General features: G+C 42.5%; 50 protein-coding genes and 1 tRNA gene (2 of these 51 running past the window's edge). 21 read left to right on the plus strand and 30 right to left on the minus strand.

The annotated features are described in order from the left end of the window. Together J2W55_RS03840 and J2W55_RS03845 are read right to left on the minus strand one after the other, a co-directional pair. A protein-coding gene (locus tag J2W55_RS03840; protein WP_310092163.1) for a trans-sulfuration enzyme family protein crosses the window boundary here: on the minus strand, nt 1-468 show its beginning. The gene continues 693 nt to the left of window position 1, outside the view; the window shows 468 of its 1,161 coding nt (coding positions 1-468); it begins with the start codon at nt 466-468; its stop codon lies off the left edge, out of view. A gap of 2 nt (nt 469-470) precedes the next feature. Further along, nucleotides 471-1,808, minus strand: a complete 1,338-nt coding sequence (locus J2W55_RS03845) for an APC family permease (protein ID WP_310092165.1) — start codon at nt 1,806-1,808, stop codon at nt 471-473. A 331-nt stretch (nt 1,809-2,139) separates the two neighbouring features. Between J2W55_RS03845 and J2W55_RS03850 the strand changes: the two genes are divergently transcribed. The 5 genes from J2W55_RS03850 to J2W55_RS03870 all read left to right on the plus strand — a co-directional run bounded on the left by J2W55_RS03850 (nt 2,140) and on the right by J2W55_RS03870 (nt 10,055). Beyond that, nucleotides 2,140-3,171 carry a LacI family DNA-binding transcriptional regulator gene (locus J2W55_RS03850; RefSeq protein WP_310092168.1) on the plus strand — a complete coding sequence of 344 codons (1,032 nt, stop codon included), beginning with the start codon at nt 2,140-2,142 and terminating at the stop codon, nt 3,169-3,171. Nucleotides 3,172-3,314: 143 nt separating this feature from the next. Further along, nucleotides 3,315-3,986: a basic secretory protein-like protein gene (locus J2W55_RS03855; RefSeq protein WP_310092170.1), complete on the plus strand. Its 672-nt coding sequence runs from the start codon at nt 3,315-3,317 to the stop codon at nt 3,984-3,986. Nucleotides 3,987-4,012: 26 nt separating this feature from the next. Continuing rightward, entirely contained in the window at nt 4,013-5,419 is a 1,407-nt protein-coding gene (locus J2W55_RS03860) for an alpha-L-fucosidase (protein WP_310092173.1), read from the plus strand. Between the two features lie 49 nt (nt 5,420-5,468). Continuing rightward, the gene (locus J2W55_RS03865; RefSeq protein WP_310092174.1) at nt 5,469-7,754 is read left to right on the plus strand and encodes a GH92 family glycosyl hydrolase; all 2,286 of its coding nucleotides are present in this window, start codon (nt 5,469-5,471) and stop codon (nt 7,752-7,754) included. 9 nt (nt 7,755-7,763) lie between these two features. Then, nucleotides 7,764-10,055, plus strand: coding sequence for a GH92 family glycosyl hydrolase (locus tag J2W55_RS03870; RefSeq protein ID WP_310092177.1), 2,292 nt, complete (start codon nt 7,764-7,766; stop codon nt 10,053-10,055). A gap of 282 nt (nt 10,056-10,337) precedes the next feature. On the opposite strand, the gene J2W55_RS03875 is transcribed toward J2W55_RS03870, so the two are convergent. Beyond that, the gene (locus J2W55_RS03875; RefSeq protein WP_310092179.1) at nt 10,338-13,250 is read right to left on the minus strand and encodes a glycoside hydrolase family 38 N-terminal domain-containing protein; all 2,913 of its coding nucleotides are present in this window, start codon (nt 13,248-13,250) and stop codon (nt 10,338-10,340) included. A gap of 320 nt (nt 13,251-13,570) precedes the next feature. Further along, nucleotides 13,571-15,898 (minus strand): family 20 glycosylhydrolase, encoded by a 2,328-nt coding sequence (locus J2W55_RS03880; RefSeq protein ID WP_310092182.1) that lies wholly within the window; start codon nt 15,896-15,898, stop codon nt 13,571-13,573. A 249-nt stretch (nt 15,899-16,147) separates the two neighbouring features. Between J2W55_RS03880 and J2W55_RS03885 the strand changes: the two genes are divergently transcribed. From J2W55_RS03885 to J2W55_RS03900, 4 genes are all read left to right on the plus strand, one after another. After that, the gene (locus J2W55_RS03885; protein ID WP_310092184.1) at nt 16,148-16,516 is read left to right on the plus strand and encodes a SnoaL-like domain-containing protein; all 369 of its coding nucleotides are present in this window, start codon (nt 16,148-16,150) and stop codon (nt 16,514-16,516) included. 205 nt (nt 16,517-16,721) lie between these two features. Further along, nucleotides 16,722-17,126 carry an EVE domain-containing protein gene (locus J2W55_RS03890; protein ID WP_310092186.1) on the plus strand — a complete coding sequence of 135 codons (405 nt, stop codon included), beginning with the start codon at nt 16,722-16,724 and terminating at the stop codon, nt 17,124-17,126. Then, complete coding sequence (locus J2W55_RS03895; RefSeq protein ID WP_310092188.1) at nt 17,126-18,277, plus strand: carbohydrate-binding family 9-like protein; 1,152 nt, start codon at nt 17,126-17,128, stop codon at nt 18,275-18,277. Before J2W55_RS03890 ends, J2W55_RS03895 begins: the two co-directional genes overlap by 1 nt. Nucleotides 18,278-18,282: 5 nt before the next feature. After that, nucleotides 18,283-19,365, plus strand: coding sequence for a family 10 glycosylhydrolase (locus tag J2W55_RS03900; protein WP_310092190.1), 1,083 nt, complete (start codon nt 18,283-18,285; stop codon nt 19,363-19,365). 44 nt (nt 19,366-19,409) lie between these two features. Here J2W55_RS03900 and J2W55_RS03905 read toward each other — a convergent pair whose 3' ends face one another. From J2W55_RS03905 to J2W55_RS03945, 9 genes are all read right to left on the minus strand, one after another. Then, nucleotides 19,410-19,859, minus strand: a complete 450-nt coding sequence (locus J2W55_RS03905) for a MarR family winged helix-turn-helix transcriptional regulator (RefSeq protein WP_310092192.1) — start codon at nt 19,857-19,859, stop codon at nt 19,410-19,412. A 97-nt stretch (nt 19,860-19,956) separates the two neighbouring features. Next, complete coding sequence (locus tag J2W55_RS03910) at nt 19,957-20,127, minus strand: C1orf53 family protein (RefSeq protein WP_310092195.1); 171 nt, start codon at nt 20,125-20,127, stop codon at nt 19,957-19,959. After that, entirely contained in the window at nt 20,128-21,066 is a 939-nt protein-coding gene (locus J2W55_RS03915) for an MBL fold metallo-hydrolase (protein ID WP_310092197.1), read from the minus strand. It lies immediately after the preceding gene. Next, nucleotides 21,066-21,662: a dephospho-CoA kinase gene (gene coaE / locus J2W55_RS03920; RefSeq protein WP_310092199.1), complete on the minus strand. Its 597-nt coding sequence runs from the start codon at nt 21,660-21,662 to the stop codon at nt 21,066-21,068. The genes J2W55_RS03915 and coaE overlap by 1 nt, the downstream gene beginning before the upstream one ends. Further along, nucleotides 21,662-22,609 (minus strand): CdaR family protein, encoded by a 948-nt coding sequence (locus J2W55_RS03925; RefSeq protein WP_310092202.1) that lies wholly within the window; start codon nt 22,607-22,609, stop codon nt 21,662-21,664. Before J2W55_RS03925 ends, coaE begins: the two co-directional genes overlap by 1 nt. Nucleotides 22,610-22,772: 163 nt before the next feature. Continuing rightward, on the minus strand, nt 22,773-23,102 hold the full coding sequence (yajC, locus tag J2W55_RS03930) for a preprotein translocase subunit YajC (RefSeq protein ID WP_310092204.1): 330 nt from the start codon (nt 23,100-23,102) through the stop codon (nt 22,773-22,775). Nucleotides 23,103-23,115: 13 nt separating this feature from the next. After that, nucleotides 23,116-23,565: a DUF1573 domain-containing protein gene (locus J2W55_RS03935; RefSeq protein WP_310092207.1), complete on the minus strand. Its 450-nt coding sequence runs from the start codon at nt 23,563-23,565 to the stop codon at nt 23,116-23,118. Nucleotides 23,566-23,578: 13 nt separating this feature from the next. Further along, nucleotides 23,579-24,526 carry a transcription antitermination protein NusB gene (locus J2W55_RS03940; RefSeq protein WP_310092209.1) on the minus strand — a complete coding sequence of 316 codons (948 nt, stop codon included), beginning with the start codon at nt 24,524-24,526 and terminating at the stop codon, nt 23,579-23,581. Nucleotides 24,527-24,577: 51 nt separating this feature from the next. Continuing rightward, a complete protein-coding gene (locus J2W55_RS03945; protein ID WP_310092211.1) occupies nt 24,578-25,660 on the minus strand; it encodes a Glu/Leu/Phe/Val family dehydrogenase in 1,083 nt (360 codons plus the stop codon). Nucleotides 25,661-25,972: 312 nt separating this feature from the next. Between J2W55_RS03945 and J2W55_RS03950 the strand changes: the two genes are divergently transcribed. Both J2W55_RS03950 and J2W55_RS03955 read left to right on the plus strand, forming a co-directional pair. Next, nucleotides 25,973-27,760, plus strand: a complete 1,788-nt coding sequence (locus J2W55_RS03950) for an ABC transporter ATP-binding protein (protein WP_310092213.1) — start codon at nt 25,973-25,975, stop codon at nt 27,758-27,760. 130 nt (nt 27,761-27,890) lie between these two features. After that, nucleotides 27,891-28,223, plus strand: coding sequence for a DUF3276 family protein (locus J2W55_RS03955; protein WP_183567444.1), 333 nt, complete (start codon nt 27,891-27,893; stop codon nt 28,221-28,223). Between the two features lie 180 nt (nt 28,224-28,403). Here the strand turns inward: J2W55_RS03955 and mgtE are convergent, their stop codons facing one another. Continuing rightward, on the minus strand, nt 28,404-29,774 hold the full coding sequence (mgtE, locus tag J2W55_RS03960; RefSeq protein WP_310092215.1) for a magnesium transporter: 1,371 nt from the start codon (nt 29,772-29,774) through the stop codon (nt 28,404-28,406). Nucleotides 29,775-29,996: 222 nt separating this feature from the next. On the opposite strand from mgtE, the gene ychF reads away from it, so the two are divergent. After that, on the plus strand, nt 29,997-31,100 hold the full coding sequence (gene ychF, locus J2W55_RS03965; protein ID WP_310092217.1) for a redox-regulated ATPase YchF: 1,104 nt from the start codon (nt 29,997-29,999) through the stop codon (nt 31,098-31,100). Between the two features lie 128 nt (nt 31,101-31,228). Beyond that, on the plus strand, nt 31,229-31,591 hold the full coding sequence (locus tag J2W55_RS03970; RefSeq protein ID WP_310092219.1) for a nuclear transport factor 2 family protein: 363 nt from the start codon (nt 31,229-31,231) through the stop codon (nt 31,589-31,591). 78 nt (nt 31,592-31,669) lie between these two features. On the opposite strand, the gene J2W55_RS03975 is transcribed toward J2W55_RS03970, so the two are convergent. Then, nucleotides 31,670-33,094: an MATE family efflux transporter gene (locus tag J2W55_RS03975; RefSeq protein WP_310092221.1), complete on the minus strand. Its 1,425-nt coding sequence runs from the start codon at nt 33,092-33,094 to the stop codon at nt 31,670-31,672. Nucleotides 33,095-33,435: 341 nt separating this feature from the next. Between J2W55_RS03975 and J2W55_RS03980 the strand changes: the two genes are divergently transcribed. The 3 genes from J2W55_RS03980 to J2W55_RS03990 all read left to right on the plus strand — a co-directional run bounded on the left by J2W55_RS03980 (nt 33,436) and on the right by J2W55_RS03990 (nt 35,535). Beyond that, the gene (locus tag J2W55_RS03980; protein WP_310092223.1) at nt 33,436-33,660 is read left to right on the plus strand and encodes a hypothetical protein; all 225 of its coding nucleotides are present in this window, start codon (nt 33,436-33,438) and stop codon (nt 33,658-33,660) included. 269 nt (nt 33,661-33,929) lie between these two features. Next, the gene (locus tag J2W55_RS03985) at nt 33,930-35,324 is read left to right on the plus strand and encodes a hypothetical protein (RefSeq protein ID WP_310092225.1); all 1,395 of its coding nucleotides are present in this window, start codon (nt 33,930-33,932) and stop codon (nt 35,322-35,324) included. 139 nt (nt 35,325-35,463) lie between these two features. Continuing rightward, a tRNA-Arg gene (locus tag J2W55_RS03990) sits at nt 35,464-35,535 on the plus strand. A gap of 86 nt (nt 35,536-35,621) precedes the next feature. Here the strand turns inward: J2W55_RS03990 and J2W55_RS03995 are convergent. The 5 genes from J2W55_RS03995 to J2W55_RS04015 form a co-directional block, all read right to left on the minus strand. Further along, complete coding sequence (locus tag J2W55_RS03995) at nt 35,622-36,899, minus strand: MFS transporter (RefSeq protein ID WP_310092228.1); 1,278 nt, start codon at nt 36,897-36,899, stop codon at nt 35,622-35,624. Between the two features lie 9 nt (nt 36,900-36,908). Next, entirely contained in the window at nt 36,909-37,142 is a 234-nt protein-coding gene (locus J2W55_RS04000; protein ID WP_310092230.1) for a hypothetical protein, read from the minus strand. A gap of 3 nt (nt 37,143-37,145) precedes the next feature. Next, complete coding sequence (locus J2W55_RS04005; RefSeq protein ID WP_310092232.1) at nt 37,146-37,736, minus strand: TetR/AcrR family transcriptional regulator; 591 nt, start codon at nt 37,734-37,736, stop codon at nt 37,146-37,148. 166 nt (nt 37,737-37,902) lie between these two features. Beyond that, nucleotides 37,903-38,316 carry a hypothetical protein gene (locus tag J2W55_RS04010; RefSeq protein ID WP_310092234.1) on the minus strand — a complete coding sequence of 138 codons (414 nt, stop codon included), beginning with the start codon at nt 38,314-38,316 and terminating at the stop codon, nt 37,903-37,905. Continuing rightward, nucleotides 38,313-38,870: an RNA polymerase sigma factor gene (locus J2W55_RS04015; RefSeq protein WP_310092236.1), complete on the minus strand. Its 558-nt coding sequence runs from the start codon at nt 38,868-38,870 to the stop codon at nt 38,313-38,315. Before J2W55_RS04015 ends, J2W55_RS04010 begins: the two co-directional genes overlap by 4 nt. A 123-nt stretch (nt 38,871-38,993) precedes the next feature. On the opposite strand from J2W55_RS04015, the gene J2W55_RS04020 reads away from it, so the two are divergent. Both J2W55_RS04020 and J2W55_RS04025 read left to right on the plus strand, forming a co-directional pair. Beyond that, a complete protein-coding gene (locus J2W55_RS04020) occupies nt 38,994-39,338 on the plus strand; it encodes a hypothetical protein (protein WP_310092238.1) in 345 nt (114 codons plus the stop codon). Between the two features lie 103 nt (nt 39,339-39,441). Further along, on the plus strand, nt 39,442-41,874 hold the full coding sequence (locus tag J2W55_RS04025; protein ID WP_310092240.1) for an outer membrane beta-barrel protein: 2,433 nt from the start codon (nt 39,442-39,444) through the stop codon (nt 41,872-41,874). Nucleotides 41,875-41,911: 37 nt separating this feature from the next. On the opposite strand, the gene J2W55_RS04030 is transcribed toward J2W55_RS04025, so the two are convergent. The 10 genes from J2W55_RS04030 to J2W55_RS04075 form a co-directional block, all read right to left on the minus strand. After that, a complete protein-coding gene (locus tag J2W55_RS04030) occupies nt 41,912-42,328 on the minus strand; it encodes a hypothetical protein (protein ID WP_310092242.1) in 417 nt (138 codons plus the stop codon). Nucleotides 42,329-42,608: 280 nt separating this feature from the next. Further along, nucleotides 42,609-43,007 (minus strand): response regulator, encoded by a 399-nt coding sequence (locus tag J2W55_RS04035; protein ID WP_310092243.1) that lies wholly within the window; start codon nt 43,005-43,007, stop codon nt 42,609-42,611. An 87-nt stretch (nt 43,008-43,094) separates the two neighbouring features. Beyond that, nucleotides 43,095-43,697 (minus strand): TetR/AcrR family transcriptional regulator, encoded by a 603-nt coding sequence (locus tag J2W55_RS04040; protein ID WP_310092245.1) that lies wholly within the window; start codon nt 43,695-43,697, stop codon nt 43,095-43,097. A 43-nt stretch (nt 43,698-43,740) separates the two neighbouring features. After that, the gene (locus J2W55_RS04045) at nt 43,741-45,282 is read right to left on the minus strand and encodes a DHA2 family efflux MFS transporter permease subunit (RefSeq protein WP_310092246.1); all 1,542 of its coding nucleotides are present in this window, start codon (nt 45,280-45,282) and stop codon (nt 43,741-43,743) included. Between the two features lie 64 nt (nt 45,283-45,346). Beyond that, the gene (locus J2W55_RS04050; RefSeq protein ID WP_310092248.1) at nt 45,347-46,087 is read right to left on the minus strand and encodes an SDR family oxidoreductase; all 741 of its coding nucleotides are present in this window, start codon (nt 46,085-46,087) and stop codon (nt 45,347-45,349) included. Nucleotides 46,088-46,259: 172 nt separating this feature from the next. Next, nucleotides 46,260-46,853 carry a LutC/YkgG family protein gene (locus J2W55_RS04055; protein ID WP_310092250.1) on the minus strand — a complete coding sequence of 198 codons (594 nt, stop codon included), beginning with the start codon at nt 46,851-46,853 and terminating at the stop codon, nt 46,260-46,262. After that, complete coding sequence (locus J2W55_RS04060) at nt 46,853-48,238, minus strand: lactate utilization protein B (RefSeq protein ID WP_310092252.1); 1,386 nt, start codon at nt 48,236-48,238, stop codon at nt 46,853-46,855. Before J2W55_RS04060 ends, J2W55_RS04055 begins: the two co-directional genes overlap by 1 nt. Next, nucleotides 48,231-48,974: a (Fe-S)-binding protein gene (locus J2W55_RS04065; RefSeq protein WP_310092254.1), complete on the minus strand. Its 744-nt coding sequence runs from the start codon at nt 48,972-48,974 to the stop codon at nt 48,231-48,233. Before J2W55_RS04065 ends, J2W55_RS04060 begins: the two co-directional genes overlap by 8 nt. A 446-nt stretch (nt 48,975-49,420) precedes the next feature. Beyond that, nucleotides 49,421-50,299 (minus strand): alpha/beta fold hydrolase, encoded by an 879-nt coding sequence (locus J2W55_RS04070; protein ID WP_310092257.1) that lies wholly within the window; start codon nt 50,297-50,299, stop codon nt 49,421-49,423. Nucleotides 50,300-50,587: 288 nt separating this feature from the next. Beyond that, the gene (locus J2W55_RS04075) at nt 50,588-51,388 is read right to left on the minus strand and encodes a DUF5995 family protein (protein ID WP_310092259.1); all 801 of its coding nucleotides are present in this window, start codon (nt 51,386-51,388) and stop codon (nt 50,588-50,590) included. 429 nt (nt 51,389-51,817) lie between these two features. On the opposite strand from J2W55_RS04075, the gene J2W55_RS04080 reads away from it, so the two are divergent. The 3 genes from J2W55_RS04080 to J2W55_RS04090 all read left to right on the plus strand — a co-directional run. Continuing rightward, nucleotides 51,818-52,822, plus strand: a complete 1,005-nt coding sequence (locus tag J2W55_RS04080) for a LacI family DNA-binding transcriptional regulator (RefSeq protein WP_310092261.1) — start codon at nt 51,818-51,820, stop codon at nt 52,820-52,822. A gap of 359 nt (nt 52,823-53,181) precedes the next feature. Next, nucleotides 53,182-56,301, plus strand: coding sequence for a SusC/RagA family TonB-linked outer membrane protein (locus J2W55_RS04085; protein ID WP_310092263.1), 3,120 nt, complete (start codon nt 53,182-53,184; stop codon nt 56,299-56,301). 20 nt (nt 56,302-56,321) lie between these two features. Next, a protein-coding gene (locus J2W55_RS04090; protein WP_310092265.1) for a RagB/SusD family nutrient uptake outer membrane protein crosses the window boundary here: on the plus strand, nt 56,322-57,671 show its 5' portion. Its footprint extends 513 nt past the window's final position; the window shows 1,350 of its 1,863 coding nt (coding positions 1-1,350); it begins with the start codon at nt 56,322-56,324; the stop codon falls past the right edge of the window.

Here is a 57,671-nt window from a genome sequence, read left to right on the forward strand (position 1 = left end):
GCTAAATGTATTTGGACTTTCTAAAAATATCAGGCGCGTTTGTGGTTTAACGGCAGCTTCAAAATTGGAAAAATCGGTGCCGTCAACAAAGGTGGTGGTTATACCAAATTTGGGCAAAAATTCTTTAAAAAGCTTTATGGTCCAACTGTATGGGTTTTCAACTGCTATGACATGGTCGCCGGTTTTTAGCAAAGAGAGCAGTGGCACACTAATAGCACCTATACCGCTGCTAAACACCAAAGCATCACCGGCGCCATCTAAAGCTGCCAATTTTTTCCTTAGTATGGTAAGTGTTGGATTTTGTCCCCTTGAGTACAGGTTGGTCTCAAACTCATCGGCCATGGCTTGCCTGAGTTCAGGTACTGTTTTAAAGGTGAAGTTACTTGATTGTATAACCGGGGGCGAAACCGCGTTAAAATAGTTTTCGCGTTCTTCCCCCAGTTCATTTAATATAAATGAAAGTTCCATAACTAAGGTATTATAATGTTCTTTTGGCTTCGTTTAGTAATAAAATATATAATAAGGCCGGCAACAAATGCGCAAAGGCATATCAAAGCAGCCAAAGGGTTTTCAATAAATATACTTATGGTAACAAACCAGTAGGTAACAATAAATATAATGGGGATCAATGGGTACCATTTTATGGTATAAATACCGGTTCCGTTAAGGTGTTTTGTTTTCCGTCGGAGAATAAAAATTGTAACCGCGGCGGTTGAAAGGCCTATGGTATCAAAAAACATAACATAGCTTAGCATTTTTTGAAACGAACTAACAAAAAATAATATCACAAGTACAGCGGTAACAAAAAAGCTTAAGCCAAACTCCTGTACCTGTGTTTGCTGGTTAACATGTTTAAATCTGCGGGGCAATATACCATCTTCGGCCATGGCGTAATAAACCCGGGGGTTGGCCATAATATTTACATTAATAAAGGCCAGCACCGATACAAACATCAGCAGCGAGATCACCTTATAGCCAACATCGCCAAAAATAGCACCGGCTAAAGTAGCCGCCAAAGCGGTTTTATGTTGCAGGCCGTTAATACCTAAAACCGAGTAGTATGAAAAATTAATAAGCAGGTATAGTGAAATAACTGTGATCATCCCTCTAAAAATAGCCTTAGGAATATTAACCTTCGCATTAATAATATCGCCTCCAAAATTGATGGTTTGCTGATAACCACCATAGGTAAAAAATACAGCAACCAGGCTTATCCCGAACGCGCTCAGGTTATAATTATTATTACTGACCGGTTTTATCATTTTATAAGTTTCTAAAGAGAAGTGGCCTTTAAAAGCAGCGGTGCAAAGGATCAGTATCATGCTTATTTTAAATATGGTAAGCACATTTTGAGTTCTGGCACTCATTTTAATACCCAAAAAGTTAATAATATATAATATAAGTACCGATGTTATGGTTATAATTTTGATGCCCAGGTCGTTTTGAAGACCTGCCGGCATAATAACCGGGTTAATATATTCTGCGCCAATAAGGGCCACCGCCGCTACTGATGCCGCATTGCTGATCACCAATATCCAGTTGATCATAAAGGCAAAGGCGGGATGAAAACAATGTGAAAAAACTTTATAAAAACCTCCGGTGGTTGGATAGCGGGCACCTATTTCGGCAAAGGTGAGCGCGCCGCATAAGCTTACCGCTCCGCCAAAAAACCAGGCCCCAAAATATAAAAACGGATTGTTTGAATTCACGGCTACTTCACCCGGGGTTGCAAAAATACCCATCCCTATCACCAGGCTAATAACGATCATTGAAAGGTCAAAACGATTAAGTTTGGGCGTAATGCTCATATAAAGTCAGGGGTATTAATGGTTTTAATTAATTGGGTGTTAAATTTTGCATGGGTAATTTAAGCATATTTTTAGTAAAAGGTTTTAGGCCACCAAAGCGGATTGATTTTTTAACCGGACACCCTGGCATATGAATTGATTATTACGCTTAATATTATTTTATAATATGCTTTAACTTTAGCTTAAATGTTAAATATTGTTAATACTGTTGCATGTAAAATAATAAATATACCGCGGGTCGGTATAAATTTATATTTTTGATGGGCAGGCTTATTCATTATATTTATTCCCGATGATCGTTTAAACCTGAAAATCACAAGAGAACCACATAATGATGAATAAAAAAATATCCATAAAGGATATAGCAAAGCTTACCAACACTTCTATAACAACGGTTTCGTTCGTTTTAAATGGCAAAGGCCGTATTAGTAAGGAAATAACAAAAAAGATACTGGAGGTAGCCGAAAAAAACGGGTACGAGCCTAACCGTATGGCTGTTGGCCTACGTACAGGTGTTTCTAAAGTTATAGGTTTGGTTGTGGAAAATATTGGCGGCCCGTTTTTTGGAGAAATGGCCAAAGTGATTGAGGAAGAAGCGGATAGGGAAGGGTACCGGATCATTTACTGTAGTTCTGATAATAATATTCAAAAGGGAAAGGATGTAATAAGGATGCTTTCGCAACAATTGGTTGACGGGTATATTGTTACACCCATGAAAGGCCTGGAAAAGGATATCCAGAACCTCATTGCCAATGAAAAGCCGGTAATATTGATAGATGGTTATTTTAAAGGCCTGGATATTCCGCATGTGCTGGTTGATAATTACAGTAGCGCTTATAATGCAGTTGAGCACCTTATAAACGCCGGATATAAGAAAATTGGACTTGTAACCGCTGATATCGACCTGGTGCAGTTGGACGACCGTATGCAGGGATATAAAGACGCGCTGAAAACAAACGGCTTAAAAGAGAATAAAAAGCTGATCTTTAAATCGCCTTTTCACATGGACAAAAGTGAAGCCACAAACGCGATAAAAAATTTCATAGCACAGAATAAGCAAATGGACGCCGTTTTTTTTACAACCAATTACCTGGGCATTATGGGCTTGCAAAGTATTAAGGAACTGGGCCTCACTATTCCGGATGATCTGGCTGTGGTAAGCTTTGATGACAATGAGGTATTTAGCTTATACCCTCCTGGCATTACTACTATCCGGCAACCTACGTATGAAATAGCAAAGTCGGCAATTGATCTTTTACTTTCCCAAATAAGCGGTGATAAGCACGATATATCAAAAGTAAAACTGAGGATCCCCTCAAAGTTGATAGAACGAAGCTCAACTGCCATAAAAAAACAAGTCTGATAAAAAGGCTGTAAAATTTGGTAGAACGCTTTACAGCGTTATATTTGAGAATTATTTAGAAAAATTGCGTTCTTTTTGGTAAAACGTTTTATCAAAAAGAAAATTTAAGTGTTTAACCTTATATTTATTCAATTATCCATACAATGAAAAAAACATTTCTTTTAAGCTTGTTATTTGCCTTTGCCCTTGCCGAAAACAGTCATGCGCAATCGTCTGAAGTATTCAAAAAAAGCGGGTATAAACTTACTTTTGAAAACCAGGACACAACCTTCAGTAAGGAACTGAAAGATAAGCTGGTTGAAACTTTTTATGAAGTTTATCCCAAACTGGCAAAGGAGTACAATAAAAAAACTTCAAGAAATGTAACTTTCGTTATCGACACTACTTATGATGGTGTAGCTGCCACATCTGATGACCGCGTTGTATTCAGTGCAAAGTATATGACATCGCACCCAAAAGATATTGATGTGGTTACCCATGAGGTAATGCATATTGTACAGGCTTACAAAGAAAGTAATGGCCCGGGTTGGTTAACCGAGGGCATTGCCGATTATGCCCGTTTTAAATTTGGGGTTGATAATGCCGGGGCTAAATGGGCGCTGCCTGCCTTTAAAACCAGCCAGAGCTATGAAAACAGTTACCGCGTAACCGCCCGCTTTTTATTTTGGATTGAAAAAAACATAAAACCAGGTTTGGTGAAGGACTTTGACAGCCAGCTGCGTGATCATACTTTTACTGACAACAGCTGGAAAAACGCGACCGGAAAAACATTAGACGAGTTATGGTCGGCTTACTCGGCAAACCCGGCTGTTTAAATTACCACTTCTGTTAAATACTTATTATGAAATTTAAATACAGCATAAAAACCATCTGGATTGTTCTGCTTTGCAGCCTTCCTGTTTTATTGAAAGCACAAAGTAATAAACCGGTAAAAGATCTGGCAACGTTACAGCAGGAATTTGTTGACCTGCGTTTTGGCATGTTCATCCACTTTAATATCCCCACTTATATGAACCAGGATTGGGCCGATCCGGAAGCGTCCCCAGCCATTTTTAACCCTACCAAGCTTAATTGCGATCAATGGGCAAAGGCGGCCAAATCTGCCCACATGACCTACGGTTGTATAACTACCAAGCATCATAGCGGCTTTTGTATATGGGATACAAAAACAACCGATTATAATGTAATGAACAGCCCGCTGAAAAGAGACGTGGTAAAGGAATATGCTGATGCATTCAGGGCCAACGGGTTAAAGGTGTTCTTATACTACTCCATATTAGACACTCATCACAAGTTAAGGCCAAACGCCATAACGCGCAAGCATATTGACATGATCAAGGCACAAATTACAGAACTGCTTACCAAATACGGCGATATTGGCGCTCTTATTATTGACGGCTGGGATGCGCCGTGGTCAAGAATATCCTATGATGATGTGCCTTTTGAAGAGATATACCGCCTGGTAAAATCATTACAGCCCAATTGCCTCATGATGGACCTTAATGGTGCAAAGTACCCGTCCGAAGGTATGTTCTATACAGATATAAAAACCTACGAACAGGGGGCGGGCCAGCACATATCAAAAGAAAACAACAACATGCCAGCGCTGTCATGCTACCCGCTTCAAAAACACTGGTTCTGGAATTTGTCTGATCCCAAAGGCGAGCTTAAAGACCCGGTTAAACTGGTGAACGATAATATAGTTCCGTTTAATAATGTTGATTGTAACTTTATATTGAATGTTGCTCCTAATCGCGACGGCGTTATTGATGACAATGCCCTGGCTGCTTTAAAAAAAATAGGGGAATTATGGAAAAACGAAGGTCCGGTTGCTAAGTTGCCAAAGCTGGATGCACCTATCATATCGCCCAACCTGGCCAAGCATCAGTTCTCCAATTCCAGCTGGAGCGACGACTCCAACATTATGGATTTTGCCAATGATGATGATTTTGGCTCATCGTGGATATCCAATCCAACGGTGAAAAAACCATGGTACGAAATAACTTTTAACCGTGATCAGGGTTTTAATGCCATTGTTATTACCGAAGAGAAACCAAATATTGCCAAACTGCGCGTTGAATACTGTGAAAATGGTACCTGGAAACCGCTGTTTTCAGGCGAGAATAAAAAACGGGTTAAAGTTTTCCGTTTTGACAGGGTGTGGGGAAGCAAGGTTCGCGTATCTGTTGACGAAGCCGATCACCAGGTTTCAATTGCCGAAGTTGGCGTTTACAACGAAAGAAGATAATTATATAACAGGGGGCGTACACTGCTTTCTTAACATAACTGATATACTAATGAAAATAATTTTTAGCGCGCTTTTAGTTGCATGGTCTGCCTGCACTTATGCGCAGCAGGCCGAAAAGACGAACAGCCCTGTTGACTATATTAACCCTTTAATGGGCACCGCGTCAAAGCCTGATCTTTCAAACGGAAATACATATCCCGCTATAGCGCTGCCCTGGGGCATGAACACCTGGACCCCGCAAACCGGAAAAATGGGAGATGGCTGGCAATACACCTATGATGCCGATAAGATACGCGGCTTTAAGCAAACCCACCAGCCAAGCCCCTGGATGAATGATTATGGCCAGTTTGCAATTATGCCGGTTACCGGGCACCTGCGTTTTGACCAGGATGAGCGTGCCAGTTGGTTCTCGCATAAGTCTGAAACAGCTAAGCCTTATTATTACAGCGTTTTCCTGGCCGATGCTGATGTAACTACAGAAATTACCCCAACAGAAAGAGCCGCGCAATTCAGGTTCACTTTCCCAAAGTCTGATAGTTCATTTATTGTGATTGATGCTTTCAACAAAGCGTCGTACATTAAAGTACTGCCCAAAGAGGGAAAGATCATTGGCTACAGCACCAGGTACAGCCGCGGTAAAATGCCCAACTTTAAAAATTATTTTGTTGTTTATATTGATAAGCCTTTCACTTTGGCAAAAGCCTGGCATGGCAAAACCATAGCGCAGGATTCGCTGGAGATCACCAGCGCGCACTCCGGCGCGGTAATTGGTTTTAAAACTTCAAAAGGCGAGAAGGTGCACCTGAAAGTGGCCTCCTCATTTATCAGTTTTGACCAGGCCGAGCTTAACCTTAAACGTGAGCTGGGTAATGACAGTTTTGACGTAACCTGCCAAAAAGCTAAAGCGGTTTGGAACAAAACGTTAAGCCGTATCAAAGTGGAAGGCGGTACTATTGATCAAACCCGCACTTTTTACTCCTGCATGTACCGTACGCTGTTTTTCCCTAACAAATTATATGAGTTTAATGCGCAAAATCAAATAGTGCATTACAGCCCTTACAACGGCAAAACTATGCCCGGTTACTTATTTGGCGGTACGGGTTTCTGGGATACTTTCAGGGCACTTTACCCTTTCCTAAACCTGGTTTACCCGTCCATTAATAAAGAAATGCAGGAGGGCCTTATTAATGATTACAAAGAAGGCGGCTGGCTGCCCGAGTGGTCAAGTCCGGGTTATGCCGATATTATGGTGGGCAACAATTCGGCTTCGGTTGTTGCCGAGGCCTATTTGAAAGGCCTGCGCGGGTATGATATCAATACCCTGTACGATGCCCTTGTGCATGGCGCCAACAATGAAGGGCCTATTTCGGCCACAGGCCGTTATGGCGTTAAGTATTATAATGAGTTAGGTTATGTTCCCTATGATGTAAAGATAGACGAGAATGCGGCCCGTACCCTTGAATACGCTTATGACGATTTTGCCATTTACCAACTGGGTAAAGCGCTTGGAAAGCCCGCATCAGAGATTGAGGTTTACAAAAAACGCAGCCAAAACTACCGCAACCTGTTTGACCCATCAACCGGGTTAATGCGCGGTAAAAATAAAGATGGCAGCTTTCAAACGCCATTTAACCCCTTTAAATGGGGCGATGCCTTTACCGAAGGGAACAGCTGGCATTACAGCTGGAGCGTATTTCATGATGTTCAGGGCCTGATTAACCTGATGGGCGGCAAGCAAAAATTTGTGACCAAGCTCGACTCTGTGTTTAGCCTGCCACCTGTTTTTGATGACAGCTACTATGGTGGCGTGATCCATGAGATCCGCGAGATGCAGATAGCCAACATGGGCCAGTATGCGCATGGCAACCAGCCTATTCAGCACATGATATACCTGTACAATTACGCCGGCCAGCCCTGGAAAACCCAATACTGGGCACGCGAAACCATGAACCGCATGTACAAGGCAACCCCTGATGGCTATTGCGGCGATGAAGACAACGGGCAAACCTCTGCCTGGTATGTGTTTTCGGCCATGGGCTTTTATCCGGTTACCCCGGCAAGCGACCAGTATGTATTAGGAGCGCCGCTATTTAAAAAATTAACCCTGACACTGGAAAATGGCAAACAGGTAATTATTAACGCCCCGGCCAATAATGACCAGAACAGGTACGTTCAAACCTTTAGTATTAATGGTAAAGCGTATAGCCCAAATTGGTTAAGCCACCAGGCTTTACAAAAAGGTGCCGTTATTAATATAGGCATGGGATCTGCGCCAAATAAAGAACGCGGTACCATGGACAAGGATTTTCCATTTTCCTTATCGGGGAAAAACTAATTATATAATATGAAATATCTACTAACTGCCTTTTTACTATCCGCTGCTGTAGGGGCTGGTGCGCAAATTCGTCCGGCAGAAAACCTTGTACAATACGTAAATCCTATTATTGGTACCCAGCGAATGGGGCATACTTATCCTGGCGCCACTGTGCCTTTTGGTATGGTGCAGCTTAGCCCCGAAACTGATACCGCCGGTTATGAACTTAATGGCAAGTATAATCCCGATGTATATAAATACTGCGCCGGTTACCAATACGATGATAAAACCATAGTAGGCTTTAGCCATACACACTTTAGCGGTACAGGCCACTCGGACCTGGGCGATTTTTTAATTATGCCAACCATAGGCGCTTTAAAACTAAACCCCGGTACTGCTGACAAGCCAGGCAGCGGTTACCGCTCGGCCTTTTCACATCAGAACGAGGTGAGCCAGGCCAACTACTACAAAGTAAAGCTCGACGCGAGCAATATTATTGCCGAAATGACCACCAGCACCCGTGTTGGTTTCCATCAGTATACTTTTCCTAAATCAGACCAATCACATATTATATTGGATCTGATGGCGGGTATTTATAATTACCCCGATAAAAACGTTTGGACCTATTTAAAGGTGCTGAATGACTCAACCGTGGTAGGCTACCGTCAAACTAACGGTTGGGCGCGTACCCGCACGCTATACTTTGCCATGAGCTTCTCCAAGCCATTTTATCAGCATGGCTACAAAAAATATGATAAGCGCGAAGTTTATGGCGGTTTCTGGGGCAAGTTTAATCAAACCAAAAACTTTCCTGAAATAGCGGGCCGCCAGATTAGGAGCTATTTTGATTTTAAAACCGAAGAGGGGGAGAAGATCAAGATCAAGTTTGCCCTGTCGCCTGTTAGCATGGATGGCGCGCTGAATAACATGCGCGCCGAGATACCGGGATGGGATTTTGACAAGGTAAAGAACGACGGGCAGCAGCAATGGGAAAAGGAACTGCATAAAATAGTGATACAGGGCAGCAAGGAAACCAAAGAGAATTTTTATACTTCTATGTACCATGCCATGATTAACCCTACCATTTACATGGATGCCGACGGGCAGTATAAAGGGCTTGACCAAAATGTGCATAAAGCAGATGGTTTTACCAACTACACTACATTTTCTATGTGGGACACTTACCGCGCCCTGCATCCGCTGTTCAATATCATCGACCCAAAACGGAATGCCGATATGGTTCAATCCATGCTGGTACATTTTGACCAGAGCCCTGAGAAAATGTTGCCAATATGGTCAAACTCGGGGAATGAAAACTGGTGCATGAGTGGTTATCACAGCGTAACGGTACTGGCCGACGCGGTAGTAAAAGGCAATGCGCCATTTGATGCCAATAAAGCGCTCGATGCCTGTATTGCCACTGCCCGCCACCGTGACTATGAGGGCATAGGTTCTTATATTGATATGGGATATATTCCTGATGAAAAAAGCGGTGTATCGGTATCGTCAACCCTGGAGTATGCGTTTGACGATTGGGCCATAGCGCAAATGGCTAAAAAATTAAACCGTAATGATATTTACGAGGAGTTTATTAAACGCTCGCAGAACTATAAGAATATGTACGATGCCAAAGCCGGCTTTATGCGTCCCAAACTGGCCGATGGTACCTTTCGTCAAAAATTTGACCCACTGAGCACTATAAATGAGGGTTTTATTGAAGGTAACTCCTGGAACTATACCTTGTTTGCTCCGCAGGACCCGCAGGGGCTTATTAAATTGATGGGCGGCAATAAGCGTTTTGTGGGCTACCTTGACTCACTGTTCACCATGAACCTGCCTGATAAATATTTTGCCGAAACAGAGGATATTACCCGCGACGGCATTATTGGCAACTATGTGCATGGCAACGAGCCCTCGCATCATGTGGCTTACCTATATAACTGGACAGATAAACCCTGGAAAACACAGGAGCGCGTCCGCATGATATTGCCGCGTATGTACAAGCCAACGCCCGACGGTCTGGGCGGCAATGACGATACCGGACAAATGAGCGCCTGGTATATATTCAGCTCATTAGGGTTTTATCCGGTGGCCCCGGGGTCAGATCAGTACTCAACCGGTAGTCCGGCGGTTGACGGTGCGGTGATCAACCTTGATAATGGCAAAACCTTTAAAATTAATGTTAAAAACCAAAGTTTAAAGAACGTTTATGTGCAAAAAATGGTGCTAAACGGTAAGATATTGAGTGGTTTATTCATCAGCCATGCAGATATCATGAACGGCGGCGAGATCACTTTTTATATGGGATCAAAACACAAGTAGGAACGCTGATCTCATTGAAATTGATTTAAACACGACACCCTAATATGACAAGCTTAAGGCTTGTCGTATTAGGGTGTTCAAGATAATGCTGCACTGAGTTAACAGAACAAAAAAAATCCTATAACCAGCCGTATAGAATGTTTTCTTTAAAGTTCGTAAATGCAAATGCTTGATTATCAAGTGTTCATTTATGTTCACGGTGTTCACGGGGCGTGAACGTGAACACTATGAGGTTTCCCCTTAGCCTTGATTTTTCCATTTCAGCGGCATAAATGACAAGTTTTATTGCTCAATCCTCACACTCATTACCCCTTTAGCCGGAATAGTGAAATGATCATTTAATGTCTTCAATTTATCTTCGAGCAGGTTGCTTTCCCATATCTTAATGGAAGAAACATTATTTGGTGAAATGCTTATCTGGCTATCACTATCCCCGCAGCTAACGAGTTGGGCAATAACCCCTTTGCCATCATCTGTTGGTTTTATAGCTTCTACATAAACATTATCGCAGTTAATCTTAAAGAACAGGCCCTTTTCAGGCTCACCAGAGGCCGCAGCAACTATGAGCGGCTGATGGTCATCCAATCCGGTTTGGTTGGCTTTAAAGTTATCGAAACCTCCGTCATGCGCCTGTATGAAGTAGTGAAAGGTAGCCGTACCTTCTTGGTCGGCCCTGAAATTGGTATGCCAAAGGTTATTCATCACCCAGGAATAAATTTTAGATGATTGCGGCGTAAATGACAGCCATTGCGGCGAATAATGCAGCCCTCCCAGCAAATTAGCCGTGGTGATATTGCCAATTTCAAACAAGGGCGCGTCTGGGCTCGACCACGTGATGCCGTATGAGGCATTTGATACATCAACCCAGCGCTGCATAGTATACCAGTTATGGTTGGAGTAAGGCAGTTGGTCGGCCTCGGCACGGGCGCTGCCCCAGGGTATGCTGTAACGTACCTGCGCACCAGGAACATTAAAAGGGAAGGCAAAATGTACGCTTTCCTTTCGCCTGATGGCAATTTTATCAATGGTATTTATCAACTCCACTTTGTCAAGGCCGCTAACCAGGCGTATTTCGCGCACCAGTCCTTTGGTGCCTGGAGCATCCGAGCTAACGAGCAGGCTCACCACCAGCGGGCCTTTCTCTTTAACTCTGATGCTTGCGTTTGAACTACTAACCAAATTTTTAAGAGAATCGCCCGGCATGTAAGTATATTGATTAAGCCCGGCAGAATCAGCTGTCACATAGTTATGGGCTCCGGCAGCTTTGGTCAGTTTTATAATGTTGCCGGTTTGGGTATCAACAACAACATTATAAATACCATTGCTTATACTGCTGGAGGTTACTTTAGCCAACCCTTTGGTAAACGCTTTGCCTGTATTAATAGTGTAAGTATTTTTACCCAGAGGTGGTACACCATCGGCCACAAAAGCCAGCTCGCCCGTTGTAAGCCGCTGCGACGGTATTTTTTTGCCACCGGCATCCTTAACTAGGTCGCCTGCTTTACTCAAAACCGCGGGCACATAAACCACACCGGTGCGCTGCCAGGAAGTGGTGTTGTAAACATCAATAGCGTTGGCTTTGGCGGTTGCTGACTCTAATACCTGTGACGTTAAAGAATCAACTTGTTTTTCGGCGCGTAAAACATAACCCTGCTTTACCTCCCACTGGCTTTTTACCTTGGGATCATCAGGTTTCCCGACGCTGTTGTAAGCGCCCCAGGTGTGCTCATTGTATAACAGTAAATTTTTCCAGGTGTCATCAAACGCTGCTGCAGGATAAGCCGGTTTATTGCGGATGGCCCAGATAGCACCCGCTTGTTTTAACCTGTCAGACGTGGTGCGGCTTAACGCGGTTTCTTTAGCTGCTGATGATACCCCGTCGGTCCAGTACTCCGTGTAGTCGCCTGTAAAGGCGGGTATATCGTTCTTGTATTTAGTTTCGAGATCATTAAAAAATTGCTTTACCGAAGTTATAATAAGCTTGGGCGATGCATAACGTTCGTTCCAGGCCTTTACAGCATCGGGTAATTCAGGGTCGATAGGGGCGTTATCGCTCATTGCCCAGGTAAGGATAGACATATTATATGGGAACGACTTTTGTTCCAGGTCTTCAAGATACTGGAACAGGTATGGGTTCAGGAAATTTTCAGTCGGTTTGCCCGTATAAAATGGCTTGGGTTCATCAGTGGTAAAAAAGTTGGGTATTTTAGCCCCCTTTAACCTATAGCCGATAGAATAAGGCTGACACTGCCAGAACAATAATTTTTGTTTGCCCGATGGTGACAGCCAATAAAAAGGCTTGTCCTGCCATTTGGCAAGGTTGCCGATACGGTCAGACGCGTTTGGCCCTGACAAAAAATAATGGATTCCAGTTTGCCCTGCCTGGGCAGCCAGCCCCCACGATGCCCCGGGCACATCGCCCTGAAACATGGTATTTATCTCCAGGCCATGTTCTTTGGCCAGGTGTTGCGATTTGGCGAACATCTGCATCAGTTGCCTTGAATCTGTCATGCTGGTGTTTATGTTACCGTAAGCACCATCCAGATTTATCCAGCCTTTTTTTACCGCGTTCCAAAATCGGGCTTCTTTTTCAGCGCTGGCCAGTTTAAGGTAATTATCAACTACCCATATCGCTTCGGTGGTCCATTTAAAGCGCGCTTCTGCCGGGTAATTCTGTGTTTTTTCGGCCAGATCGATTGATTCATCAATGTTGTCCATATGAAGCTTAAGTACATTAGCCTGGGTGTTGGTGTACCCAATATCAACATGTGAGTGGGGCAGTACATACACGCTCCAGTCGGCACGAGCGGGTTCTACAATGCAGCGGGCCACATAAGTTTGGCCGGCCGACCGTAAAGTTATGGTAGCCTGGGTAGCTATTTTAACTGCCGCGCCCGGTAAGGCAAGTTCAAAAACTTCCAAACCATCTGTGCTGGCAGGTATGGTAATATTATCTGTATAACCGTTAAATGATATCGCAGCTGTTACCTCATGATAGCTCCGGCCATTTTTAAACTGTAACCTTATCATGCGCCTGTTTTCGCTTTGATATTTTAGATAAGCCACCGTAGGCTGCAGCGTTATGGAACTAAATACCGGCTCTTTTTTTTGAGCATAAGCGCTTATGACCGTTGTACAAATAAAAAGGACGAATGCTATAACGCGCGACCCGTTAGCGGTGTATTGGTTTTTCATTTGATGAGGTGGCTTTAGAATAACATAGTTATGTTATAATGTACAAACATATATTATTGAAATGAATTATTCAAGCTGATGAAGAGAAAATTACCTATCGGCGCAGATTATCTGCAAACTTAGATAAAGATAATTTGATAAGGGATCAAAGAAAGGAAACATAGCTGAGCATGGCCGTTTGACTCACCCTGTCATCGCTTCGCTCGACATCCCTCTTTCCGCCGCAGGCGCAAAGAGGGATGCAGAAAAAATAACCAAGGCAAAAAATATAAAGCGTGGCCGGAATGAGTATACGGCTCTCAACCGACATGTATGGCCCTTTAATTAAACAACATGGCCGCGTCCAGCTCCTTTTTAATAACCGTGCCTGGGGGCGTCATAAAAATCCTGAGCGGGGTTTGTCTTACGCGGTATGAGCCGGGTACTGGTACCGGGGCATTATAAATGTACTTTACTTTAATTTTATGAAATCCTTTTGCCAGCGGCAAAGCATTTTCATCTTCGGTTATCTTTTCTCCGTCAATAAACAATTGGGTATCAGTATAGGAAGCCTGGGTAAAATTATAAGCCCCATCTGCAGGAATATTAATATAGCCGTTAAATACTAAGCCAAAGTGAGGGTTATCTTTTTTAAATGATTCGGCGTTCAGTTTATCAGCTATTGCCGAATCGGGTGCGGTGGCATAATCCAGTTGATCGGGCACGGTGAATGTATTTTTTATGAGCTTGCAGCTTAAGCCCGACTTGTTCGCTTTATAATTTGCCGGGGGTATGAGCGCCCTGTTAACCATTAGGATACGGGTAGCTATGCTTCGGCGGCCGGTAGGGGTAATAACCCTTGTTTTAAATTCACGTTTTTCGTTTAACGGCACACGTATAGTAACCGGCGAGGCATATTCCCAGTCTGTATCCAGCGGATCGCGGCCGTTAAGTGTGTAGTATATCTTAGCACCGGGAACAACCGATTTTGGAGCAAATGTAAACTGTTCGCCAAAAACCATGGTGTCAATAACAGGCAGAGCCGTTGGCACCCGGTAATTATAGTGCATGGCCTCCAGCCTTGCAAAGTGTTTGGCCAGCCTCACTTCGGCAAAATTGGTATAGTCCTTATTTTCAGGCTTGCTCCAGGCCACTTCTGATAACGCGAACAAACGGGGTAATATCTGGTATTGCAATTTGGCTACGGTAGGCACATATTCCGTCCACAGATTGCCCTGCGTGCCAATTACGTACTGCTGCTCTTCGGGTGTAAGTTCCTTCGAAACCGGGTCATAATTATAGGTTTCGTCAAGCGCAGCGTACCTGCCAAATGATACGGGTTCTTGTGGCGAACCACTTTGGTAATGATCAAAATAATTGCCAGTGGTTTGCGGGGTCATGATCACGTTATGTTTCTGGCGTGCTGCAGCAATGCCACCTTCTTCGCCGGTCCAGCTCATTACGGTAGCGTTTGGTGCCAGTCCGCCCTCCAGTATCTCATCCCAGCCAATAATGCTGCGACCTTTGGAATTGAGGAATTGCTCTATCCGCTGTATAAAATAGCTTTGCAGCTCATGTTCATCTTTCAGGCCTTTTTCCTTTATTAAGGCCTGGCAAAATGCCGACTCCTTCCAGGGCTGTTTATTGGCTTCATCGCCGCCTATGTGAATATATTTGCTTGGAAAAAGCTCCATTACTTCTGTTAGCACATTCTCCAGGAAAGTAAATGTTTCTTCGGTTGGGCAATATATATTGTTGATCTCCCTGGCCGGTACTTTGCTATCAGCCGGCGGCTCGCACCTGAGTTCGGGGTAAGCCCTTAAAGCGGCCTCAGAATGGGCGGGCATTTCAATTTCGGGGATAACATTAATATAACGGGCTGCGGCAAATTTTACAACCTCGCGAATGTCGTCCTGGGTGTAATAACCACCGTAAGATACAGAATCGGGCCAGTCGCGGTTATTGCCAAACGTGGTTTGCATCCGGAAAGCGCCTACCTGCGTCAGTTTAGGGTACTTTTTGATCTCGATACGCCAGCCCTGTCCGTCAACCAAATGCCAGTGAAAATTGTTGAGCTTATAGGCGGCCATCAGTTCGATAACTTTTTTTACCTGTGACACTGTAAAAAAATGTCGCGAAACATCCAGCATCATACCACGATACCCAAATCTGGGCGCATCTTCAATTATCATGCAGGGAAGTTTTTCGGTGCCTGATGTTTCCACCGGGAACAATTGCATAAAGGTTTGAATACCATAAAATAAACCGGCACCTTTACCTGTAATGGTGATCCGGTGTGGGTTTATGATTATTTTATAACCCTCTTTGGGCAGTGTTGCCGAGCCTTTGCCGGTGAGCACCAGGGTAGTGCCTTTACTCGACTTTATTTTAGGATTGTATTTTGATAGCTTATTATTAAAATGCCTGTTGCCCAGCAAGAAATCTTTCAAAAACACAACATTCCGGTCTTTTATATTATCCGCTTTGATCTGGGTTAACTGGCTAAATACAAAAGTACCGCTTGTTTTAGTTATGGAAGCGGGGGCAGGGATGATACCGAAATGGGGATCGTCGGCAGGGATTTGGGCACCGGCCCGAAAAGTAACTATCAATAACAGACTTACAACGAACAACAGAGATTTTAATGACGAGATGTAGTTTTGATTCATGGGTAAGGTAAGAAGATGAATAAACCGGATTGCTGCTTGCTAAAATACTTTATAATAGTTTAACGTGTATGATAATGCTTTATGTAACAAATAATTGACAAAAAGAACCGAGCGTAGTGATGACCAGGTGAGCCTCCGGTGCAAAAAATTGAGCAAATGTTAATCTAAATTTAAAGTGCTTTTTAATGATGATAAAAAATATATCTGCTAACTTTATGGTAAGCAAACCACCAATTAAAACCATCAATTATGAACACACAGGAAGTAGCTGATAAATTAGTACAGCTTTGCCGCGAAGGTAAAAATCTGGAAGTCATCAATGAGCTTTATGCAGATAATATTGTAAGTCATGAGCCAAAAGGTTCGCACATGGAGTTAACAGAAGGTAAAGCTGCTGTATTGGATAAAAATAATCAATGGTATGCCATGGTTGAAGAAATACACAACGATTCCGTTTCTGATCCTCTTGTAAGCGGCGATTTTTTTGCTTGTGCCATGTATTTAGATGTAACCTATAAAGGAATGGGCAGAAGCGAAATGAATGAAATTGCCGTGTATGAGGTTAAAGACGGAAAAATTGTTTCTGAAAGTTTTCATTATAATGTGCCTACGGCATAAGGCAAACTGATGTTATAAGATAAACCACTATAAACTTAAGATCCCCGGGACGCCTGTTGCCGGGGCTTTTTGTTTTGTGTGGTTTTGTTGAAGATTTGGTTTTGTGCTCTTGTAAATCTTAACCATGTTTTTACAAAAGCCGGTTTCAGTTTATCAGTGGTTTTTAACATCTTTACAGCTGTATTAAGTATAATTTAAAGTATATATGCAATATTGGCTTGTAAAATCTGAACCCGTAAAATATAGCTGGGAAAAATTTAATAAAGATGGGCGTACCTTTTGGGACGGTGTGCGTAATTACCAGGCCCGCAACAATTTAAGGCTGATGAAAGAGGATGATCTGGTGCTGTTTTACCATAGTAATGATGGTAAGGCCGTGGTAGGTATTGCCAAGGTGGTAAAAGAGGCTTATCAGGATCCTACTACTACTGACCCCAACTGGGTTGTGGTTGATCTGTCGCCGGTTGAAACGCTCAAAAACCCGGTGACGTTAGAAACCATCAAAGCCGATGCCCAGCTAAAGGATGTAGGGCTGGTTAGACAGGGCCGCTTATCAGTAATGGGCTTAAAACGCGAAGAGTTTGACCGTATATTAGAATTAGGCAGTTAATGAAAAACACTCTCTTAACCTCCAACCTAAAGGTAAAAAGCCTGTCTTTATTTAAGACAGGCTTAATTGTATCTGTATGTTTTATTTCGGGCAGCGTAATGGCCCAGGATACTTTTAAAGGACTTGAAAATCTATTTAGCGTTCCTGAAAATTATGTAGTAAAGCATGTTGCAGCAGCACCGGTAATTGACGGTGATATTAATGATAATATATGGCAGCAGGCTAAGTGGACAAGCGATTTTGTTGATATTGAAGGCGACCTGAAGCCTAAGCCATCGTTGCAAACAAACATCAAAATGCTTTGGGACGATAGCTGCCTGTATGTGGCCGCCCGGTTGCATGATCCGCAGGTTTGGGCCCGGCTGAAAAACCATGACGACATCGTTTTCAGGGATAATGATTTTGAACTGTTTGTTGACCCCGCAAACACTATGCACAGTTATTATGAAATTGAGGTTAACGCCTTAAATACCATTTTTGATCTGTATTTAAACAAGCCCTATCGCAACGGGGGCATTGCGGTTCCCGGCTGGGATGCACGCGGCTTGCGTACTGCTGTTAACGTGCAAGGTACGTTGAATGATCCTAAGGATACGGACAAAGGTTGGACGGTTGAAATGGCCATCCCTTTTAAGGCTATTAATCCCGGTTTTTCGGCTGCCGCACCTCATCACGGAACCTTGTGGCGCATCAATTTTTCACGGGTGCAGTATGACACACAAATTCAAAACGGGCAAAATGTAAAATTAAAAGATGCCGTTTCGGGTCGCGACCAGCCCGAGCACAACTGGGTATGGTCGCCGCAGGGAGTTATCAATATGCACTACCCCGAACGCTGGGGCTACCTGCTTTTTAGCGATCATTCGGCAGATGACACCACATTTGAAATGCCATATACCGAATTGCAAAAAAAGTATTTATGGCTGGTATATTATCGCCAACAAAAGTGGTATGAGCAAAAGCATCAGTATGCGCAATCATTAAAAGAGTTAAATATTAAAAGTAGCTATAACATTTTAAAAAAAATTAATAACTTACAGCTCGAAGCCGGCAAACATCAGTTCATGGTTTTAATTAACGATGAGGAAAATAAGATAACCTATACCATAAATCAGGATGGGCTTGTTGAACCTCTAAACAACAATTTTTAAATGCCATGAATAAGCGCGAATTTTTAAAAGCCGGTTTATTAGCTACCGTTGCATCACAACTACCTGTAAAAAGCCAGGCATCGGCTGCGGTTACAAACAAAAAAAAGAAGGTGATGAAAAACTGGATCTGGATCAATCCTAATCAAAAGGATACCGACAATGATCTTAGAACAAATTATACCGCTTATAAAGAGGCTGGTATTACCGGGATATTTTTTGAGAACGATAGCGAAAGGCATTTTCGCGCCGCGAAAGCCCATGGCATAGAAGCACACCGCTGGATATGGACCTTTAACCGTGCCGAAATGGTTACCCAGCACCCCGAATGGTATAGTAAAAACCGTAACGGCGATTCATGTGCTGATAAACCACCTTACGTACAATATTACCGCTGGCTTTGCCCCTCACGCCCCGAGGTGGAGCAGTACCTGACCGATACGGTTGATAAGATATTGGCTAAAGATTATGTGGACGGCATTCACCTTGATTATGTGCGTTATTGTGATGTGGTGTTGCCCGTAAACCTTTGGGATAAGTACAAAATTGAACAAACCAAAGAACTGCCTGAGTATGATTATTGTTACTGCGAAGTATGCCAGGCCAAATTTAAAGAGCAATACGGTAAGGATGTAAAAGAGATCCAATACCCCGAAGCCAGTTTGTCATGGCGCCTTTTCAGGTATGGTAATATCATTCGTGTAGTAAACAGCATTTCGGCTGTGGCACATCAGCACAAAAAGCCTATTACGGCGGCTGTGTTCCCAACCCCTGAAGTGGCGCGCCGCAATGTGCGGCAAGACTGGACAAACTTTAAGCTCGACGGCGTATGCCCGATGATATATCATGGGTTTTACAAAGAAGGCGTAAACTGGATAGGTGATGCCGTTGCCGAAGGTATCCACTTTTTGGATGGAAAATTCCCGTTATATGCCGGTCTTTATCTTTCTGATTTTAATAACGATGATGAAATACGCACGGGTATTCAGCTGGCCTTGAGTAATGGCGCTTCTGGTATATCATTCTTTGGCAGGGTTACACCATCAGTTTTGGATATTTTAAAGCAACAAACTACCGCCATAAGAAGCTAACACTTTTGCCGCTTACGGAATTTAAAACTTCGTAAGCGGTAAAACTACCCTCTCAACTTATCCAGCAGATCGCTGAGCACGGCTGCTTCATCCTCAGTAAGGTTGCCTTTAAGTATATCCTTGGTTTTGAACTCATTATCCATTTTTGATAAAGTGTTCAGGCCCAGTTCGCTGATGCGGATATCCACTGCCCGCCTGTCTTTATTATTGGTACAGCGCGACACCAGCCCCTTTTGTATCAGGCGGTCAACAATGCGCGATGCATCAGACATTTTATCAACCATGCGTTCTTTTAACAGGTTGATAGTTGCAGGTTTGGGATACTGGCCCCGTAATATCCGCAGAATATTAAACTGCTGTTGCGTAATGTTATATTTATCAAAATAGCATTTGAAAAAGTTACTTAACCAGCCAGAAGTGTATGCAATGTTAATTGCCACTTTATGATAGTTGTCTTCAAAATTTGTACTTTGTATCTCGTCGTCTATCCGCATAATGTGTAACAATCAATAAGATGCAAATATGTTTATTTATTTTTAATTTGCGTCAAACCCATTACGTAAGCCCGTGACAATTAATTACAATGGACTGTTATTTTTTATTTGAAGTGTCCTGTTGGTTTGATGTGCCGGGCTTGCCATAATCCCATGGGCAGTGCAGACATTTATTCTTACAGCAGTAACCACGTTTTAAATGATATGCTTTTGTAAAAACAAAATTGCCGTCGTCATTTATATAATAATCAATGCCTTCTTGTAACATTTAGTTAAGCAATTTTACAAAAATATCATTATTAAAATGATTTTTTAAATGTTGGCCGTCGCCGTGCAGCGTCCATATTTGTTGGGGCCGCGTGCGGGTTACGGTTTCTAAAATATCGTCCCAGTCCACATGGTCAGATATAAACAGTGTGTCTTTTTGATTAACCTGCAGGTTTTTCCAGCCCGAGGCAAACAAACGCGTAACCCCGGTTGCCCTGATGTAGCTGTCAAACGTAAAAGGGGGTACAATATATACAAATTCATCCTGCGTTTTCATTAGTTTACGGCCATATAGCTGATGCGCGCCCAACGTAAAGCCCATTTTTTCATATATGGCATTAATGGGCATGATGCGGTGGTGCACCAGTATTTTTTTTTGTGGTGCATAAGTGCTTATCAGGTTAATAAGGCGCTGGCTTTTGCCCAGACCATAAGCCCCTAACAGGATATTGGTTTTTATAGTGTTTATTTTTTGTATTTCAGCAACCGGATCGGGATGTAAAATGGCGGGATCGGCAAAAGTACTTTCGGTGATTAGTACATCGGTGTTAACCCATTCAATGGGCTCACACGTAGCATCTGGCTGCAGTTTATAATCGCCGGTATACAGGTAACGCGTGCCTTCGTACTCCATTAATATTTGGGCCGAGCCCAGCATGTGGCCTGCCGGTATCAGTGTAATGGTTACCTTGCCAATGTTAAATGGCTGGTTATAGTTAACTACGTTAAAAACCTTTGCGGCCGTGCGGTCATAACGCAGCTGCATAATGGTTGCCGTAGCCCTGGTGCAGTATACCTCATGATTACCGCTTACCGCATGATCGGCATGGGCGTGCGAGATCACGGCCGTTTTTGCGGGCAGCTTGGGGTCAAGATAAAAATCGCCGTATTTGCAATACAGGCCCTTATCATTGATCAGAACAAAATCATCAAGTATCATTAGTTTTTGGCGAGCGATAAATATTGTTGGTGCAATGCCAGCACCTGCGGAATTACAAGCTGGCGGTCATCATTGACGATGATATCATCAGCCATTTGCTTTTTCCTGTCTTCGGAAAACTGCCTGGCTTCACGATTTTCAACTTCTGCCCGTGAAACAGAGTCGCGCTGCATTACACGGGCTATACGGTTCTCTAATGGCGCGCAAACCAGTAAACTGCGGTCGCATAATTTGTAGGAACTGCTTTCAAAAAGCAGGGCGGCTTCCTTTATAACGTAAGGTACGTCTTTGATATTCTGTACCCAGTTATCAAAAGCCCTGAAAACCGCGGGGTGTACAAGGGAGTTAAGCTTTTGCAGGTCAACCTCATTATTAAAAACTATCCCTGCTATATGTTTACGGTTAAGCGTGCCATCGTTAAAGTATGATTGCGCGCCAAAGGTCCGTTTAATGGAGTCAATCAGCACCTCATCAGTAACCATCACACGTTTTGCTTCGTCATCGGCATAAAAAACCGGTATACCTAAAAGCTCAAATATCTGGGCTACTGTAGTTTTGCCACTACCTATATTACCTGTTAATCCTATTTTGAGCATTATTTTTTTATGATAAAATCAATGTTCGGCGGGCTTACCTTTACAATTTTACAGAAGGGTGGGAACCGGGTAAGCTTCACGGGCAACGACTTATAACCATGATCGCGCCAAAGATCAAGATCGGCTGTGGCTTCAAACAGGTCCTCTGTCATATCCGGGTACCGACTCAATGATGTAGTAAAAGTAACCTTAACCTTTTGCGGAAATACCTTAATGTTATCGTAATTGTGATTGTTTATCAGTTTAACCGGTACTTCCAAAGTTTTTTCGGTAAACTCATCAACAGGGATAATTACCTGCACTGTTTTAGGATATACATTTAAATTGCCTTCTTTTACCGGCTGCAAATTTATCCTCGTATTTACCGTTTCGGTAACGTTGGTGCCGTTTAACGAATCGGTTTTCCATAGCTTTATTTGCTTTAACCGCTCGGTAGGGCCGCTTACGGTTACATAAGCCGGTTTAATTATCACATTACCCGAAACGGCAAATTGTTTCCTGTATTTGATGCCCAGCATAAGATGCACGGGTACCTTTTTTACCAGCCGGTTCGAAAAATCAAAATATAGCGTGTCTGGATCAATGGAAATAATGGGCTGAGTAATTTCCTTTTTAATATTTATTTGCTTCAGCTGTGAGCTCATCACTACAAAATTGCGGTTTTCAAGTGACGACAAATCGATAGTTATGGGCTTGCTTTCCCTGTTCATGCTTGAAAACAACATTTGCCAGCCCGTGCCCTGCACGGTAGCCTTAACAGTATCAGGCTGCAAAGAATGAAATGCACGTTTTTGTGGGGCGTTTTTATAAGTTAACACCTCCTGTACCGTGTAATTGTAAACATTTGACAGTGTAGTAAATATCCAGGCTAAAACAGCCAGCACCAGGCATGTAAAAAATGCTGATAAGCGCCTTCGTTCTGTTGCTGATAATTTTACTATAGCCATTTCTTTGGATAAATGATGAAAAGACAAAGGACCCCTTTAAAGGATAAAGGCGAAAGGATAAAGGTAAAAATACCAGTCACCTTTCGCCCTTTTTATCTTTAGTTATAAAAATAAAGAACTTTTAGTCCTTTATCCATTGTCTTTTTGTCTCTTGTCAATAAAATTAGCTTTTGGCGACAGCAGGAGGGGTATTCAATGCTTTTGAGGCATCTAAAGATATTGCTGATTTATCAAAACGGATTTTACCGTTATCAACCTCAACTAAAAAAGTGGTTTCGTTAAGGTCAATGATTTTACCATGTATACCTGCTGTAGTTACTACCCTGTCGCCCTTTTTTAATTCTTCTACGTATTTCTTTTGATCTTTTTGCTTTTTAACCTGCGGACGGATCATGAAAAAATAAAATACCGCGATAATTAATACCATAGGGATTAACATACCGAAGCCGTTTGAGCCGCCTGCCGCTGCTTGTAATAAAATAGTTGCTATCATTTTAAATTAATTATTATTTAGTTAATACTTCGCCAATTAAATGCACCATGTTTTGGGCAGGTACGGTATTGGCGGTAATGGTTATTTGCTTGTCCTGCAGGCCAGATTTGCCGGCACTATTAAATACAACCTTGATCAGGCCGTTTTCGCCAGGTTTAACCGGGGCTTTAGGCCACTCAGGTGTAGTGCATCCGCAGCTTGCAACCGCATCAGTAATGATCAGCGGCGATTTGCCGTTGTTAGTGAATTTAAAATCGTAACTAACTTTGTCGCCCTGTTTAATTTTGCCAAAATCATGGCTTTCTTTTTCAAACTTCATGATGGGCGCATTAGCGGCTGTGGTTGCAGCCGGTTTGCCCGCTGTACTATCGGCAGAGCCATCCACGGTTGTATTGCCCGGTGTTTGGTTACAGGCCGATAATAACATACCGGCAGTTACTAAGCTTAAAAACAATTTTTTCATTGGTATAATAATATTATTCTATTAATCCCCTGCCTATTTTTTTAACCTTGTTCTCTGCTTTAAGGTCAATCAAAATCTTGTCTAAGATACCGTTTATAAATGAATTACTTTTAGGAGTACTAAACTCTTTGGATATCTCCAGATATTCGTTAATGGTTACTTTAACAGGTATTGATGTAAAGTTAATAAACTCGGTAATGGCCATTTTCATGAGCAGGGTATCCATCATAGCAATACGCTCAGGCTCCCAGTTTTGCGTTTTACCGGCTATGAGCTCCTGGTAAGGCGTATCAAACCTGATGCTTTTTTGAAACAGGTCGATCACAAATTCACGGTCTTCGGTCCAGTTGCCGGTAATTTCGGCCAGGCGGTTAAGTTTGGCATCATCATAAGCAAAATTCTTGAATGTTTTAGCTATCAGGGCCTGCAGTACATCGCGGTCAACCGGCCAAAAAATAAATTTGTCCTCAAAAACCTGCTCGGCCAGTGATGATTTTAAAATTACTTTTTTGAAAATGAATTTGATAATGTCTTTATCCGTTTGTATAGTATCGCCTGTTTTTGCCAGGTATTCGGCATATTCTGGCGCATTTTTAAGGATGGTGAACAGCGATTTGGTGAGCTCGGGCTCAAAGTGCCACTCTACTTTATATTTTTTTAACGCAATTAAGTAGTCGCGGTTATCATTCAGGGTGACGATGAACCTGTTGGTTAATATTTTAAGATTGGCGTTAAGGTCATCGGCAGTGGGCAGGTGCTTATTGGCCCTTTCTTCGGCATCATTGGCCGCATAGTTAGCTACTTCCGAAATTAGTGATAGCATCCAGATATACATTTCATATACCTGATCAATGCCATGCAGCATATTTTTTTCGTGTAACCTGATGTCTTTAGTATCTGATTGATGGTATGCGTATAACGCCTGCAATACCTTTACCCTTAGGTGCCTTCTGTTTAACATGTGTAAGAACGATTTGATCCGCCTGCCTGGCGAACGGTTAAGTTAATATTATTAATAGGATGATTTTACTTTTTTAATATCTGCTATTCTTTTCTCCGCAATTTTGTTGGCGGCATTAATAGTAGAAATGTTTTCTGATTTAGAAAGTTTTAAAATATTGCGGGTTACTTCATAAATATTTTCAGTAAGCTGCATGGTGCGTTTTTTGCTGAAGTTCATCAGCTCCGAATAGCAATTAATGATGCCCCCGGCATTGATCACATAATCGGGCGCAAACAGTATTCCCTTATCTAATAGCATGGTGCCATGTTCGGCTTCATCAAGCAACTGGTTATTGGCTGATCCGGCTATAATGCTGCATTTTAGTTTGTTAATGGTTTGCGTGTTGATAGTGCCGCCCAGCGCGCAAGGCGCATAAATATCAGCGTCAATATCAAAAATGCTGTTATTTGATACAGCTTCCGCGCCATATTTTTTAGCCACCTGGCCAATGCGCTCTTCCTGAATATCGCTGACATAAACTTTAACGTTCTCATCGCGAAGCAAACGTACCAGGTGTTCGCCAACGTGGCCTATGCCTTGCACTATTACTGATTTTCCAGTGAGGTTATCGCTGCCAAATTGTTCTTTTACACAGGCCTTAATCCCCATAAAAACACCCTGCGCGGCCACGGGCGACGGATCGCCGCTGCCGCCCAAACTTTCTGGTATACCGGTAACATGCTCGGTTTCCATGCGTATATATTCCATATCGCGCGGACTGGTGCCTACGTCTTCTGATGTGATGAACTCGCCATTCAGGTTTTTAATAAAACGTCCGAATTTACGCATCATGGCCTCGGTTTTATCCCTGCGCGAATCGCCTATAACTACTGAGTATCCGCCGCCCATATTAAGGCCCGCGATAGCGCATTTATAGGTCATGCTTTTCGAAAGACGCAATACGTCATTTAAAGCGTCGGCTTCCGATTTGTAATTCCACATGCGTGTACTTCCAAAAGCCGGTCCTAAAGTAGTATCATGAATGGCTATAATGGCTTTTAAATCCGTATCAGGATCACTGCAAAATACAACTTTTTTATGCCCAAAGGCGTCGAGCTGGCTAAATATGGATTCTGATGGTTGAACAGGCATTAGTACGGTAGTAAATGTTTTAAGGCCTGACAAAAGTATAGGTTTTTTTTATTCTGACAAAGTTTATTAAGTTGTATGCAGCGAGTTGATGATTTTAGGGTTAATTTAATGTGACGATCAATGGCCTTAAACCACGCTGGAGTTTTCATATGAGGGTTACAAACTTTTATTGAACGGTGTTGATAATACTTCATCATATCACTATTTTCTTACATCAATACGACTTTCAAACGCAACCACTCTGCCAACTTTTTAATACTTTTGATTTATCGGACCCCGGTTCTTCTGCTTTCCGGACTGCACCGCACATATATGAAAGACCTTGCTTACCTAAATAAATTTTTTTACAAATACCGCTGGCGATTAATACCCGGCGTTTTGTTTGTAATTATATCGAATATTTTTGGTGTGCTGCCCGCACAGGTGGTAAGGGTAGCCTTTGACCTGGTTACCGAAAACATAGGGGCTTATCAACTTTTTGCCGGCTTTAACAGGCAAGGCATGATTTATGATATTTTTGGCAGCAGCCTTATGCTGTTTGGCGCATTGGTATTAATACTGGCCTTGCTGCGTGGTTTGTTCCTGTTTTTTATGCGGCAAACCATCATCCTCATGTCGAGGCATATTGAATATGATCTGAAAAACGAGATCTACCACCATTACCAGGAGCTGTCGCTCGCGTTTTACCGCCGCCATAATACCGGCGATCTGATGAACCGCGTTACCGAGGATGTAAGCCGTGTGCGTATGTACCTGGGGCCGGGTATTATGTATACCATCAATACGGTAGTGTTATTTGTATTGGTAATATACGCTATGCTTACCGTAAACTTGAGGCTGGCTATACTATCGGTATTGCCGCTGCCTGTACTGGCAGGCATTATTTATTATGTAAATAACGTGATCAATTTCCGCAGCGAGCAGATACAGGAACGTTTATCAACGCTGTCGAGCTTTGTGCAGGAAAACTTTTCGGGTATCAGGGTCATCAAGTCATATGTAAGAGAAGGCTTTGTCCGCAAAAGTTTTGCTGCCGAAAGCGAAAATTATAAAACACACTCTATGGCCCTGGTTAAGGTGCAGGCCATGTTTTATCCCATAATGCTGCTGCTGGTAGGCTTAAGTAATGTGATCACCATGTATATTGGCGGGGTAGAGGTAATGAAGGGCAACATAACTTCGGGCAATATTGCCGAGTTTATTGTGTACCTCAACATGCTGTCATTCCCGGTTATATCATTGGGATGGGTAACTTCACTGATACAGCGGGCGGCGGCTTCGCAAAAGCGCATCAATGAATTTTTGCATGAAAGGTCAGATATCGTATCACCCGACGGTCCTGCACATACCATTAAGGGCGCTATCGAATTTAATAAGGTGTCATTTACTTATCCGGACACGGGCATACAAGCGTTGAAAGAGGTATCATTCACGGTTGAACCTGGTCAGATGGTTGCTATTATAGGTCGTACAGGTTCGGGCAAATCAACTATAGCCAATTTGGTTATGCGTATGTACGATACCACGGGCGGTCAAATATCTATTGATCAGATACCCGTAAGGCAGCTTAAGCTGGAAGCGTATCGTTCGCAAATAGGCTTTGTACCGCAGGAGGTTTTTCTGTTTTCAGATACCATTGCCAATAATATTGCCTTTAGTGCCGATGTGCTGGATATGCCGGTTGTGGAACAAGCCGCAAAGGATGCCGCGGTTTACAACAATATCATGGAACTGGAGAGCGGGTTTGAAACACTGATAGGCGAGCGGGGGGTAACGCTATCAGGCGGGCAAAAGCAGCGTGTATCCATAGCACGCGCTATTTTTAAACATCCGCAGATATTGATCTTTGACGATTGCCTGTCGGCAGTTGATACCCGTACCGAAGAAGAAATACTAAATAACCTGGGGCGCGTAATGCAAAATAAAACCAGTATAATTATTGCTCACCGTATATCAACCATAAAAAATGCTGATAAGATATTGGTCATGGACAACGGCGAAATTGTTGAGCATGGCAACCACGAATATTTGATGCAGCTTAAGGGTACCTATTTTGAGTTATACGAAAAACAATTGCTTGAAGAGGAGCAAGACGCCTGATTTTCTCATTTTAACACAAAAAAATGACAAAAAAGGTTCAAAATGGTCAATAAAATTCAATAAAATACTTGCACTTTCAAATTTTGATTTATATTTATGCCAACCAAAACTAATTACAGGTATATTCATTATGGGAGATTTTGACAATAGAGAGCGTGAAGAGGTTTTTTCAAAGAAGGTGAGGGCCGGGAAGAGGACTTATTTTTTTGACGTAAAGGCAACCCGTTCAAACGATTATTATGTTACAATAACTGAAAGTAAAAAACGTTTGGAAGACGGTGTTTTTATTAAACACAAAATATTTTTGTACAAAGAAGACTTTGAAAAATTTGCTGAAGGTTTAAAAGAAACCGTTGATTATATAAAAGCAAACCAGGAAGTTGTTGAAAAACGCTATGAGTACAGCGAAAACTCAGAAATTGCCAAAGCATCTGCCGACGAAGATTTTTCGTTCGAGATATAAACAGAACAAACTAAACTAATACCATAAAGAAAGCCCGCACATGTGCGGGCTTTCTTGTTTATGAATGATGTTAAGTATCTTCTATATATGTGTAGAGGATGTATAGAGAAAACTGGTACTGAGCTGGCAAAAAAGTCTTTTGTTTCACTCAGGACAACAAAAGTTTAGGTATATATTCAATTACAGCAGCACTCCCCGCATTAATATTACGGCAATGGTAAAGTAAATGATAAGCCCGGTAACATCCACCAGGGTAGCCACAAATGGCGCCGATGATGTAGCGGGGTCGGCACCAAGCCTTTTAAGGATCAGGGGTAGCATGGAACCGGCCAATGATCCCCATAATACTACTCCAACAAGGGCGCAGCCTACCGTTAAACCTACCAGTATCCAGTGCGGCCCGTAAATAGGCGAAAACAAAGTCCAGATGTAAATACGCATAAAGCCTATTAAACCCAGTGTTAAGCCAAGCATTAAACCCGATATGAGTTCGCGGCGCATAACCCGCCACCAATCGGTAACGGTAACCTCGCCCAGGGCCATGGCTTGTATAATTAACGTTGAGGCCTGCGAACCACTGTTGCCACCGCTTGATATGATGAGCGGAATAAATAAGGCCAGTACAACCGCCTTTTCAATGGCTTTTTCAAAAAAGCCCATAGCGGTAGCGGTAAGCATTTCGCCTAAAAACAGGATGATTAGCCAGCCTACACGTTTTTTTACCAGCCTGAACAGGTTAATATCCAGGTAAGGTTCTTCCAATGCTTCGGTACCACCAATTTTTTGAATATCCTCGGTGTACTCTTCGTTGGCTATCCATAAAATATCGTCAACAGTTACAATGCCCAGCAATATATTCTCATTATCAACCACGGGCAGGGCCACACGGTTATTCATCCTGAAAACGTTGATGGCTTCTTCCTGCGGATCGCTTGCGCTCAAGGCTATCAAACGTCCATCCATCAGGTCGCTCACCTTTGTTTCGGGCTTCACCAACAATATCTCACGGATCCTGATGTCATCCAGCAATACCCCGTTCTCGTCAATCACATATATAACATCAATGGTTTCGGAGTTTTTACCATAACGCCGTATGTGAGATAATACCCGTGTTACGTCCCAGGTTCTTTTAACGGCAATGTAATCAGGCGTCATTAAACGGCCCACGCTATCTTCTTCGTAACCAAGTAATGACAAGGCTTCCTTGCGGTCGTCGGGCGAGAGGTGCAGGATCAGTTTTTGAACGGCATCACCATGCAGTTCACTAAATAGGGCGGTGCGGTCATCAGGGGGGAGCTCATTGATGAGATCGGCCACTTTTTGGCCTGATAGTTTTTTGATAATGCGCTCCTGGGTAGGCGAATCAAGTATGCGGAAAACATTAACAGCACGGTTTAATGAGAGTGTTTCAATAAACCTGGGGCCATATTCAGGAAGTTCGCCAATCAGCTCTTCAACATCTGATATATTGAGGTTGTTCAAATATTCTTGTAATTGTTTATCATCTTCTTGTTCCAGCAACAATTCTATTTGGTCAACCACTTCTTTCATAAAGATCCCCCGTTGTTTTTACATCTTATTATTAATCTGCTTTGCCCTGTTTTGACGAGGGCAAAAGTCGTTTATTTTTTCAAATTATAAGGCAAAATTTTCTGTTATCTTTGCGCTTTTTAAAGTGAGTGGTATATAAGGTTAAATGGTTAATTAAGTTGTTGGGAAAATAAAGCTTAATAAATCTGTAACCACTCACATAATCAACTTAATAACTAAAAAATGGGTTTACAATGTGGGATAGTGGGTTTACCAAATGTGGGCAAATCAACACTTTTTAATTGCTTATCAAATGCCAAGGCGCAGGCAGCCAATTTTCCGTTTTGCACCATTGAGCCAAATGTGGGCGTAATTACAGTGCCCGATGAGCGCTTAACAAAACTTACAGAAATAGTACAGCCAAAGGCAGTAGTGCCCAACGTTATTGAAATTGTTGATATAGCCGGATTGGTAAAAGGCGCCAGTAAAGGCGAGGGCCTGGGCAACCAGTTTTTGGCCAACATACGTGCTACCAATGCTATTATACATGTGCTGCGCTGTTTTGATAATGACAATGTGATACACGTTGACGGCTCGGTTGACCCCATACGGGATAAAGAGATCATTGATACCGAACTGCAGTTGAAAGACCTGGAGTCGATAGAGAAAAAGATACAGAAGGTTGAAAAAATGGCTAAAACGGGCGGCGACAAGGAAGCTAAAAAAACCTTCGACGTTTTAACCGTTTATAAAAACCACCTGCTTTCGGGCAAATCGGCACGCACAGCCCCCGTTGCCGAAGAAGATAAGGAATATATTGCCGATATATGGCTGCTTACCGCTAAGCCGGTAATGTACGTTTGTAATGTTGACGAAGGCTCAGTAAGTACTGGTAACGCCTATGTTGAGCAGGTAAAGGCCGCGGTAAAGGAAGAGAATGCGGAAGTGCTGATCATATCGGCGCAAATAGAATCGGAAATTGCCCAGCTGGAAACTTATGAGGAACGCCAAATGTTCCTGGATGACCTTGGGCTTACCGAATCGGGCGTAAATAAACTAATCAAAGCGGCTTACCGTTTACTTAACCTGGCTACTTATTTTACAGCCGGCGTGCAGGAAGTTCGTGCCTGGACTATTACCCAGGGATTTACCGCCCCGCAAGCCGCGGGTGTTATCCATACCGATTTTGAAAAAGGATTTATCCGCGCGGAAGTAATAAAGTATGATGATTTTGTTAAATTTAACGGCTCAGAAGCTGTAATTAAAGAAAACGGCAAGCTGGCTGTTGAAGGAAAAACCTATATTGTGCAGGATGGCGACATTATGCATTTTAGGTTTAATGTATAAGCCCGTCGCTAAAAAAACAATTTTAATGAACCGTTATGAAAAGATCTTTTTTATTAAAAGCTTTATTGTGCTCGTTTATCGTACTTACAATTAACATAGAAAAGCCCTTTGCACAAAATTCAAAATCAATGACAGAAATTACAAACGCGGTAGAGCAATTGCGTAAAGCGATGGTTGATGGTGATACCGTTACCTTAGAGAAACTAACTTCAAGTGAATTAAGCTACGGGCACTCCGGCGGTAAACTGCAAACAAAAAAAGAATTTGTGAGCGATATTGCAACCGGCGTATCTGATTTTGTATCTATTGACCTTACCGACCAAAATATACGGATGGTTGACAATACAGCCATTGTACGCCATATTCTTTCGGCCGCGACTAATGATAAGGGCAAGGGTCCGGGTACTGTAAAGCTGGGGGTATTACTGGTATGGGTAAAAAATAATGGCCAATGGCAATTGCTGGCCCGCCAGGCGGTAAAAGTTCTGTAACCTTTAGGGGAAGTCAGAAATCCTCAATTAAAATATTAGCAAAAGGGGTTTACTTTTTAAAAGTAACCCCCTTTTGCTTTAAACCATTGTTTTTTTCCATTTCCCCATTTTAAACAGGATATAAGCGCCTATAGTAAGCCCAACTTCGGCAACAGGAATAGAAATAAAGACACCGGTTGGCCCCATTGCAAAATGCTTGGCTAATAAATAGGCAAAAGGGATCTGGAATACCCAAAACGTAAATATGTTGATCCGGGTAGGGGTCCAGGTATCGCCGGCGCCATTAAAAGCGCTGGTTAAAACCATGCCCATGCCATAAATTATAAAACCACCGCTTAAAATTTGTAGTGACCTTGTGGCTATTTTCCTAACAGCTTCGTCCTCGGTAAAAAAGGAGGCGAACAAATGCCCGCAGGTTAAAAACAAAATGCTAACCACACCCAGGAATACCACCGCGTATCTGATAGTTTGGAATACCGACTGCTCCGCCCGGTCCACATGCCCCGCGCCCAGGTTTTGGCCAACCAGAGTTGCTGCCGCGTTACTAAGGCCCCAGGCCGGTAACAGGAAGAACATCATAAGCCGCAGGGACGTTTGGTAACCTGCAGAACCGTGATCGCCGCCGGTTGTAGCAACCAGCTCGGCCAAAAATATCCAGCTGCAACTGGCTATTACAAATTGCAGGATGCCCGGGGCGGCAATTTTAATGATAGCCTTGATCTGTTCCCAGTCGGGAATAAAATAGCTCAATCGTATTTTCAGGATATTTTTACCGTTAAATAAATTATAAATCTGGTAGCTAACACCCAATCCGCGACCAATGGTGGTGGCAATAGCCGCGCCGGTTAAGCCAAAAGCCGGAATAGGGCCAAGGCCGCGTATAAAAATCGGGCATAAAATAATATTGGCCATATTGGCTATCCACAAGCTGCGCATGGCAATGGCAGCGTTACCCGCTCCCCTGAATATGCCGTTTATCAAAAACAGCAAAACGATAATAATGCTGCCACCCATCATGATGCGCACAAACGGCGTTCCGTGCTCTGCTGTTTCGGCAGAGGCTCCCATGATCAAAAGCAGATCACGTGCATGCAGTAAGCCTGCAATGCTAATGGCCAGGTTAACAAAAACCGCAATAATAATAGTTTGCATACCGGCTTTTGAGGCGGCGCCCGGGTTTTTTTCGCCAATGCGGCGGGCAACCACTGCCGTAGCGGCCATGCTTAAGCCTATAGCCAAAGAATATATAACGGTTAATACTGATTCGGTTAAGCCAACTGTTTGAATGGCAAGGCTGCTGTTTTTTAAATGACCAACAAAATACAGGTCGACCAACGCAAATACCGATTCCATGGCCATTTCGAGCATCATAGGAATGGCCAATAAAATAATCGCTCGTTTTATGCTAATTGATGTAAGGTCAACTTCCGCGCCTTTTATAGCTTGTTTTAAAAGTGAAAAAAACGAAGAAGTTTTACTCTTGGGTTGAATGGTGTCTAACATAGGTACAGGTTTATAAGGTGTAATAGATGTTTAACCATCAATATGAAACCTTTTGGTTACAAATATAATGAAGCCTTTTGGTCGTACAAGTATTTTAAAAAATTAATAATCGTTACGGCATCGGCGCTAAAAACGCTACGCGTGATGTAAAATAGAATCGGCGGGATATGGCGAGGCAGCTTAAAAATTATCAATCCTGATGTTATGGCAGCGGTTTATTAACAAAATATTAAAAAACGCTTTAATTGATTATGTATGAAATAATAATAGTTTTACTATAAATAATCAAGTAAAATCGTTAAATTAACAACACCAATTATAACCTGATTTGTTTTACTGTTATGGATACATTGATCACTTATATGTTCCAGATCACCGTGGCCTTTATGATCATACAGGTTTGTATTCCTATTGTGATCATCTTAAAAGGCAAGGCCAAAACCCAAGCTAATAATAAAAATAACGACTTAAATCAGCTTGAGTTAGATGAGAAGGAACATCAGCATTTTCTCCGTGAAGTAGATGCTATTTTAAATATGAATCATATATCACATTGTGATGAATGATGAAAACAAGTTTGTTGAACCTATCAAAATAGAGCTTCCCTGGTGATGTGTCACAGGTTTGGAGAGCTAAGGTTTGAAGGGTTATAAACTTATGGCCTGGCATGATGATATATACAGATTCATGAAGCGTCACATCACAATTATTACAGATAAATTTCGGGATACCGCATAGTTTAATTTCACAGAAAAATTATTTCACCAACCATCAGTTTACCATAATTTTCAGAACTTTATCGGACATGTAAGCGAGTTAAATTAATTAGCGTCCGATGAAAAAGAAATTCCTGCTATTGATCTGCCTGTTTGTTATAACTGCATTTGTTGGAAAAGCGCAATCGCAAAAACTTAGTGGTGTATATGGTGGCGCGCAGCTTTACACCACACCATTTGATGGTATGCAGATCAATAATATTGTATTTTATTTCAGAGATAATGGCACATTCAACAATCAACTGAATAAAGCCGACTGGAAAACCAAAGTTAGCGGTACTTATGCCATTAAAAACAATATGGTGCAGCTCACATTTCAAAGCGGGGCTGAAAGCGTAAAATATAAGCTGGATGGAAATGGCAACCTGGAAAGCACTGTAGGCATTAAGCATACTTTGCATAAAATAAAAAAAGTAACCGCTCTTCCCGCAGCATCATATGAAAGAAAAACTGCCTCATCAAGCGGCGGAATGGGAACGGGTATGCCAAATGTAGCAGCCTTTTCTTCGGGGTATTTATATTTTGACGGAAAGGGGAATTTTTCATTCAATCGCTCCGGAATAGTGGGGATGGGTGGCGATGTAGCCGGCGGTACCATCGGTGGAAAGTACGAGAAAAATGATAAAACCAGCGGAACATATAAGCTTGGCGATGGAGAAATAACCCTCACATTTAAAAACGGGACTGCTACTAAACACAGCTTTTTTTACAGCCCGCCAAATGAGGAAGACCTGATCTTGCTGGACGGTGAATTTTATTTCAGGGAAGAAGGGCAAAAATCTGAGACGGAGCAGCCTGTCGTAAACAATAATAAAAAGGAAGCTAATTCAACAGTAGAAGGCAGCCTACCCACTCCTGCTGCGCTGCTAAATAAACTCCGTGTTCATTACGGAGGCGAGCATATAGATAAGCTAACAACGATAAAAGAAACTTCTACAATAACCGGCGATCTGCAGGCTGTTCTTTTAACGGACATTGCCCATAATAAGGTCCGCGTTGAAATAAGGCAGCACGGCAAACTGCTGCTGGTAAAGCAATTGGAAGGCAACCAAGGCTGGCAGTGGGTGAAAGGAGCAAGCAAACCGTTATCGCCTGATGAAAAGAGTGAATTGCAATTGAGCTTATATCAGGGTGTACTGGGCCTGCATAAAAAGTTGAACAGTTATTTTTTAACAGGAACGGTATCCAGATCAGGGGATGAATATATGCTTAGCTTTTTTATGAATAAACATAAACTGGTTTATCTCATTGGCAGCGATTATGCGTTGAAAGGCAATGCTTATGCTATTAACGAAGTGCCCAATTTTTCGGTATACAAAAATTTCATTCAAACAGATGGCATTACTTATCCGTACATAACAGAATCATCTGATGGAAAAACTACCATCACCGCAAATATCAGCTCAATAGAGTTTAATCCTGTTTTAACAGATGATAACTGGAAAGCAATGTAAGTTGTTCACGTATTATCTCCTATTGCGGTAAGGTTTGGCAAGCGGCTTATGCTCTTGTGCCGGTAACATTTTAAACAACTTTAGTAATTTATTAATTGATGGAAATATAGCCGGCAAAATTCTATATTTGCACTCTCTTGTTCCCGTAGTTCAATGGATAGAATGGCTGATTCCGGTTCAGCTGATATGAGTTCGAATCTCGTCGGGAACACAACTTTTCACCCTGATTTATTCTTAAAATAAAAGCCCTTCTTAGCAAAAACATAAGAAGGGCTTTGTATTTGAAATCAACTGCAATTAAATCGCTTCATGAATTGCGGCTTCTTCGGGTATAATTGCCTTGCCGCTCTCCGTTTTACTTTTGGTAAGGTTGCTTACCCGGCTCATTAAAAAGATGCTTAAAATGGATATCACAACTATTACATAACCTACGGTATTGTAATGCTCCAGCGGACTGCCCTTGCTTTGCTGTGTTACTATCATGCCTGCAGCCGCGGCTGCTACGCCACCGGCTATTTGCTGCAGCGACGCGTTGATACTCATAAAGGCGCCACGGTCGGCCATTTCGGGTATGGCGCTCGTTAATGCCGATGAAGGTATCATACGGCTCATAATGCCCATCATCATTAAAATGTTAAGTGCTATTACCAGTATGAAAGGGGTTATGCCCAGGTTGGTATATGCCACGCACATGATCATCGTCCAAACGGATGCCGCTGCAAATATTTTAAACTTATCTATCTTATCACTCAGTTTACCTACCACAGGCATAATAACCAGTGAACACACGCCCGACACCATAAACAACAGCGGAAGTTGCTGGTTGGTTAGCCCCAGGTTATTAATAGCAAATGCACTGCCGAAGGGCATCATCATAAAACCACCTATTGACAGCAAGGCGGTAGCTGCAAACCCAATTCTGTAATTGCTTTTGGAGAAGGTATTCAACATATGTTTAAATGCCGATTTATCCGTTTGAACCAATAAGTGTTGTGCCACAGGCTGCAGTTTAGCGGCTATTAGTATCGCGATGCTGATGCTTAGCGCAGCCACCATCCAGAAGGGAGCTTCCCAGCCCCAGCTGTTGGCTAAATAAAGGCCGATAGGGACGCCTAAAACCTGGCTTCCGCCAAAGCCCATCTGTATAAAGCCCATAACTCGACCGCGTTGCTGCAAAGCAAACAAATCGGTAATAATAGCCATAGATATAGAACCTATTACACCGCCAAACAGCCCGGTAATAATACGCGCGGCAACCAGCACCGCGTATGACTGGGCCAATCCGCAAAAAATGGTGCCGGCAATAAACCCGAGATAAAAAAACAGTAACAGTTTTTTACGGTCGAACTTATCGGCAAAGCCTGCGGTTAGTAAACCCGATATGCCTGCGCTAAATGCATAGGCCGATACGGCAATACCAAAAGCCGAGGGTTTAAGGTTAAGCGATTTCATGAGCATATCGCCAAGGGGCGACATCACCATAAAATCAAGTATCACAGTAAACTGGGTGATAGCCAGCAAAAATATTACGAGTTTTTGGTAGCCTGTAAAAGGTACCGGTTGTTGATTGTTCATAGTTTTGATTTAGGTTAATTCACAGCACTGATAGCCGTGATGGTTTATCATTTCAATTATCTGTTCGCGTGGTAGTGTGTATGATATTATCCGCAATACACAGTCGCTGTCTTCCATGTCAATATTCCAGCATTGTATGTGCGGATGGTTATCAAGCAGGTTGTGTAATAGTTGCTTATCATTATCACAACAAATGTTTGTTTTAAATAACAGTATGTGGTTAAAATTTTCAATAGTGTCCATAGTTTACTTTTTTAAGGCTTTCACCACCAGGTCAAACGTTTTCCAAAGCACTTCATCGGTCATTTTAAATGGCCTGCCGTCCAGGCTCTTCCCTTCGTTATGAAAACGTACCAAATTATATAAAGGTGCAAATGCTATTGACCAGTATACCTCAAAAGGCATCGCATCTATCTCGCCGCGTTCAATTACATTATGCATAAACTTTCCCATAATGGCCTTAAAGTCGGCCATGTAACCTGATAAATATTCTTCCTGATAACTGGAACTGCGCAATTGCTCAAAAAAAATATTCATTTGGGGATTTTCCACTATGTACCGGTAACGGTTTTGCCATTGCTTACGCAGGCCCTGTTCAAAAGACATTCCGGGGTCAAAGTCTTTTACAATAGCATCGCCCATTAGTTTAAGTTCTTCAGCGGTTATCTTAATGATCAGGTCGTCACGGTCTTTGTAATATATGTAGAGCGTGGCTACAGAAATTTTGCATACCCTGGCCAGTTTGTTCATGCTAAAGCCCTCTAAGCCATCATTTACTATCAGCTCAATAGCTTTTTGCTTTACTAACTGCACTTTGTCTTGGTCTCTTAATCGCATAATGGCACAAATATAAATAAATATTCATTCATTTATAAAAAATGTTTTATTTAGCGCATTCCTAACAATTTGATGACAAGCTGAAAGTAACCTTATTGCAAAGCTGGGTTTTACCCTGGGGCGCCCGGGCGAAATGATTATGAAAAGAAGGGTGTAAATACCGGGGTTAATAATCCCTTTTAACCAACCTTTGATCGATTAAAAGCAAGCTGAAAAAACCTAAAATTATTGCCAGTAAAATCCATTTAAACTTTATAGCGGTTTCAATAACCAGACGACTGTTTGCAGGGCTTATCAATGCAAGCAATCCATAAGCAATTGCCAAAACCGCAGTAAATATCAGCAATGCCAGCAGGTTAAAGCGCAGATCGCTTTTGCGGTTAATCTGTTCCTGTAATTTTCGCCTTACGTTTGCTGAAAAGTTAAAAGGCAAACCCTGTTCAGGTTCGGTGCTTAAAGCATCAAATAAATTTTGATAAGCTAAAAGATCGTTTTTTCCGCTCTTAGAAAGGGTTTTGTTGTCGACAGGTAAACCACTGTTCAGTAATTCCTGTAAATCGTCATCATCCAGCTCTTTCATATCTTTTCTTTTTTTAAGTCTTTTTCTATTTTTTCCTTTAATAATTTTCGTGCCCTGAAAAGATAGCTTTTAACCGTCCCTTCGGGGATGCCCGTGATCTCCTCAATTTCTGCGCACGAAAACTCGTTCAGGTGATATAAGGTAAGCACGGTTTTATATTGATGAGGCATTTGTTCAATAAGCAGGTTAACGTATGCTGCCGTATTTTTTTTTATAAATTCGTTTTCAGGATCAGTTTCAGTAAAGTGATAGTTGTCAATATTTTCAGGATATTGGGACGGAGAATGGTTTTTGTTCTTTTTAAGATGGTTTACCGCGGTTAAATAAGCAATACGAGCTATCCAGGTTGATAGTTTGGATTGAAATTCAAACCGGTGAAGGTTTTGGTGTATTTTAATGAAAACCTCCTGGCATATATCTTCTTTGTTCTGCCTGTCCTGTACCAAACGGTGTATTACAAAGAAAACCAGTTTTTCGTACTGCTTTACAAGCAGTTCAAAAGCCCGGAGTTCCTTATTTAACACCCTGGTTACAATCTCCTTTTCATTAAACATATAACAGTAGTCAATATATGAGGTTTAGCGGTTGCAAAAAAAAATAATAAATATTAAGAAATAATTGCAACCGGGTTACCCCGGGCGTTGACTACTGTAGCAAATAACTTAACAAACAACATCATGAAACAGTTAATGCCATTTATCATATTGATCGTATTTCTTATACTGATAGCCGTATTTATACTTGCCCTTTATAATTACAGGCTTAAAAAACGCATCATCAATTCGGGGCCGTTAGATGAAAACAGCCTTAAGTTTTTAGCCCAGCTATCATCGGGCAATGACGCTGTAAAATGGGGATTGATCTTACTAACCGCCGGAATAGGTTTTGTGGTTATGGAGTTTATCCCTTACAGCGCCGAAGATTCGCCGGTTCCATACGGAGTTGAAATGATCTTTGTTGCAGCGGGCTTCCTGCTTTACTACCTTTTTCTTCGCAGTCAAAAAGACAAAACCACACTTTAATTTCTTTCGCTAAAGGAGGTTAACTCTCCTCTGTACTTAACAAATTTTACGGGAAAACATCCCTAAGGGGATCACTTTGCCTAAAAACTAAGCCTTTGCATATATGAAAACCAAACATACAACAATACAGTTCATCATCATGATAGCTGTGTTAAGCACCGTCAGTATAAACAGCTATAGCCAAACCCAGCCCGGTTATGTACAAGTAAAAGGCACCGTTGCCGATTCGGTTACAGAGGCCCCTTTACCAATGATAACCGTAAGGTTAAAAAATAGCGAAAATGAAACCATGATGGTTGTTGTAACTAAAAACGACGGTTCTTTCAGTTTTGCTTCCGTAAAGCCTTCGTCATATTCATTGTTCATCAATGCCGTAGGGTACGGTTCAAAAGCAATTGCCCTTGACCTTGCACATCAGCAGCAAACGCTTGAGCTTAAACCTGTTTATTTAAGCGCTGTGACAACCACTCTAAGGGAAGTGGCCATAACTGCCGAAAAACCAATTATCAGGCAAAAAGCTGATCGTATAATTTACGATCTGAAGGCTGACCCCGAAAGTAAAGGAAATAATGTTTTAAGCATGATGAGGAAAATTCCCTACTTGTCATTAGACGGCGACGATAATTTGTTGCTTAAAGGTAATTCAAGTTTCAAGGTACTTATTAATGGCAAACCATCAGGCAGTTTGGAAAGCAACCTTAAAGCCGTTTTGAAAAGTATCCCCGCATCTACCATTGAGCGCATTGAGGTGATCACTACCCCGCCATCTAAATATGATGCCGAAGGTTTGGCAGGCATCATCAATATCATTACCAGCAAAAAAATCAATGATGGAATAAACGGGTCTATAAACATCAATGCAAGCTCACCCACAGGCGGCCCGGGAATTGGCGGTTCCATAACCGCCAAAAAGGGCAGTTTTGGTATATCGGCATTTGGCGGCGGAAGTATCAATAATTTGCCTCAAACAACTAATAACCGCAAATCCATTGATACCTCTGGTGCTGTATTAGTTCAAAATGGATACCAGCGCTCGAATAATAAGACCGCTTATTTTGGTACTGAGTTGAGTCTGCAGATAGATACCCTGAATTTATTGACTGCCCAGTTTAATTATAACGGTAGTCGTGCCACTGATCACAGCAAACAAACATCATTGTTAACAGGGAATGACCAGCTTGAGCAATACGCGTTTCAAAATACCAATAAGGCAGGCAGTCATGGTATTGACGCCGGCCTAAACTATGAATTAGGTTTTAAAGGAATCAGAAGCCGGCTGCTCACTTTTTCATACCTGTACAGTGCCAATGTTAGCAACAAGAATGGAGGTGTTGAATTTTTTGACCGGGTTAATTTCCAAACACCCGATTTTTTGCAAAACAACAAACAAAAATTTAAAGAGCATACTCTTCAGGTCGACTTTGTTACCCCTGTAAAACAGGTGACTATTGAAGCCGGCCTTAAAGCGATATTCAGAAATAACAGTAGTAATTTTGGTTACAGTTCTTTGAACGATTCAACAGGGGTATACCAATTTGATAAAGCGCTTTCAAACGCTTTTACCAATACTCAGAATGTATTTAGTGCTTATAACTCCTATCAATTGACTTTAAACAGCTGGAACATTAATGCAGGACTAAGGGTTGAGGAGACTGTGATCCGTGCCAATTTCATGAGCACAGCTTCGGTGGCTGATCAAAACTATTTTAATGTAATACCATCTGTTTCGGTAAGTAAAAGGTTTAAGGATGAGAGCAGTATCAATTTTGGTTTTTCGCAGAGAATAAGAAGACCGGGTATAAACAGGCTTAATCCATATGTTGACCGCTCAAACCCAAACTACGAAACTACAGGCAACCCCAACTTAAGGCCGGTTTTACTTAACGATATCCAGTTTGGTTATGGCAGTAATAAAAAGCTGTCGGTAAATATCGGGATTGATTATTCATTCATGAATAATCTTGATTTGCAGGTGGTTAATTTTGATCGGAACACCCAGGTTACACAAATAACTTATGCCAATACAGGTAAGGCCCGCAGCGCAGGCTCAAATTTCAATTTGAGTTATCCGGTAACCAGCATATATAATGCAAGCATTAACGGTAACGTGATGTATTTGTGGCTGCAAGGTGAGGCGGATGGAAAAACAGTTAACAACAATTTGCTCATGTATGGGGTTACCTTATCAAACGTGGTACGGCTGGCTCATGGATGGGCACTCAATGCCGATGTGGGGGTAAACAGTCGTAACCCTACAGGTTTGCAGGGATATACCAATGGCTTTTTTTACAGTGCATTTAACTTTAATAAAGAGGTTATAAAAAACAGGTTCGGCATTTCTGGAGGTATCAAAAATCCGTTTACCAAATACCGCAATAATATAAGCACGACTTTTGGCCCGCAGTTTAATCAAACTTATCAAAACATGAACTATTACAGGTCGTTTAGCATCAGTCTTAGTTATAACTTCGGCGGATTAAAGGACAAAATAAACAAAAGTCGCGTAGGTATCGACAATAACGATCTGGCTAATTGATAGCCGGTAAACAACCTAACAAGGTAACCGGAGCATTTTAATCCTGAAAGGGAATGATCCTGTTGGGAGCTACAATTTTTGAAGCAATAAAGGCAAACAGGCCCTGCACCAGGCCCGATAAGATACCGATTATAAAACCTATAATGACCATAGCAATCTGCGGCGAAATATGATAGGGGTTATTGTTATACATGCCGGCCTCTTTAGCATGGCTTTCCATATAGCTGTTAAAAAAAATAAGATGGGCTGCTATGATCCATACGCAATTTAGTAAGCTTAGGCAAAACCCATTTGCAAAATACATGCCGGTGCAATTTTTAGCTATAATGAAAGCGCAGATAATAAATATGATTGGCCACAAAACACCTTCAACATTGCTGGGAATAAAAAACGCCGTAGCAATGCCCATTGCCAAACCAAACAATGAAAGTTTGAGTATCAGGTTCCAGTTCATGACGTTTGGATTTATAATTGGTTATAAGCCTTCTATAAATTTACCTAAAACAAATCAAAAAACAAATAACAATAAATGAGGGGCTTGTATATTTAAAGAAGCCATTTGGGAGCTTGATAAAGCGGGAAAGCCAAGGCTAATCCTTCCGGGCTTTTTTACCTTGATAGGGTAGAACAGGTAATAAAAAAATGCCATTGCGAACGGGGTAAGAGCAAGGATCCTGCGTTATATAATTTGTATAAATTTCTTACTCCGTTCGAATGACAAGAAGGTAGTAATTTTAAAAATCACAATCGGCATGTTCAACACCATTGCCTGCTTTTAAAAAGCAACTTTTTATGGTATCGCTTATATCCGACAGGTTAAACGGTTTTGCAATAAAGGCATCAGAACCATAATTGCCTAATGACTCCAGCACACGAGGATATGCTGATACCATGATAACCGGGATGTGCGCCGTTGCTGGTGTAGTCTTAAGCATGTGGCAAAGTTCGCCGCCATTTATTCCAAACAATATAAAGTCCAGTATTACCATATCGGCATTATAACTGATAGCTGCCTTGCATATGTCATCGGTATAATTAAGCCCCTGAACTTCGTAACCATCCATCTCCAGTGCTTCTTTCATCACTGCGAGTATATCCTCGCTATCATCGAGGATTAAAATTTTTTTAGGCATATTATTAATTTGGTACTCATGGTAACGTTTGGTTAACAGCTTTTGTTTTCAGCGCTATATTTATTGCTGTAATAATTGAGTTACAGGCTAAACTTTAAATTCTGTAACCAGGGCATTTACGGTTTTAAGTACCTCATCCAAATAAACGGGTTTACCGGTTACTTTAGCTATCATGATGCCTCCCTCAATAAGCGCTATCATCGAGAGGGCAATTTTTTCGGTATCAATGCCGGTTTTAAACTCACCCGCGACCACGCCGGCGCTTATTAATTCTTCAATGTTTTTTTTCCATCTTAATACAACCTGGGCGGCTTTATTTTTTAACAGTGGGTTGGTATCATCAGCATCAACCGCGGTATTTAGTATTGGGCAGCCGCCGTCAGGAAAGCTGGCCGAATTAAAGCTGTGGTACACTTTAGCATAAACCATCAATTTTTCATAATAGGTGGGCGCTTTTTCTATTTGCGCCGCTATTAGTTTGCGTACCCTGGCCGAATTGTATTCGAACGCAGCTACCGCAACTTCTTCTTTGTTTTTAAAGTTACCGTATATACTGCCCTTGGTGAGTCCGGTAGCTTCGGTTAAATCAGATAATGAGGTGCCGGCATAACCCTTTTTATTGAATATACCTGATGTGGTTTCCACAATAAATTGACGGGTCCTTTCGGCTTTTGATAGTTCATTTTCCATAATACAAATATACCAATTGGTATTTACTATTTTTATGATTCAATTAATGATCAGAAATGATAACCACCGGCGCGGTTTGTTTTTTACGTTTAATAACCAGCAATAATAAAGGCATGGCCAGTAAAAACAATAATCCGATAAACAAATAAGCGTCCAGATAGCTTAATAAAAACGATTGCCTGTCAACACTATTGTTAATTACCGCCAGCGCCTTCTTTTGCGCGTCAAAGGCCGAACCGCCCCGGCTCAAAAAATATTGGGTAACCTTGTTTAGCCGCTCGGTAAAATTGGTGTTGTATATGTTGATGTTTGATACCAGGTCATTGCGGTGAAGGCCAAAACGATTGGCTACATACGTATTAATAATAGCTATACCAAATGAACCGCCAAGCTGCCTCATCATATTGTTCAACGCCGCGCCCTGCGGCACATCTTTAGCGTCAAGGCCGGAAACGGCAAGCGCGGTTAAGGGCACCGTTAACAATGCCAGGCCCAATGCCCTGTAAATTAAGGAGGCAGCAAGGTCTGCCGGACCTGCGTTCAGGTTCATGCCAGCCATTTGCCAGTTAAAAATGATGAACAATATAAAGCCTGCTGATATAATTATTAAAGGCGATACCCCTTTTTTGAGCAGCGAAGCCGAAAACATGAGTCCGAATATGGCCAGGACGGCCCCGGGAAGCAATATTAAGCCTGTTATAGTTGGAGGAAACAGTAATACGCGTTGCGCCAGTACCGGGGTTAAAAACACCGAAGTGAACAGGCCAAATCCTGTTACAAATGTTAGGATAGCCGCGATGGTTAATGTTTTGCTTTTTAGTACCCGCAGATCAATTACAGGGTTTGGAATCTTTAACTCCCACCAGATAAAAACAATGATACTAATAACAGCGGTCACCGTTAAAGCAATGATGTAGTTGGCCGCGAACCAGTCGTCTGTTTCGCCGCGCTCTAATACGGTTTGTAATGACCCTATTCCTATAATAAGGAGCAGAATGCCGGTCCAGTCAACCTCCTTAACCTTTACTTTGATCTTTGGTTCGGTTATCAGCAATATGCTGGATACCGTTACTGCTATGCCTATAGGGATGTTGATATAAAATATCCAGGGCCATGAATAGTTTTCGGTTATAAAACCCCCAAGGGTAGGGCCTATGGTTGGCCCTAAAAATACACCGATGCCAAAGAGGGCGCTGGCCGCGCCCTGTTTCTCTTTGCCAAATATTTCAAATACAATTGCCTGCGATACGGATAACAGTGCCCCGCCGCCTATGCCCTGCAAAAAACGGAAGGCCACCAGCGTCCAGATATTTGATGCCAGGCCGCACATGGCCGAAAAGAAAGTGAACGCAATGATCGATCCGATATAGTAGTTTCTGCGGCCGAGTTTGTTTGTTAAAAAACTGGTCATGGGTATAACTATAATATTGGCAATGGCATACGCGGTAATTACCCAGGAAGTGTCTTCGAGTGTTGAACCAAGATTACCGCTCATGTGCGAAAGGGCCACATTGACTATTGATGTATCAATCAACTCCATTATAGCTGCTGCAATAACGGTGATCAAAAGGATGGTATTTTTCATCAGGGGAGTATTAATAATCTAAAAAATACCAATCGGTATTTTTTAGATTAAATTTTTTAACAAATTATCTGGGCTGGTTTATAGCTTTTAAAGCTTCATCGGGAGAAGAAAGATATAAACGGTAAAACTGTTCTGTATTAGCAACCCTGATCTCATAATTGTCGGTTTCAAGCGCGGCTAAAAATTCATCAGCAACCTGCGATGCCGGAATACCATTATGGCCGCCAATTTCGGCAGAGAACTCCGTATCAACCAAAGGAGGCATAAGTTCAAAAACTTTAACGCTGGTATCGGCCAGTGCAAGCCTCAGAGCCCGGGTATAAGAATGCAGCGCGGCTTTGCTTGAACCATAAGTAGCTAATTTTAAGCTTGGTGCAAAAGCTACTATTGATGATACGTTTACTATGGCAGCCTCGTTTTGTTTTTGAAGTAGTGGCAGCAATTTTTCATTAAGCCTGATGATTGATAAATAGTTGGTTAGCATTTCGGTACTTGCTATTTCAAAATTATCAGTGCCGTTAAGCAGGTCGTTAAATGCTGCTGCCCCGGCGTTATTGATCACCATGTTCAGCTGCGGGAAATCGCGGTTTAATTTAGTTACCAGGATTTCTACATTACCGGCGTTTGATACGTCGGCTGTAATGGCGGTTACATTTTGTAATTGGGCTGCTGCTTTTTGCAGGCGCTCAGCGTTACGGCCAACAATAATTACGTGGTTGTTTTTTGCTGACAGTTGTTTGGCTATTTCAAATCCTATGCCGGCACTGCCACCGGTAATAAGTACAGTGTTTTGTGAAGTTTTCATTTTTGTTTTATGTTGATGATTAATTTCAACACCACAAAATTATACCAATCGGTATATTTTTGCAATAGGCTATCCTCATCCTTGTGTCATCATTATAAACCGGTGTGAGACAATAAAAAAAGCCCGAGGTTATTAAACCGTGGGCTTCATCAAAATATCAATAGGAGGCTGGCTACTCCAGTATAAAAACCGACAAGCTTCGGGGGCCATGCGCTCCAATAACCAATGATTGTTCAATATCAGCGGTTTTTGACGGGCCCGATATAAACGCGCCATAACCATAGGCTGCATCGCCAATTGTAGCATAGGCTTGTGCCATGGTGGGTACCAGCTCATCCCTGCCAATTACTACGGCCAGGTGCTGGCTTATAAATGGCAGCACCCTTACATTCATATCGGTTTCTGTTAACCACAACGCGCCATTTTCGGCAACGCCCAGGTATGATCGCAGTATGGTCAGTTCCACATCGGCAAAGCTATGGTACAGTTCGTCCTTTACACTGTCGGCATAAGTGTACTCCTCCAGTTCTTTAATGCCCGATATTGTTTTTACGCCCTGCTTAAACTCCTTTTGCAGAATGGCCTTTATGGCTTCAAAATCTACTACCTCATAAACAAAGCTACCGCCCGCGCTGGCAATAGTTGCATATTGCTTAACAAGGTCGGCGTTGACATCGGTTAAAGCACTTAATATTTCAAGATCGGGTAGCGGTGTATGGTTTGGCTGGTTGTTTTTAACCGCGGCTAATATTTTTTCCCTGCTCATTAGTTTTGTCCTTCCTTTCTTTTGTTGTACCATTCGCCAAATGATTGTTCAGGTGCTTTTGGCATCTCGCGGTGCTTGTACCAGGGGTTAAGCTGGTTGTTAACCGCAAACGGCGCATACTTAAACACCAGGCGGCCAACTTTACCACCAGACCTGTATAACAAAGGCGACGACAGGGTAAGCGACATGGCTTTCATAGCCATTGTTTTGGCCGCTGGGGTATAGCCTGCTTTTACAATAACCTGCCGCCATTTATAAAGCTGGTCATGAATGTCAATTTTAACCGGGCACACATTACTGCATGAGCCGCAAAGCGTTGATGCAAATGGCAGGTCGGCATATTGTTTCATATCCAGGTTGGGTGCCAGTATGGAGCCTATAGGGCCGGCAATAGCGGTATGATAGCTGTGGCCGCCGCTTTTACGGTATACCGGGCAGGTATTCATGCAAGCCCCGCAGCGGATACATTTAAGCGAATTACGAAAATCCTCGCGCCCCAGCTGTACGCTCCGGCCGTTATCTACAATTACAATATGAATTTCGCGGCCCTGCTGCGGTTTTTTGAAATGACTTGAATAGGTGGTAATAGGCTGGCCAGTGGCGCTGCGTGTAAGCAGCCTTAAAAAAACGCCCAGATGTTTCCTTTGGGGAATGATCTTTTCAATCCCCATAGAGGCAATGTGGATCTCGGCCAGGTGGGCGCCCATATCAGCATTGCCTTCGTTGGTGCATATTACAAATTCGCCGGTTTCGGCAATTGCAAAGTTAACACCGGTAAGGGCAGCCCTGCGTGTTAAAAACACTTCGCGTAAATGCTGGCGGGCAGTTTCCGTCAATATTTTGGGGTCCGATTCGCCTTTTGCCGAACCTAAATGCTCATGAAAAATATCGCCTATCTCTTCTTTCTTTTTATGGATGCAGGGGAGCACAATGTGGCTTGGCGGTTCATTAGCCAGCTGTACAATACGTTCGCCCAAATCAGAGTCAATAACATCAACACCCTGATCTTTCAGATATTCGTTCAGGTGACACTCCTCGGTAAGCATTGATTTGCTTTTAACCATCCGGTTGATGCCGCGCTCCTGTAATAACCGGTGTACGATGCTGTTATGTTCAGCTGCATCAGCGGCCCAGTGTACCACAACGCCATTTTTTTGGGCATTAGCTTCAAATTGTTCCAGATAGTTGCTCAGGTTTGATAATACGTTGATCTTGATCTGCGATGCCGTTTCCCTTAACAATTCCCATTCAGGGATCTTATGTGCCGACAGATCGCGTTTTTGGCGTACCCACCATAAGGTTTCGTCATGCCAGTCAACGCGGGGTTCATCTTTATTAAAAGTAGCCGCCAGTTCGGCATGGTTTTTTCCGGTTACACTACTCATGGCTGTAATGGTTTAAAATTTCGGCAACATGAATTACCTTAACATCACTTTTTTGGCGGCGCAAAATGCCTTCCAGGTGCATAAGGCATGAAAGATCTGCAGAGGTAATATATTGCGCGCCATGCTCAATATGATCGTCTACGCGGTCTTTACCCATTTTTGAAGATACTGCTTCTTCGGTAACGCAAAATGTACCTCCAAATCCGCAGCAGTCATCCCTGCGGCTTAGCGGTACCAGCTCCAGTCCCTGCACCATATCTAAAAGTTGCGCTGGCTTGCTAAATTCCGGGGCAACCAGCTCGGTCATTTGCGATATGCGCAAACCGCGCAAGCCATGGCAGCTATTGTGCAAACCTACTTTGTAGGGAAAGCGCGCCTCCAATTTCTCTACTTTTAGCACATCAACCAAAAACTCGGTGAGTTCATAAACCCGTTTTCTGATATTGATGGCCTGATCTTCCTTTTCGGGGGAGTGCAGGTGTTCCTTAATATGCAGCGTACAGCTGCCCGACGGACAAACGATATAGTCGTACCCCGAAAAATTCTCAATAAATAAATTGTTACAGCCTGTAGTCAGGTGTTCATAACCCGAATTGGCCATAGGCTGCCCGCAACAAGTTTGATTTTTAGGATAGTGCACTTCAACGCCAAGCTTTTCGAGCAGTTCAAGTGTGGCAATGGCCGCTTTAGGGTAAAACTGATCAACATAGCAGGGTACAAATAAAGCTACCTTCATTTTTTATTGTTTACTTTAATTGGTTAAAGCAATATTAGCGGTTATAAATTGTAAAACTGTCCCCACGTATCTGTAGGCGTAAATCGGAGCAAAAAAAATCTTTTACGGCTGGGTATAAGCCATCAGTTTGCAGGTATACCTATAAATAAATGTGAGTTTTACGGGTCACGCTAAATAACGAAATTACAGTTATAGTTAACAACTGTTATCAGCTTTTTTTGCAAAAGAGTGACGGTAATTAGCCAGATAGGAACATTTAGATCCAATTCAAAAGAGTGGGTTTAAACTTGCCTGACAATTAAAACACCTCATTGCTTCGTAGGCTTGTACCGATAAATGACCAGCGGTTGCTATGTTGTTAAAGCTGCTTTGTTAACAACATGATTTTTAATGAAAAGGTTAACAGTGGCAGAGGCGCCAATTAGTGTCTCTGCCACATGCTGGTATCAATTATGGGCATTATCCCGGGGTGCAGGCGCGGCAAGAAAATCCTCAATTAAAGCTGTAAAAACTTCGGGCATTTTGCTGCCATTATCTGGGAAAAATGCTTCGCCAAAGTATTCACCATGCCCGCCGGGTAATATCGCCAATCTGCCATGGGGCATAAGGCGCGCCATTTCGGCCGCGTGTTCAGGAGTTGGCAGGTCGCGGTCGCCTATCACAACCAGCGCTGGAGCCTGTATCGATGCGATATCTTCTTTTTTCCAATCTTTAAAAAGAAACATACGCTGCACATCTTTATTAAACATGTTCATGAGCGCGGATTCGTCCTTTATTTTCAGGTACTCATCTTTATAAATCTGTGGCATATCGCTGAATTTGGGATTGTCAAACCCTTTCCAAAAGCCGGCCGGCACGCCATCCCTTTTATAAAAAGCCGAGGCGATGATAAGCTTATTTACCCTGTCGGGGTGCCTTATGGCCAGCTCCAGGCAGGTATGGCCGCCGTTACTAAAACCAAATACATCTGCTTTTGGGATATTGAGCTGCCTCAAAAGTTCGGCAACATCATCAGCGTCCTGTGTAAAAGTTTCAGGCGCGTTTCTGTCGCCGGTATGGCCATGTGCCTGCAACTCAACAGCAATTACCTGGTGGGTTTTGGCCAGCGCGGGCAATATCCTGGCAAAAGATGTATAAATGGTTGAACCGCCGCCATGCAAAAGCACCAGGGGCTTGCCTGTGCCATGAATTTCATAATACATGTTAATGCCGTTTACGCTGGCGTACTGGCCGGGGCCGCTTGTTTGGGCCTGGATGTTACTGGCTGTCATCATTGCCATGATCATTAATGGGATATTTGCCAGAGTGTTATTTGTGTTTTTCATCGCTGTAATGTTTTAATGGTGATGATGCTATCATGTGCTGTATCCTGTTTGATTTTTGAATGGCTCATGATCATTTCATAACTATGTTTTTATAATTCAAATGTACGGCTGGTCTTTCAACTGCTAAATGGGCGTATACGACATTTAACAGGGGACTTTGCGACAAGCCAAAGTTTTCATAAGCCTCACCTGCTATTTGGATTTATCAATGGGCCAAATTGTTACGATGAAACTTAAATCATGACGTTCATTTAATTTACACGCCGGTAGCCCGTCGTACCCGGATATTCAGATAGCAGCCTTGTTAACCGCAGGTGCTGCATTAACCACTATTTTTTCTTTTTGATACTGATGCAGAGCCTTTATAATTTTCGACGGTTTTTTCCATTCAAACACATGTATAAGCCACAAGGTAATACGCATAAGGCCGGTGGCTTGTGTAAGTCCCTGTGCAAGTCGGGCTATGGTCTTGTCGCGGGTGGCAATGCAGTCGGTATAGGCGTTATTTTGCTTTTTTAACAGATCTTCGGCAAAGCACCAGGCACCATCACGGGCGTTATCAATACTAAACTGAATAAGTATTGAGTAATTGGAAGCATGCAAACCCAGCAATGACAGTAGGGGCGATACCCGGGTGATCTCATTAATTACCTCATAAGTTAATGCCGAAATAATGGTGTTTATGGCGTTAAAATCTTTTTGGACCCCATCCATATTCCCATCAGCCACCTCAACTGCCGCAATACCCAAATCAAGGTTGATATGCGCGTTCATGCCCAGCAGTAAATGCTGTAAAACCAATGCCGACGATTTTTCGGCCGTTTCAAAGGCAACACGCCATGACTCACTCAGGGCCTGCCCATTATTCCATGCATTGAGGGCGTGAAGATAGCGGTTGGCAAACAGCACGTCAAATTTTTCCATGCGGGCGCCGTTTTCAAATTGCCCTTTGGCTATGCCATCACGCACGCTCGCGGTAACCTTATAATATAAGGCGGCAAAATATCCTGTACGGCTGTTGGTATTGATACTTTCGGTAATTATTGATTGCAGCGAGTTAATAACTTCATCAATGGTTGTAGCGGGCATATGAAAAAGATTTGGGTTTATGAGGTTGCCATAAATTTAAATAAAATATAAGGGTTGGAGAAAAGTAAATGACAGGGTGAGTCAATAGCAAATGAGAACCCAATTGCCCACTATCCGCTGATCCACTTCGTGACAGGTAATCGGATCTTCTTTAAAACAGGCTAACAAATAACTGGCAACATTCAGATCATTTTTTGTTAAATTGTAAGCAAAACCGCGCGATTATTTGTTAAAATCGATCATTTTTTGTTATTTTTTTACAGATTTTCGCCTGTATTTTCATTTTTTATCAAGAAACGAACAGATTTTATGTTAAGTTCATAAAAAGTTAATTTTCATGAACTTATATTTTTTTTTAAAAAAAAGCGATTATATTTGTATAAATGAATACGTATTCATTTTGCATGATCATTCATAACCTATAACAGCTTGAATAAAAAAAATTATACGTCACAGGATGTAGCGGAACTGGCAGGGGTATCGCAATCAACCGTATCCAGGGTTTTTGCCGGCAATACCAACGTTTCAGAAAAAAAGCGGAAGAAAATACTGGATGCCGCGGCTAAACTGGAGTACCAGCCAAATGCACATGCCCGCAGCTTGATCACCCGTAAAACCATGATGATCGGCATTGTGATGCGCAATATCCGTAACCCGTTCTATTCGGCTGTTTTAGAGATATTTCACAATCGTTTGGCTGCCCTGGGCTATCACATGATATTTATCAATTCAGAGAACGAAGAGATACAGGAAAAGGAGATTACCCAGCTGCTGGAGTATAATGTAGAAGGCGTGATCATTACCGACGCTCTTTTATCGTCATCGGCCTCGCAAAAATTTAACAGGAACGGCATTGTGGTCATACTGTTTAACCGCTATACCGAACACATGGAAAGCAGCGCGGTTTTTTGCGATAACTATCTTGCAGCCAAACAAATAGCGACTTACCTGGTGGAGATGGGCCACAAATCATTTGCCTTTATTTCGGGCCCGTCAGATACATCTACCACAATTGACAGGCTGAAGGGCTTCAAAGAGGTACTTGACGAAAAGAAAATAACCGATCTGATGATTGAACCCGGGAATTATACCTATGAAAGTGGTTTTAAGGCCGCCCAGGAACTGATGACTAAAAACAGGAACATTGATTGCATCTTTTGCGGCAATGATATTATAGCCCTTGGCGTAATGGACGCCATTAGGGTTATTGGCCTGAAAATACCTGAGGATGTGTCAGTTATAGGCTTTGATAATATACGCATGGCCGAATGGCCGTCATATTCATTAACCACCTGGGAGCAGCCCCTGGAGGAAATGGTTGACAGTACCGTTGAACTGATGCTGAAAGAAATAAATGACAAAGAGGCCACCCCGCAGATCATGATGATGAAAGGGCACCTGGTGGTACGAACGTCTGTAAAGGCAAAAAAATGACCCGGTCATTTTTTTTGTCACATTTTTTTTTGAATACGTATTCATAAATTGAAAATTACACGTCAAACAGGCGTTTAATTGATGCTAAAAACCGATCATAAACACATAAAAAAACGTCAAAAATGAGAGAATTTAACAAAAATCCGCCCTGAAAAGATGAAAAAGCGAAGCTGTTTTTGCAGCTGCGGTAATCATTGATATGATTATTGTGAATAATTAATAAATACCAAACATGAACTAAACTTTATTAATTTATGCAAATTTCTACAAGAACTAAATCGTCCTGTTTCAAAAAAACGCAGACGATACCCCCTGATCTAATTTTTCTTAAAACTGCGTTAAAATGGATTTTTTGTCCGTTGGCCACGCTATTGACAATAGGTGCGTGTTCAATTAAAGCACAGGCTGATAGCAAAAAGGCTATAGTAATAAATAACTATACAGCTATTACCCAACCGGCAACAGATACAGTAAGCAGCTTTGTGCTTAACGGCACCGTAAGGGACGAAAATGATGAGGTGCTTCCCGGTGCTACAGTTAGGATAAAAGGCACCAGTAAAGGCGCTCAAACCAATATGTATGGTAAATTCATTATTGAGGTTGAGGGCGGTCATGACTCATTAGTAGTATCATTTGTGGGCTATACCACCAGAACCATCAGGATAAACGGTCGCAGAAATATCACCATAAACCTGGCGCCCGATGCAGAAGGACAAAAGCTTGCCGATGTGCAGGTTGTTGGTTATGGCACTCAAAAGAAAACCAGCGTGGTGGGCTCTATTTCAACGGTTTCGGTTAAGGACATTCAAAAGTTTTCTACTCCTTCATTAACCAACGCCATTGCCGGTAAGTTAGCGGGCGTTGTTACCCGTCAAACTTCGGGCGAACCGGGGTATGACGCGGCAAAAATATTTATTCGCGGACAAGTTTCGCAATCGGGTGTAAACAAGCCATTAATTATTGTTGACGGTGCCGAACGGGAATTACAGGATTACTGGACCACCATGAACATACAGGATATTGAAAGTTTTTCGATACTGAAGGACGCTTCGGCAACCGCGGTTTATGGTAACAGGGGTGCTAATGGCGTGGTGCTTATCACTACAAAAAAAGGCGCTGTTGGTAAGCCAAAAGTTACTTTCAGAACAGAAACCGCCGTAGTATCGCCGTTACGTGTAGTTGATTATATCAATGGATATGAGTTTGCCCAATTAACCAATGAAGCATTGACCAATGTGGGGCAGCCCGCAAAATACACCGATGCCGAAGTTCAAAAGTATAAAGACGGTTCAGATCCTTATCTATATCCTAACATCAACTGGAATGATGTGGTGCTCCGTAAACACACCCGGCAATCCATGACCAACCTGGGCATTTCAGGCGGCAGCGAAGCGGTAAGGTACTATGTTAATTTAGGTTACACCGTACAACAGGGTATTTATAACGAGGATAAGAAGGTGCCGTATGAAACCAACGCGGCCGTAAAAAGATACAATTTCAGGTCGAATACCGATTTTCAGCTCTCCAAAAGTTTCTCTCTGGCACTGGGACTATCCGGCATCATTTCTACCGCTAATTATCCCGGCCGCAGCGCGCCTGACATTTTTAACGCTTTGCACTTTACTACGCCAAACGCTTATCCTATAGTAAACCCTAATGGGTCAAGCCCCGGCGGGTTCGGCAACATTCAGTTAAATCCGTTCGCCGTAATTACCCAAACTGGTTACACCAAACAGTTTTATAACACGCTGGTAAATAACCTGTCGGCCAAATGGGACCTGTCCTCAGTAGTAAAAGGGCTTTCGGTAACCGGTTTAGCAGCTTATGATTTGGTTGATATTACCCAAAATGTACGGCAAAGAACACCGGCTTTGTATAATTATACCAAAAACAGCGCCGGCGAAGATACATACACCATTGTTTCAACCGAAACGCCCCTGGGTTTTTACCTTTTAAATGAAAATTATAAAACTGTTTACCTGCAAACGGCCGTAAACTATAATCGCACATTTGGTAAACATAGTGTTACCGGATTGCTGGCTGCCGAAAGAAGGGAATTTACCAATGTTAATACCACCAATTCGGTAACCAATTTGCCCGAAAGAAGGCAGGGGCTCATTAGCCGTTTAACCTATAATTACGATTCGAGATATTTACTGGAGCTGAACGCAGGCTATAACGGTTCAGAAAATTTTCCCAAAGGCAAACAATACGGGTTTTTCCCATCTATTGGCGCCGGGTGGCTTGTATCAAACGAAAAGTTCTGGAATAAAGACGTCATCAGTTCGCTTAAGCTCAGAGGAAGTTATGGCCTGGTAGGAAATGATAGGATCGGCGGCGACAGGTTTATATTTCTGTCAACTTATAATAAAGATGCGGCGGGTTATGTTTTTGGCATCAACCAAAATATTAACCCCGGAGGTAAAAGCGAGGCCCGTATAGGTAATGATAACGTAACCTGGGAAAGGGCTTACAAATCAAACGCCGGGATTGATCTGGAGTTGTTTAATGGAGCATTCACCTTAACAGCCGATGTTTTCCGCGAGCGCCGCGAAGGTCAGTTGTTAGCGCGTGCCTCGGTGCCAATTTATGCTGGTTATCCGGGCGGAACGCTTCCTTATGCCAATGTGGGGATTACTACCAATAAAGGTTTTGACGGCAGTTTCCAGATCAGGAACACCAGCAAAGGCGGTTTTTATTATTCGGTTACCGGCAATTTCACCTTTGCTAAAAACGTGATCGTAGAAAATGACGCCGCGCCTGCGCTATATCCCTGGCAGGAGCTTAGGGGGCACCCGATTGGTGCAAACCTGGGCTACGTGGGTATAGGCTTTTTTAAAGACCAGCAGGATGTTGACAATAGCCCCAACCAAACCGCCTTGCAGTCTATTATTCGCCCGGGCGATATTAAGTATAAAGACATCAATAATGACGGGAAGATTGATAACGCCGACCGCACTGTTATTGGCAACTATGGCTCAGAACCCCGCATGATATTTGGTTTGGGAACTACCCTGGCCTGGAAAGGGTTTGACGTATCTGTATTTTTACAGGGCGCGGCACAACGCGATTTCTTTTTCTCATCAGGTAACCAGGCTTATACGGCCTGGGCGTTTTCGGGCGGGGTTGGTGTAAATAATGTGATGCAGCAGGTTTATGATAACCGCTGGGTGCAAGGGGCCGACAATTCAAATGCCCAGTTCCCGGCAGTGAGGGCATTAAGTACCAATAACTACATTGGCTCAACCGTTTGGCAAAGAAAAGGCGACTATTTGCGCATAAAAAATGCCGAGATAGGCTATACTTTACCGGCGCGTTTATCAAAAAAATTAGCAGTACGGAGCGTGAGGTTTTTTGCACAGGGAACTAACCTTGCCACCTGGGATTATATAAAATCAATTGATCCTGAATCTGACTTTGGTACAGGTGGTTATCCAATAACCAGGAACTTCAATTTTGGATTAGATCTTAATTTTTAATTATATATAAATCATATATTATGAAACCAAAAGTAATTTTAGTTTTTGTTTCCATGATGCTTTTTACCTGCTTGTCCTGTAAAAAGAATTTTCTGGACAAAACGCCCGATGGTGACCTAACCCAGGATCAGGTATTTACCAATCCCACCTGGGCCGAGCAGTACCTGGCTAATATTTACTCGCATTTGCCCAGGGAATTATCACTGGTTGATAATCCGGGCAATAATGAGTCGCCTACTAACCCGTTCACGGGCGCATCTGATGAGATGGAGATGAGCTATGACCCCAATTTTACCAATAATATGAATGTGGGTAACTGGAGCCCAACATCCTACGTGCAGGATATTTGGTCGCAGTGTTATATAGCCATCCGGAAAGCCAACGTGTTCCTTGAAAATATTGATAAGCTCCAGCCCTCAGATCTGGCGCCCGCTGCCAAAATAAACCGCTGGAGGGGCGAGGCCATCTTTCTTAGGGCATTTTATCATTTTTTGCTGATCCGGGTGTATGGGCCGGTTCCAATTGTAGACAAAACCATTAACCTCGATGCTGATTTTCTGAGCTATAAACGCGAACCGATTGATAAATGTGTTGCATTTATTGCTTCAGAATGTGATAAGGCGGCAGGTTTGCTGGACCCCAGGATAACTGCTGCTAATGATTATGGAAAGCCCGACAGAACAACGGCCCTGGCGCTAAAAGCCCGCGTGCTTTTATACATGGCCAGCCCGTTGTGGAACGGCGGAAATCCCGATTACCTGTCTTTTAAAGATAAAAACGGAACGCGGTTATTTCCTGATTATGACGCGTCAAGATGGCAAACCGCGGCAACCGCAGCTAAAGCTTGTATTGACCAGGCCGAAGGAGTAGGGCATAAACTTTACCGGTCGGCCAATAATGATCCCATAAAAAACTATCAGGAAATATTCTACAATAACTTTAACGACGAAGTTTTTTTTACGAGAGATGATCCCGGTTACAATAATATTGACGCCTACAGCGAACCCCGGGGTATGGCGGGTGCTTTTTGGCCGCTTCAAACACCTACCCAGGATATGGTTGATGATTACGAGATGGCAAACGGTACGCGTCCAATCCTGGGTTATAACGCAGATATGACCCCTGTTATTAATCCGTTATCGGGATATAATGAAAGCGGGCAGGCGACAACGGCTACTGATAATTATGTGGAGGGAACCCGTAATATGTATGTTGGCCGCGAACCGCGTTTTTATGCCAGCATTATGTTTACCGGACAAAAATATAAGCAATCGCCACCGCAAAACCGCAGTACCCCGCTACAGTTCTGGAAACTTGGTTTAGACGGCCGGCCAACAGCAAGTGGCGATAACTATAGCAAAACAGGCTAT

This window comes from Mucilaginibacter pocheonensis (assembly GCF_031456535.1).
GTDB lineage: Bacteria > Bacteroidota > Bacteroidia > Sphingobacteriales > Sphingobacteriaceae > Mucilaginibacter > Mucilaginibacter pocheonensis.

What these genes read in the sequence shown, in the direction of transcription:
- mgtE (WP_310092215.1), bottom strand. Translation starts at nt 29,774, where the DNA reads ATGAAAGAAGTGGTTGACCAAATAGAATTGTTGCTGGAACAAGAAGAT.
- J2W55_RS04010 (WP_310092234.1), bottom strand. Translation starts at nt 38,316, where the DNA reads ATGAAAGAGCTGGATGATGACGATTTACAGGAATTACTGAACAGTGGT.
- J2W55_RS03910 (WP_310092195.1), bottom strand. Translation starts at nt 20,127, where the DNA reads ATGTTACAAGAAGGCATTGATTATTATATAAATGACGACGGCAATTTT.
- J2W55_RS03850 (WP_310092168.1), top strand. Translation starts at nt 2,140, where the DNA reads ATGATGAATAAAAAAATATCCATAAAGGATATAGCAAAGCTTACCAAC.
- J2W55_RS03855 (WP_310092170.1), top strand. Translation starts at nt 3,315, where the DNA reads ATGAAAAAAACATTTCTTTTAAGCTTGTTATTTGCCTTTGCCCTTGCC.
- J2W55_RS03975 (WP_310092221.1), bottom strand. Translation starts at nt 33,094, where the DNA reads ATGTTAGACACCATTCAACCCAAGAGTAAAACTTCTTCGTTTTTTTCA.
- J2W55_RS04020 (WP_310092238.1), top strand. Translation starts at nt 38,994, where the DNA reads ATGAAACAGTTAATGCCATTTATCATATTGATCGTATTTCTTATACTG.
- J2W55_RS04055 (WP_310092250.1), bottom strand. Translation starts at nt 46,853, where the DNA reads ATGAGCAGGGAAAAAATATTAGCCGCGGTTAAAAACAACCAGCCAAAC.
- J2W55_RS03860 (WP_310092173.1), top strand. Translation starts at nt 4,013, where the DNA reads ATGAAATTTAAATACAGCATAAAAACCATCTGGATTGTTCTGCTTTGC.
- J2W55_RS03865 (WP_310092174.1), top strand. Translation starts at nt 5,469, where the DNA reads ATGAAAATAATTTTTAGCGCGCTTTTAGTTGCATGGTCTGCCTGCACT.
- J2W55_RS03945 (WP_310092211.1), bottom strand. Translation starts at nt 25,660, where the DNA reads ATGCCTGTTCAACCATCAGAATCCATATTTAGCCAGCTCGACGCCTTT.
- J2W55_RS04070 (WP_310092257.1), bottom strand. Translation starts at nt 50,299, where the DNA reads ATGAAAAACACAAATAACACTCTGGCAAATATCCCATTAATGATCATG.
- J2W55_RS03955 (WP_183567444.1), top strand. Translation starts at nt 27,891, where the DNA reads ATGGGAGATTTTGACAATAGAGAGCGTGAAGAGGTTTTTTCAAAGAAG.
- ychF (WP_310092217.1), top strand. Translation starts at nt 29,997, where the DNA reads ATGGGTTTACAATGTGGGATAGTGGGTTTACCAAATGTGGGCAAATCA.
- J2W55_RS03890 (WP_310092186.1), top strand. Translation starts at nt 16,722, where the DNA reads ATGCAATATTGGCTTGTAAAATCTGAACCCGTAAAATATAGCTGGGAA.
- J2W55_RS03895 (WP_310092188.1), top strand. Translation starts at nt 17,126, where the DNA reads ATGAAAAACACTCTCTTAACCTCCAACCTAAAGGTAAAAAGCCTGTCT.
- J2W55_RS03970 (WP_310092219.1), top strand. Translation starts at nt 31,229, where the DNA reads ATGACAGAAATTACAAACGCGGTAGAGCAATTGCGTAAAGCGATGGTT.
- J2W55_RS03915 (WP_310092197.1), bottom strand. Translation starts at nt 21,066, where the DNA reads ATGATACTTGATGATTTTGTTCTGATCAATGATAAGGGCCTGTATTGC.
- J2W55_RS03985 (WP_310092225.1), top strand. Translation starts at nt 33,930, where the DNA reads ATGAAAAAGAAATTCCTGCTATTGATCTGCCTGTTTGTTATAACTGCA.
- J2W55_RS04000 (WP_310092230.1), bottom strand. Translation starts at nt 37,142, where the DNA reads ATGGACACTATTGAAAATTTTAACCACATACTGTTATTTAAAACAAAC.
- J2W55_RS04035 (WP_310092243.1), bottom strand. Translation starts at nt 43,007, where the DNA reads ATGCCTAAAAAAATTTTAATCCTCGATGATAGCGAGGATATACTCGCA.
- J2W55_RS03935 (WP_310092207.1), bottom strand. Translation starts at nt 23,565, where the DNA reads ATGAAAAAATTGTTTTTAAGCTTAGTAACTGCCGGTATGTTATTATCG.
- J2W55_RS03940 (WP_310092209.1), bottom strand. Translation starts at nt 24,526, where the DNA reads ATGTTAAACAGAAGGCACCTAAGGGTAAAGGTATTGCAGGCGTTATAC.
- J2W55_RS03880 (WP_310092182.1), bottom strand. Translation starts at nt 15,898, where the DNA reads ATGAATCAAAACTACATCTCGTCATTAAAATCTCTGTTGTTCGTTGTA.
- J2W55_RS04045 (WP_310092246.1), bottom strand. Translation starts at nt 45,282, where the DNA reads ATGAAAAATACCATCCTTTTGATCACCGTTATTGCAGCAGCTATAATG.
- J2W55_RS03980 (WP_310092223.1), top strand. Translation starts at nt 33,436, where the DNA reads ATGGATACATTGATCACTTATATGTTCCAGATCACCGTGGCCTTTATG.
- J2W55_RS04005 (WP_310092232.1), bottom strand. Translation starts at nt 37,736, where the DNA reads ATGCGATTAAGAGACCAAGACAAAGTGCAGTTAGTAAAGCAAAAAGCT.
- J2W55_RS03995 (WP_310092228.1), bottom strand. Translation starts at nt 36,899, where the DNA reads ATGAACAATCAACAACCGGTACCTTTTACAGGCTACCAAAAACTCGTA.
- J2W55_RS03870 (WP_310092177.1), top strand. Translation starts at nt 7,764, where the DNA reads ATGAAATATCTACTAACTGCCTTTTTACTATCCGCTGCTGTAGGGGCT.
- J2W55_RS04065 (WP_310092254.1), bottom strand. Translation starts at nt 48,974, where the DNA reads ATGAAGGTAGCTTTATTTGTACCCTGCTATGTTGATCAGTTTTACCCT.
- J2W55_RS03885 (WP_310092184.1), top strand. Translation starts at nt 16,148, where the DNA reads ATGAACACACAGGAAGTAGCTGATAAATTAGTACAGCTTTGCCGCGAA.
- coaE (WP_310092199.1), bottom strand. Translation starts at nt 21,662, where the DNA reads ATGCTCAAAATAGGATTAACAGGTAATATAGGTAGTGGCAAAACTACA.
- J2W55_RS03875 (WP_310092179.1), bottom strand. Translation starts at nt 13,250, where the DNA reads ATGAAAAACCAATACACCGCTAACGGGTCGCGCGTTATAGCATTCGTC.
- J2W55_RS04075 (WP_310092259.1), bottom strand. Translation starts at nt 51,388, where the DNA reads ATGCCCGCTACAACCATTGATGAAGTTATTAACTCGCTGCAATCAATA.
- yajC (WP_310092204.1), bottom strand. Translation starts at nt 23,102, where the DNA reads ATGATAGCAACTATTTTATTACAAGCAGCGGCAGGCGGCTCAAACGGC.
- J2W55_RS03900 (WP_310092190.1), top strand. Translation starts at nt 18,283, where the DNA reads ATGAATAAGCGCGAATTTTTAAAAGCCGGTTTATTAGCTACCGTTGCA.
- J2W55_RS04040 (WP_310092245.1), bottom strand. Translation starts at nt 43,697, where the DNA reads ATGGAAAATGAACTATCAAAAGCCGAAAGGACCCGTCAATTTATTGTG.
- J2W55_RS04030 (WP_310092242.1), bottom strand. Translation starts at nt 42,328, where the DNA reads ATGAACTGGAACCTGATACTCAAACTTTCATTGTTTGGTTTGGCAATG.
- J2W55_RS03950 (WP_310092213.1), top strand. Translation starts at nt 25,973, where the DNA reads ATGAAAGACCTTGCTTACCTAAATAAATTTTTTTACAAATACCGCTGG.
- J2W55_RS04060 (WP_310092252.1), bottom strand. Translation starts at nt 48,238, where the DNA reads ATGAGTAGTGTAACCGGAAAAAACCATGCCGAACTGGCGGCTACTTTT.
- J2W55_RS03925 (WP_310092202.1), bottom strand. Translation starts at nt 22,609, where the DNA reads ATGGCTATAGTAAAATTATCAGCAACAGAACGAAGGCGCTTATCAGCA.
- J2W55_RS04050 (WP_310092248.1), bottom strand. Translation starts at nt 46,087, where the DNA reads ATGAAAACTTCACAAAACACTGTACTTATTACCGGTGGCAGTGCCGGC.
- J2W55_RS03905 (WP_310092192.1), bottom strand. Translation starts at nt 19,859, where the DNA reads ATGCGGATAGACGACGAGATACAAAGTACAAATTTTGAAGACAACTAT.
- J2W55_RS03845 (WP_310092165.1), bottom strand. Translation starts at nt 1,808, where the DNA reads ATGAGCATTACGCCCAAACTTAATCGTTTTGACCTTTCAATGATCGTT.
- J2W55_RS04025 (WP_310092240.1), top strand. Translation starts at nt 39,442, where the DNA reads ATGAAAACCAAACATACAACAATACAGTTCATCATCATGATAGCTGTG.
- J2W55_RS04015 (WP_310092236.1), bottom strand. Translation starts at nt 38,870, where the DNA reads ATGTTTAATGAAAAGGAGATTGTAACCAGGGTGTTAAATAAGGAACTC.